General features: G+C 71.3%; 52 protein-coding genes and 1 riboswitch (2 of these 53 only partly in view). Of the genes, 18 read left to right on the top strand and 34 right to left on the bottom strand.

What is annotated here, in order from left to right:
* The 4 genes in view from ACH4LD_RS24565 to ACH4LD_RS24550 are tightly spaced (each overlapping or abutting the next) and all read right to left on the bottom strand, a layout consistent with a single transcriptional unit that may run on beyond the window.
* Positions 1-179, bottom strand: the 5' portion of a protein-coding gene (locus tag ACH4LD_RS24565) for an NADH-quinone oxidoreductase subunit H (protein ID WP_398056527.1). The gene continues 790 nt to the left of window position 1, outside the view; the window shows 179 of its 969 coding nt (coding positions 1-179); the start codon lies at positions 177-179; its stop codon lies off the left edge, out of view.
* Positions 176-1,903 carry an NADH-quinone oxidoreductase subunit C gene (locus tag ACH4LD_RS24560; protein WP_398056528.1) on the bottom strand — a complete coding sequence of 576 codons (1,728 nt, stop codon included), beginning with the start codon at positions 1,901-1,903 and terminating at the stop codon, positions 176-178. The genes ACH4LD_RS24565 and ACH4LD_RS24560 overlap by 4 nt, the downstream gene beginning before the upstream one ends.
* Positions 1,900-2,511 carry an NADH-quinone oxidoreductase subunit B family protein gene (locus ACH4LD_RS24555; protein WP_132787016.1) on the bottom strand — a complete coding sequence of 204 codons (612 nt, stop codon included), beginning with the start codon at positions 2,509-2,511 and terminating at the stop codon, positions 1,900-1,902. Before ACH4LD_RS24555 ends, ACH4LD_RS24560 begins: the two co-directional genes overlap by 4 nt.
* Complete coding sequence (locus tag ACH4LD_RS24550; protein WP_103812756.1) at positions 2,502-2,921, bottom strand: NADH-quinone oxidoreductase subunit A; 420 nt, start codon at positions 2,919-2,921, stop codon at positions 2,502-2,504. The genes ACH4LD_RS24555 and ACH4LD_RS24550 overlap by 10 nt, the downstream gene beginning before the upstream one ends.
* 198 nt (positions 2,922-3,119) lie before the next feature.
* Here ACH4LD_RS24550 and ACH4LD_RS24545 point away from each other — a divergent pair, with 198 nt between their 5' ends.
* The 5 genes from ACH4LD_RS24545 to ACH4LD_RS24525 all read left to right on the top strand — a co-directional run bounded on the left by ACH4LD_RS24545 (position 3,120) and on the right by ACH4LD_RS24525 (position 10,670).
* Positions 3,120-4,382 (top strand): sensor histidine kinase, encoded by a 1,263-nt coding sequence (locus tag ACH4LD_RS24545; RefSeq protein ID WP_398056529.1) that lies wholly within the window; start codon positions 3,120-3,122, stop codon positions 4,380-4,382.
* 397 nt (positions 4,383-4,779) lie between these two features.
* A complete protein-coding gene (locus ACH4LD_RS24540; RefSeq protein WP_398056530.1) occupies positions 4,780-6,105 on the top strand; it encodes a sensor histidine kinase in 1,326 nt (441 codons plus the stop codon).
* Between the two features lie 571 nt (positions 6,106-6,676).
* Positions 6,677-7,348, top strand: a complete 672-nt coding sequence (locus tag ACH4LD_RS24535; RefSeq protein ID WP_132787020.1) for a response regulator transcription factor — start codon at positions 6,677-6,679, stop codon at positions 7,346-7,348.
* 339 nt (positions 7,349-7,687) lie between these two features.
* Complete coding sequence (locus tag ACH4LD_RS24530; RefSeq protein WP_398056531.1) at positions 7,688-9,616, top strand: 2-oxoacid:acceptor oxidoreductase subunit alpha; 1,929 nt, start codon at positions 7,688-7,690, stop codon at positions 9,614-9,616.
* Positions 9,609-10,670 (top strand): 2-oxoacid:ferredoxin oxidoreductase subunit beta, encoded by a 1,062-nt coding sequence (locus ACH4LD_RS24525; RefSeq protein ID WP_398056532.1) that lies wholly within the window; start codon positions 9,609-9,611, stop codon positions 10,668-10,670. The genes ACH4LD_RS24530 and ACH4LD_RS24525 overlap by 8 nt, the downstream gene beginning before the upstream one ends.
* Before the next feature lie 13 nt (positions 10,671-10,683).
* On the opposite strand, the gene ACH4LD_RS24520 is transcribed toward ACH4LD_RS24525, so the two are convergent.
* The gene (locus tag ACH4LD_RS24520) at positions 10,684-11,130 is read right to left on the bottom strand and encodes a winged helix-turn-helix transcriptional regulator (protein WP_398056533.1); all 447 of its coding nucleotides are present in this window, start codon (positions 11,128-11,130) and stop codon (positions 10,684-10,686) included.
* A 91-nt stretch (positions 11,131-11,221) separates the two neighbouring features.
* Between ACH4LD_RS24520 and ACH4LD_RS24515 the strand changes: the two genes are divergently transcribed.
* The 3 genes from ACH4LD_RS24515 to ACH4LD_RS24505 all read left to right on the top strand — a co-directional run bounded on the left by ACH4LD_RS24515 (position 11,222) and on the right by ACH4LD_RS24505 (position 13,723).
* Positions 11,222-12,076: an SDR family oxidoreductase gene (locus tag ACH4LD_RS24515; RefSeq protein ID WP_398056534.1), complete on the top strand. Its 855-nt coding sequence runs from the start codon at positions 11,222-11,224 to the stop codon at positions 12,074-12,076.
* A 122-nt stretch (positions 12,077-12,198) separates the two neighbouring features.
* Complete coding sequence (gene rarD / locus ACH4LD_RS24510) at positions 12,199-13,191, top strand: EamA family transporter RarD (RefSeq protein ID WP_398056535.1); 993 nt, start codon at positions 12,199-12,201, stop codon at positions 13,189-13,191.
* Positions 13,192-13,255: 64 nt separating this feature from the next.
* Positions 13,256-13,723, top strand: a complete 468-nt coding sequence (locus tag ACH4LD_RS24505; RefSeq protein ID WP_398056536.1) for a VOC family protein — start codon at positions 13,256-13,258, stop codon at positions 13,721-13,723.
* A gap of 31 nt (positions 13,724-13,754) precedes the next feature.
* Here the strand turns inward: ACH4LD_RS24505 and ACH4LD_RS24500 are convergent, their stop codons facing one another.
* Entirely contained in the window at positions 13,755-14,747 is a 993-nt protein-coding gene (locus tag ACH4LD_RS24500; protein ID WP_398056537.1) for a hypothetical protein, read from the bottom strand.
* Positions 14,748-14,942: 195 nt separating this feature from the next.
* Here ACH4LD_RS24500 and ACH4LD_RS24495 point away from each other — a divergent pair, with 195 nt between their 5' ends.
* Positions 14,943-15,545: an NAD(P)H-dependent oxidoreductase gene (locus tag ACH4LD_RS24495; RefSeq protein WP_132787034.1), complete on the top strand. Its 603-nt coding sequence runs from the start codon at positions 14,943-14,945 to the stop codon at positions 15,543-15,545.
* 7 nt (positions 15,546-15,552) lie between these two features.
* Here ACH4LD_RS24495 and ACH4LD_RS24490 read toward each other — a convergent pair whose 3' ends face one another.
* The 4 genes from ACH4LD_RS24490 to ACH4LD_RS24475 form a co-directional block, all read right to left on the bottom strand.
* Positions 15,553-16,434 (bottom strand): ABC transporter permease, encoded by an 882-nt coding sequence (locus ACH4LD_RS24490; RefSeq protein WP_014674304.1) that lies wholly within the window; start codon positions 16,432-16,434, stop codon positions 15,553-15,555.
* Positions 16,421-17,395 (bottom strand): ABC transporter ATP-binding protein, encoded by a 975-nt coding sequence (locus tag ACH4LD_RS24485; RefSeq protein ID WP_398056538.1) that lies wholly within the window; start codon positions 17,393-17,395, stop codon positions 16,421-16,423. The genes ACH4LD_RS24490 and ACH4LD_RS24485 overlap by 14 nt, the downstream gene beginning before the upstream one ends.
* An 82-nt stretch (positions 17,396-17,477) precedes the next feature.
* Complete coding sequence (locus tag ACH4LD_RS24480) at positions 17,478-18,677, bottom strand: outer membrane lipoprotein carrier protein LolA (protein WP_398056539.1); 1,200 nt, start codon at positions 18,675-18,677, stop codon at positions 17,478-17,480.
* Positions 18,678-18,932: 255 nt separating this feature from the next.
* Positions 18,933-19,943: a polyprenyl synthetase family protein gene (locus ACH4LD_RS24475; protein ID WP_103812745.1), complete on the bottom strand. Its 1,011-nt coding sequence runs from the start codon at positions 19,941-19,943 to the stop codon at positions 18,933-18,935.
* 543 nt (positions 19,944-20,486) lie between these two features.
* Positions 20,487-20,668, top strand: a riboswitch (cyclic di-AMP (ydaO/yuaA leader).
* Positions 20,669-20,672: 4 nt separating this feature from the next.
* Between ACH4LD_RS24475 and ACH4LD_RS24470 the strand changes: the two genes are divergently transcribed.
* Positions 20,673-21,161: a transglycosylase SLT domain-containing protein gene (locus ACH4LD_RS24470; RefSeq protein WP_398056540.1), complete on the top strand. Its 489-nt coding sequence runs from the start codon at positions 20,673-20,675 to the stop codon at positions 21,159-21,161.
* A gap of 40 nt (positions 21,162-21,201) precedes the next feature.
* Here ACH4LD_RS24470 and ACH4LD_RS24465 read toward each other — a convergent pair whose 3' ends face one another.
* Entirely contained in the window at positions 21,202-22,014 is an 813-nt protein-coding gene (locus tag ACH4LD_RS24465; RefSeq protein ID WP_398056541.1) for an HAD family hydrolase, read from the bottom strand.
* 210 nt (positions 22,015-22,224) lie between these two features.
* On the opposite strand from ACH4LD_RS24465, the gene fahA reads away from it, so the two are divergent.
* Both fahA and ACH4LD_RS24455 read left to right on the top strand, forming a co-directional pair.
* On the top strand, positions 22,225-23,442 hold the full coding sequence (fahA, locus tag ACH4LD_RS24460; protein WP_398056542.1) for a fumarylacetoacetase: 1,218 nt from the start codon (positions 22,225-22,227) through the stop codon (positions 23,440-23,442).
* Between the two features lie 363 nt (positions 23,443-23,805).
* Entirely contained in the window at positions 23,806-24,744 is a 939-nt protein-coding gene (locus tag ACH4LD_RS24455) for a M56 family metallopeptidase (protein WP_398056543.1), read from the top strand.
* Positions 24,745-24,959: 215 nt separating this feature from the next.
* Here ACH4LD_RS24455 and recQ read toward each other — a convergent pair whose 3' ends face one another.
* Positions 24,960-26,978: a DNA helicase RecQ gene (gene recQ / locus ACH4LD_RS24450; protein ID WP_398056544.1), complete on the bottom strand. Its 2,019-nt coding sequence runs from the start codon at positions 26,976-26,978 to the stop codon at positions 24,960-24,962.
* Positions 26,979-27,189: 211 nt separating this feature from the next.
* On the opposite strand from recQ, the gene ACH4LD_RS24445 reads away from it, so the two are divergent.
* Positions 27,190-27,792 carry a Uma2 family endonuclease gene (locus ACH4LD_RS24445; RefSeq protein ID WP_398056545.1) on the top strand — a complete coding sequence of 201 codons (603 nt, stop codon included), beginning with the start codon at positions 27,190-27,192 and terminating at the stop codon, positions 27,790-27,792.
* A 69-nt stretch (positions 27,793-27,861) separates the two neighbouring features.
* On the opposite strand, the gene nuoN is transcribed toward ACH4LD_RS24445, so the two are convergent.
* The 14 genes from nuoN to ACH4LD_RS24375 are packed head-to-tail and all read right to left on the bottom strand — an operon-like array spanning position 27,862 to position 44,004.
* On the bottom strand, positions 27,862-29,511 hold the full coding sequence (gene nuoN, locus ACH4LD_RS24440; protein WP_132787052.1) for an NADH-quinone oxidoreductase subunit NuoN: 1,650 nt from the start codon (positions 29,509-29,511) through the stop codon (positions 27,862-27,864).
* Positions 29,508-31,079, bottom strand: a complete 1,572-nt coding sequence (locus tag ACH4LD_RS24435) for an NADH-quinone oxidoreductase subunit M (protein ID WP_398056546.1) — start codon at positions 31,077-31,079, stop codon at positions 29,508-29,510. Before ACH4LD_RS24435 ends, nuoN begins: the two co-directional genes overlap by 4 nt.
* A gap of 5 nt (positions 31,080-31,084) precedes the next feature.
* Positions 31,085-33,031, bottom strand: coding sequence for an NADH-quinone oxidoreductase subunit L (gene nuoL, locus ACH4LD_RS24430; protein WP_398056547.1), 1,947 nt, complete (start codon positions 33,029-33,031; stop codon positions 31,085-31,087).
* A 15-nt stretch (positions 33,032-33,046) separates the two neighbouring features.
* Positions 33,047-33,346, bottom strand: coding sequence for an NADH-quinone oxidoreductase subunit NuoK (nuoK, locus tag ACH4LD_RS24425; RefSeq protein WP_030641022.1), 300 nt, complete (start codon positions 33,344-33,346; stop codon positions 33,047-33,049).
* On the bottom strand, positions 33,343-34,188 hold the full coding sequence (locus ACH4LD_RS24420) for an NADH-quinone oxidoreductase subunit J (RefSeq protein ID WP_398056548.1): 846 nt from the start codon (positions 34,186-34,188) through the stop codon (positions 33,343-33,345). Before ACH4LD_RS24420 ends, nuoK begins: the two co-directional genes overlap by 4 nt.
* Entirely contained in the window at positions 34,185-34,835 is a 651-nt protein-coding gene (nuoI, locus tag ACH4LD_RS24415; protein WP_398056549.1) for an NADH-quinone oxidoreductase subunit NuoI, read from the bottom strand. The genes ACH4LD_RS24420 and nuoI overlap by 4 nt, the downstream gene beginning before the upstream one ends.
* Entirely contained in the window at positions 34,828-36,195 is a 1,368-nt protein-coding gene (nuoH, locus tag ACH4LD_RS24410; protein WP_398056550.1) for an NADH-quinone oxidoreductase subunit NuoH, read from the bottom strand. The genes nuoI and nuoH overlap by 8 nt, the downstream gene beginning before the upstream one ends.
* On the bottom strand, positions 36,192-38,720 hold the full coding sequence (locus ACH4LD_RS24405) for an NADH-quinone oxidoreductase subunit G (protein ID WP_398056551.1): 2,529 nt from the start codon (positions 38,718-38,720) through the stop codon (positions 36,192-36,194). The genes nuoH and ACH4LD_RS24405 overlap by 4 nt, the downstream gene beginning before the upstream one ends.
* Positions 38,717-40,063, bottom strand: a complete 1,347-nt coding sequence (nuoF, locus tag ACH4LD_RS24400) for an NADH-quinone oxidoreductase subunit NuoF (RefSeq protein WP_398056552.1) — start codon at positions 40,061-40,063, stop codon at positions 38,717-38,719. The genes ACH4LD_RS24405 and nuoF overlap by 4 nt, the downstream gene beginning before the upstream one ends.
* A complete protein-coding gene (gene nuoE, locus ACH4LD_RS24395; protein ID WP_132787066.1) occupies positions 40,063-40,929 on the bottom strand; it encodes an NADH-quinone oxidoreductase subunit NuoE in 867 nt (288 codons plus the stop codon). The genes nuoF and nuoE overlap by 1 nt, the downstream gene beginning before the upstream one ends.
* The gene (locus tag ACH4LD_RS24390; RefSeq protein ID WP_103812731.1) at positions 40,926-42,266 is read right to left on the bottom strand and encodes an NADH-quinone oxidoreductase subunit D; all 1,341 of its coding nucleotides are present in this window, start codon (positions 42,264-42,266) and stop codon (positions 40,926-40,928) included. Before ACH4LD_RS24390 ends, nuoE begins: the two co-directional genes overlap by 4 nt.
* Positions 42,263-43,021, bottom strand: coding sequence for an NADH-quinone oxidoreductase subunit C (locus ACH4LD_RS24385; protein WP_398056607.1), 759 nt, complete (start codon positions 43,019-43,021; stop codon positions 42,263-42,265). The genes ACH4LD_RS24390 and ACH4LD_RS24385 overlap by 4 nt, the downstream gene beginning before the upstream one ends.
* A 53-nt stretch (positions 43,022-43,074) precedes the next feature.
* Complete coding sequence (locus ACH4LD_RS24380) at positions 43,075-43,629, bottom strand: NADH-quinone oxidoreductase subunit B family protein (protein ID WP_007383964.1); 555 nt, start codon at positions 43,627-43,629, stop codon at positions 43,075-43,077.
* A gap of 15 nt (positions 43,630-43,644) precedes the next feature.
* Positions 43,645-44,004, bottom strand: a complete 360-nt coding sequence (locus tag ACH4LD_RS24375; protein ID WP_003992243.1) for an NADH-quinone oxidoreductase subunit A — start codon at positions 44,002-44,004, stop codon at positions 43,645-43,647.
* 742 nt (positions 44,005-44,746) lie between these two features.
* On the opposite strand from ACH4LD_RS24375, the gene ACH4LD_RS24370 reads away from it, so the two are divergent.
* Both ACH4LD_RS24370 and def read left to right on the top strand, forming a co-directional pair.
* The gene (locus ACH4LD_RS24370; protein WP_398056553.1) at positions 44,747-45,577 is read left to right on the top strand and encodes a C40 family peptidase; all 831 of its coding nucleotides are present in this window, start codon (positions 44,747-44,749) and stop codon (positions 45,575-45,577) included.
* Positions 45,578-45,854: 277 nt separating this feature from the next.
* On the top strand, positions 45,855-46,478 hold the full coding sequence (def, locus tag ACH4LD_RS24365) for a peptide deformylase (protein WP_398056554.1): 624 nt from the start codon (positions 45,855-45,857) through the stop codon (positions 46,476-46,478).
* Here the strand turns inward: def and ACH4LD_RS24360 are convergent, their stop codons facing one another.
* The gene (locus ACH4LD_RS24360) at positions 46,479-47,762 is read right to left on the bottom strand and encodes a geranylgeranyl reductase family protein (protein ID WP_030640999.1); all 1,284 of its coding nucleotides are present in this window, start codon (positions 47,760-47,762) and stop codon (positions 46,479-46,481) included. It abuts the gene before it with no gap.
* Between the two features lie 99 nt (positions 47,763-47,861).
* Between ACH4LD_RS24360 and ACH4LD_RS24355 the strand changes: the two genes are divergently transcribed.
* Positions 47,862-48,380 (top strand): GNAT family N-acetyltransferase, encoded by a 519-nt coding sequence (locus ACH4LD_RS24355; protein WP_398056555.1) that lies wholly within the window; start codon positions 47,862-47,864, stop codon positions 48,378-48,380.
* 109 nt (positions 48,381-48,489) lie between these two features.
* The gene (locus ACH4LD_RS24350; protein ID WP_398056556.1) at positions 48,490-48,807 is read left to right on the top strand and encodes a PASTA domain-containing protein; all 318 of its coding nucleotides are present in this window, start codon (positions 48,490-48,492) and stop codon (positions 48,805-48,807) included.
* An 84-nt stretch (positions 48,808-48,891) separates the two neighbouring features.
* On the opposite strand, the gene ACH4LD_RS24345 is transcribed toward ACH4LD_RS24350, so the two are convergent.
* The 4 genes from ACH4LD_RS24345 to ACH4LD_RS24330 are packed head-to-tail and all read right to left on the bottom strand — an operon-like array spanning position 48,892 to position 53,266.
* Positions 48,892-49,584 (bottom strand): demethylmenaquinone methyltransferase, encoded by a 693-nt coding sequence (locus tag ACH4LD_RS24345; protein WP_398056557.1) that lies wholly within the window; start codon positions 49,582-49,584, stop codon positions 48,892-48,894.
* Positions 49,581-50,699, bottom strand: a complete 1,119-nt coding sequence (locus ACH4LD_RS24340) for an acyltransferase (RefSeq protein ID WP_398056558.1) — start codon at positions 50,697-50,699, stop codon at positions 49,581-49,583. Before ACH4LD_RS24340 ends, ACH4LD_RS24345 begins: the two co-directional genes overlap by 4 nt.
* 1 nt (position 50,700) lies before the next feature.
* Positions 50,701-52,938, bottom strand: a complete 2,238-nt coding sequence (locus ACH4LD_RS24335) for a bifunctional polysaccharide deacetylase/glycosyltransferase family 2 protein (RefSeq protein WP_398056559.1) — start codon at positions 52,936-52,938, stop codon at positions 50,701-50,703.
* Positions 52,939-52,957: 19 nt separating this feature from the next.
* The gene (locus ACH4LD_RS24330; protein ID WP_398056560.1) at positions 52,958-53,266 is read right to left on the bottom strand and encodes a hypothetical protein; all 309 of its coding nucleotides are present in this window, start codon (positions 53,264-53,266) and stop codon (positions 52,958-52,960) included.
* Positions 53,267-53,505: 239 nt separating this feature from the next.
* Between ACH4LD_RS24330 and ACH4LD_RS24325 the strand changes: the two genes are divergently transcribed.
* On the top strand, positions 53,506-54,513 hold the full coding sequence (locus ACH4LD_RS24325) for a chitinase (RefSeq protein WP_398056561.1): 1,008 nt from the start codon (positions 53,506-53,508) through the stop codon (positions 54,511-54,513).
* A gap of 31 nt (positions 54,514-54,544) precedes the next feature.
* Here the strand turns inward: ACH4LD_RS24325 and ACH4LD_RS24320 are convergent, their stop codons facing one another.
* The 3 genes from ACH4LD_RS24320 to ACH4LD_RS24310 form a co-directional block, all read right to left on the bottom strand.
* Positions 54,545-54,994, bottom strand: a complete 450-nt coding sequence (locus ACH4LD_RS24320) for an imidazolonepropionase-like domain-containing protein (protein ID WP_398056562.1) — start codon at positions 54,992-54,994, stop codon at positions 54,545-54,547.
* 7 nt (positions 54,995-55,001) lie between these two features.
* Positions 55,002-56,201 carry a cyclic dehypoxanthinyl futalosine synthase gene (gene mqnC, locus ACH4LD_RS24315; protein WP_014674270.1) on the bottom strand — a complete coding sequence of 400 codons (1,200 nt, stop codon included), beginning with the start codon at positions 56,199-56,201 and terminating at the stop codon, positions 55,002-55,004.
* A 72-nt stretch (positions 56,202-56,273) separates the two neighbouring features.
* Positions 56,274-56,765, bottom strand: partial view of a prepilin peptidase gene (locus ACH4LD_RS24310; RefSeq protein WP_398056608.1) — the 3' portion only. It continues 288 nt past the right edge of the window; 492 of the gene's 780 nt are visible here — the last part of the coding sequence; the start codon falls outside the window, past its right edge; its stop codon occupies positions 56,274-56,276.

The following is a 56,765-nucleotide window of genomic DNA, read 5'->3' as shown; positions in this document are numbered from 1 at the left end:
TTCACGCCGTCCGCGATGAGCTGCGCCCAGCCGTGGAAGCCGCCCGCGTACATCGGTCCGAGCCGGCCCTGCATGTGGGCCATCACCTTGTGCTCGGTCTGACCCACGATCAGCGGGAAGGTGAGGAAGACGACGAAGACGACCACGAGTCGCAGGGCGACGTCGAGCGCGCCGTTCACTGCGGGCCTCCTGCGGGGTCGTCGGGGATGGTCGGGTCGGGTGTGGTGGTGGCCGGGTCGTTCTCGGGGGCGTCGGGGCGCGGCTCGGGGGCGCGCGCCTGCTCCGGCTTCGGCTCCGGTGCCTGCGGGTGCGCTGGCGCGCGCTCGTGCTCGGGCTCCGGTGCCGGCTCCTCGCCCGACGCCGACTGCGGCTGCGGCTGCGGCTGCGGCTGCGGCTGCGGCTGCGGCTGCGGCTGCGGCTGCGGCTGCGGCTGCGGCTGCGCGGACTGGTCCGGCTCAGCAGGCGGTTCCGATTCCGCGGACCGGTCTTGGTCCGGCTCAGCAGGCTGCTCCGATTCCGCGGACCGATCCTGGTCGGCTGCCTTCCGCGGCTCCAGTCCGGCAGTGGGCTCCGGCTCGGCCGTGGGCTCCGGCTCGGCGAACGCCGGGCGGGCGTGGTGCCACGGGGCGTCGGAGCTGCGCGGGGCGGTGCTCCGACGGGCGGGGCGGGTGGCGCCGGCCGGTCCCGCCGACTCTGCCTGTCCCGCCGACTCCGCCCGTCCCGCCGACTCCCCCGGTTCCGTCGGCTCCGTCCGTCCCGTCCGCTGTGCCGGGCCGGCCTGTTCCGCGGGCTCCGTCCGCTTCGTCGGCGCCGTCGGACCGGTCCCCTCCGTCGAGACCGGCTCCGGCGCCGCCTGGGTGCGCTGCGAGGCCGAGCCCTCCGAGGCACTGCGGGCACGGCGCGGCCGGGCGGGTGCGGGCGTCGGGCCGGGCTCGTACGCCGCCGAGGCCTCGGCGGCCGGGCCTTCCGTGGGTCCTTGCGCCGCCGCCCGGGTGGCGTCGCCCTCGGTCGCGGCCTGCTTGCGCGTCGCCGCGTCCTCGCCCGGCACCGCCGCCTGGCTCACCGAGCCCTGGCTCGCACTCCGCATCCGACGCGGCCGACCGGCAGCACCAGCCCCGGCACCGGCACCGGCAGCAGCACCAGCACCAGCACCAGCACCAGCACCAGCACCAGCACCAGCACCAGCACCAGCGTCTGCCGGCCCGCCCGCGGCGGCGGCCTGGCTGGCCGAGCCCTCCGCGGCCGAGCGGGTGCGCCGTACCGGACGCTCCCCGGCCGCGCCTCCCGCCGCGCGGCCCGCCGCCCTGGCCGGGCGGGTCGGGGCGGGTGGGAGCTGGCCCTTCAGGGGGCCCCACTCGTTGGGGTCGGGCACGCCCGGGGGCAGCATCTGGCGGCGTTTGGGGCCGCCGTGTTCGGACTCGCCGGGTTCCTTCGCGCCCGGCCAGGCCTTGGCGACGCGGGCGGCGAGGACGAAGTCCTTGCGGAGGGGGTGGCCCTCGAAGGTCTCGGGGAGGAGGAGGTGCTCCAGCCCCGGGTGGCCCTCGAAGACGACCCCGAACATCTCGTGGGTCTCGCGCTCGTGCCAGGCGGCACCGGCGTAGACGCCGACGGCGGAGGGCAGGGCCGGTGCGTCGTGCGGCACGGTCGTGCGGACGAGGAGCCGGCGGACCGGGTGCAGGGCGACGACGTGCGCGCAGACCCGGAAGCCGGTGCCCGGCTCGTCGACCGCGCTCAGCCAGTCGAAGTAGGTGCAGGACAGGGTCGTACGGGCCGTCTCCAGGGCGGTGAGCCAGACGGACGGCGGTACGTCCACGGTCAGGACGTCGTAGGACTCCTCGGCCGTGGCCTCCGTACCGAAGAGTTCCTCCGCGGGGGCGGGCAGCCAGCCGACGGCCGTGCTCATCGCGTGTCCCCCTCACCGGCCGGCGCCGGGGGTCGCACCAGGCCGCTCTGGAGGGCGGCGGTGGACGGCCGGGCGGGCCCGTTGTCGTACCGCTCCCCCAGCGACTCGCGGGCGATCTTCTCCTGGAGCTTGAGGATGCCCTGGAGCAGCGCCTCGGGGCGCGGCGGGCAGCCGGGGACGTAGACGTCGACGGGAATGATCTGGTCGACGCCCTTCGTCACCGAGTACGAGTCCCAGTAGGGGCCGCCGCAATTGGAGCAGGCGCCGAAGGAGATGACGTACTTGGGTTCCGGCATCTGCTCGTACAGGCGCTTGACCGCCGGGGCCATCTTGTCCGTCACCGTGCCCGAGACCACCATCAGGTCGGCCTGGCGGGGGCCCGGCGCGAACGGGATCACGCCGAGGCGGATGAAGTCGTGGCGGGCCATCGACGCGGCGATGAACTCGATCGCGCAGCAGGCGAGGCCGAAGTTGAACACCCAGAGCGAGTAGCGGCGGCCCCAGTTCAGGACGACCTTCATCGGCTCGGGAGCGAGGCGGGCGAGCGCGCCCAGCCTCTTCGGCTCCGGCAGGTACACGGACTCGGGGGTCGAGGGGTTCACGTCCATGCCAGGACGCCCTTCTTGTATGCGTACAGCAGGCCGACGGCGAGGAAGCCGAGGAAGATGAACATCTCCACCAGGGTCGTCGCGCCGTAGCCGGGGGCGGCGAAGACCGTCGCCCAGGGGAACAGGAAGATCGAGTCGACCGCGAAGATCACGTACAGGAAGGCGTAGACGTAGTAGCGGACCTGGGTGTGGGCCCAGCCCTCGCCGACGGGGTCGACGCCGCACTCGTAGGTCAGGAGTTTCTCCGGTGTCGGCACGACCGGGCGCAGCAGTCGGCCCGCGCCGAAGGCGACCGCGACGAAGAGCACGCCGATGAGGGCGAGCAGTCCGACCACCGAGTAGGACCGGAAGTAGCCGGCCGCGACGACGTTCACCGCGGCGTACGACGAGTCCCCCAACGTCTCCCGCACCGTCCGTCCCTCGCTCCCTGACCTCGTGGACCTCGTTGACCTGTACGCACGGGAGTCTAGGCCCTGATAAAGAACCGGTAAGCAGCCCGTCAGACCCTGGGACAGCCGGTACCCGGAATGGGGTGGGGTTTTCCCCCGGCGGCGGAGGGCGGCGCACCGCATGGCGTGGACGGTGCCGCGCACGGCAGGCTGAGCAGCATGACCGCTCCCAGCCCCGCCGCCGACCGGACCGGCGGCACCGACGAACGTTACGGCCGTGCCGGTAACGGCGGACACGACGGACACGACGGCCGTGCCGGTAACGGCGGACACGACGGCCTGCACCGGCTGCCGCCGCCCCGGCCGGCCTATGAGGCGCACACCTGGAAGGAGATCGCGTATCTCCTGCTGAACCTGCCGGTGGCGCTGTTCGGATTCACGTACGCGGTCACCGTGCTGGTGGCCGGCGGCGCCCTCACCATCACCGTGATCGGTCTCCCGCTGCTCGCGCTGTCCCTGCTGGGCGCCCGGCAGCTGGGCAAGCTGGAACGGGCCCGGGCCCGCAAGCTGCTCGGGGTGCGGGTGGAGGAGCCGTCGCCGCTGCCGCTCGCCAAGGGCGGGGGCCCGGTGCAGCGACTGTGGATGGCGCTGAAGGACCCGGTGGGCTGGCGGACGCTGCTGTACGACGCCATCCGGCTGCCCTGGGGCATCCTCACCTTCGTCACGGTGCTGACCTCGCTGTTCGTGCTGTGGCCCGTGCTGCCGTACCTGGCGCGGGGCATGGCGAACCTGGACCGGGCGATGGTGCGGGGGCTGCTTTCGCCCTCGGACGAGCTGGAGCGCCGGATCGCCGAGCTGGAGTCCGACCGCGGGATCGTGGTGGACACGGCGGCGGCGGACCTGCGCCGGATCGAACGGGACCTGCACGACGGGGCCCAGGCGCGGCTGGTCAACCTCGCCATGGGGCTGGGCCTCGCCAAGGAGAAGCTGCTGGAGGACCCCGACGCGGCGGCGGCGATGGTGGACGAGGCGCACGGCGAGGTGAAGCTGGCCCTCCAGGAGCTGCGCGACCTCGCCCGGGGCATCCACCCGGCCGTGCTCACCGACCGCGGCCTGGACGCGGCCCTGTCGGCGGTCGCCTCCCGCTGCACGGTGCCGGTGACGGTGACCGTCGACCTGCCGGCCCGGCCGGCGGCGGCCATCGAGGGCATCGCGTACTTCACCGTCTCCGAGCTGCTCCAGAACATCAGCAAGCACAGCGGGGCCCGGTCCGCCTCCGTCGACGTGTGGCGCACGGACGAGCGGATGCTGATCCAGGTCCGCGACGACGGCCGGGGCGGCGCCCGGCTGGAGGGGGGCAGCGGGATGCGGGGCCTGGCGGACCGGCTGGGCGCGGTGGACGGCCTGTTCGTGGTCGACTCCCCGGCGGGCGGCCCGACGGTGGTCACGGCGGAGCTGCCCTGGCGCGACCGGCAGGAGTAGGCCCCCGCCCGCGCATGGCTCAGGAGTAGCCCCGCCCGCCCGGCCCGCACAGGGCCGGCCGACGCCGCCACGCGCGCGTGAGACGCGGAAACGCCTCACGCGCGCGTGGCGGCGTTTCGCACCGCGCTGCGACGGCGCCCGTCCACGGCACGGCGGCTGACACGGCGGCACTACGGCACTGCGGCTGACGGCGGCACCACGGCTGACCACGGCCTCCGGTCGACCACGGCAGTACGGCCGATCACGGCAGTACGGCTGGGCGGGAGCGTGGGGGTGGGGGTGGGGAAAACCCCCCGGTCAAGACGCCGACGGACTCCATACCCCGACAACGCCCGGCGGACCACCCTGGAGGTACGGCTGGAACCGCCGCCGGAACGAGGAGAACGGGACGACACCGATGGTCACGGACTACGGACAGGGGTACGCCACCCGCAGCGAGCCACGGCACCGGCTGCCCGCCGGGCTGCGGGCGCCCTTCGAGGCGCGGAGCTGGCGGGAGTTCGGCTACGTGCTGCTGAGCCTGCCGGTGGCGACCGTCCTGTTCTGCTGGACGGTGACGATGGTCACGCTCGGCGCCGGCCTGCTGGTGACCTTCCTCGGCATCCCGGTGCTGGCGGCGGCGCTCGCCGGCTGCCGGGGCTTCGGCGTGCTGGAGCGGGCACGGGCGCGCGGCCTGCTCGGCCTGGAGGTGGCCGACCCCGAGCCGCTGCGGCTGCGCAAGCCGGGCGCGGCGGCCTGGATGGGGGCGGTGCTCAAGAGCGGCGCCTCCTGGCGGCACGCGCTGTACGCGCTGGTGCAGTTCCCGTGGGCGGTGTTCTCGTTCTCGGTGGCGCTGACCTTCTGGTCCTGCGGCTGGGCGCTGCTGAGCTATCCGCTGTGGTTCTGGGTGTTCCCGGCGTACGCGGGCGAGGGCGGGATCCAGCTCTACGGCGACGCCCACCACAGCGTCTACCTCGACAACCCCTTCGAGATCACCGTCACCGCGCTGATCGGGCTGGTCTTCACCCTGGCCACGCCCTGGCTCGTACGGGCCCTGACCACCGTGGACGGGCTGCTCGTGCGCGGGCTGCTCGGACCGTCGCCGCTGTCGGCGCGGGTGGTGGAGCTGGAGTCCGACCGGGGCGTCGTGGTCGACACGGCCGCCGCCGATCTGCGCCGCATCGAGCGGGACCTGCACGACGGGGCGCAGGCCCGGCTGGTGAACCTGGCGATGGATCTGGGGCTGGCGAAGGAGAAGCTGCGGGAGGACCCGCGGACGGCGGCGCGGATGGTGGAGGAGGCGCACGGCGAGGTGAAGACGGCCCTCCAGGAGCTGCGCGACCTCGCCCGGGGCATCCACCCGGCCGTGCTCACCGACCGCGGCCTGGACGCGGCCCTGTCGGCGGTCGCCTCCCGCTGCACGGTGCCGGTGCGGGTCGAGGTCGACCTGCCTGCCCGGCCCGCCCCCGCCATCGAGGGCATCGCCTACTTCACCGTCTCCGAGCTGCTCCAGAACATCAGCAAGCACAGCGGCGCCCGGTCCGCCTCCGTCGACGTCTGGCGCTCGGAGGACCGGCTGATGCTCCAGGTGACCGACGACGGCGTGGGCGGCGCCGACGCCTCCCGGGGCTCCGGGCTGGCCGGCCTCGCCGCCCGCCTGGACGCGGTGGACGGGATCCTCATGGTGGACTCCCCGGCGGGCGGCCCCACCCGGGTGATCGCGGAACTGCCCTGGCGCGGCTGAACACCCGAACGGCTCAGAGCGGGAGCGGCGGCACGCAGGGGCTACTGCCGGGCGGGCGCCGGGGCGTCGCCGGCCGCGGCCCGGCCGCCGCCCACGCCTGAACGGTGGAACGACGGCGCGCCCGAGCACCTGAACGACGCAGCGGCAGCACGCCCGCACGGCAGACCAGCGGCACGCCCGCACGGCGGAACGGCAGCACGCCCGCACGGCAGACCAGCGGCACGCCCGCACGGCGGAACGGCAGCACGCCCGCACGGCAGACCAGCGGCACGCCCGCACGGCGGAACGGCAGCACGCCCGCACGGCAGACCGGCGGCACGCCTGAGTACCAGACTGACGGTGACGGAACGGCGGCACGCCTGACCGCCTGAATGGTGGCGCGCCCGCGCGGGCGGCGCATGCGGACATGTACGAGCCCCGGGGGCACGCCCCGCCCGCGCCCCCGCTATTCCCCCGGCATTCCCCCGGGTCCGGCGGCGGTCCGGGGGGATTGCTGGAATGCTGGACCCCCGAAGGACGCCCCGGACGGACGGCGTCGCGGGGGATCAGGCTGTGGGGGGCCGGAAGAATCGTGGAGGACAGGGTGCGGGTGGTCATCGCCGAGGATTCAGTGCTGCTGCGGGAGGGCCTGACCCGGCTGCTGACCGACCGCGGGCACGAGGTCGTGGCGGGCGTCGGCGACGCGGACGCGCTGGTGAAGACCATCTCCGAGCTGGACGAGCGGGGCGAGCTGCCCGACGTGGTCGTGGCGGACGTACGGATGCCGCCGACGCACACCGACGAGGGCGTCCGGGCGGCCGTACTGCTGCGCCGGCTGCACCCCGGACTCGGGGTGCTGGTGCTGTCGCAGTACGTCGAGGAGCGCTACGCCACCGAACTGCTGGCCGGTTCCAGCCGGGGCGTCGGCTATCTGCTCAAGGACCGGGTGGCGGACGTACGGGAGTTCGTGGACGCGGTGGTGCGGGTCGCCGAGGGCGGTACGGCGCTGGACCCGGAGGTGGTCGCGCAGCTGCTCGGCCGCAGCCGCAAGCAGGACGTGCTGGCGGGGCTGACCCCTCGGGAGCGCGAGGTGCTGGGGCTGATGGCGGAGGGGCGGACGAACTCGGCGATCGCCCGGCAGCTCGTGGTCAGCGACGGCGCCGTGGAGAAGCACGTCAGCAACATCTTCCTGAAGCTCGGTCTGGCCCCGAGCGAGGGGGACCACCGGCGCGTTCTGGCCGTTCTCACCTACCTGAACTCCTAGCCGGCCGCCCGGTGTCAGCCTCCCGTCAGCGCCGCGTCAGCCGCTCCCGCTTCGGTGGAGGCGGGTACCCGGGAGGAAGGCCCGGGGCGACCCGTAGGGGGCGACCGGGGGTCCGGACGGGAGCCGGAGGAGAGAACCTGTACACGCGCGGGGAGCGCCTTGGACGGTGCTCAGGCGATGCGGGACATGATGTGCACACAGCGCGACAGGCCGTCTCGAAATGTCGTCCAATCCCTGGATGGCCTCGGGAAGGCGACCCTAACCGACGTAGGGTTGATCCTGGGATGGTCCGTGGGACGACCAGGCCCCGGACAGCCGCCTCGAAGGAGGTCCAGTTCAGTGACCAGCCAGGTCAGCAGCCCAGCGGAGCAGACCGACGGAACCGTCGTGGGAGAGCAGCGCAAACCGGGCGGCGCGAAGGACGTGCGGCGCCTGGACCGGGTGATCATCCGGTTCGCGGGGGACTCGGGTGACGGCATGCAGCTCACCGGGGACCGTTTCACCTCGGAGACCGCTTCCTTCGGCAACGACCTCTCCACCCTCCCGAACTTCCCCGCCGAGATCCGCGCCCCCGCCGGCACCCTGCCCGGTGTCTCGTCCTTCCAGCTCCACTTCGCCGACCACGACATCCTCACTCCCGGTGACGCGCCGAACGTCCTGGTCGCCATGAACCCGGCCGCCCTGAAGGCCAACATCGGCGATCTCCCGCGCGGAGCCGAGATCATCGTCAACACCGACGAGTTCACCAAGCGGGCCCTGCAGAAGGTCGGGTACGCCAGCGACCCGCTCCAGGACGGCTCGCTCGACGGCTACAGCCTCCATCCGGTGCCGCTGACCACGCTCACCGTGGAGGCGCTGAAGGAGTTCGACCTCTCCCGCAAGGAGGCCGAGCGCAGCAAGAACATGTTCGCGCTGGGCCTGCTGAGCTGGATGTACCACCGGCCCACCGAGGGCACCGAGAAGTTCCTGAAGTCGAAGTTCGCGAAGAAGCCGGACATCGCCGAGGCCAACATCGCGGCGTTCCGCGCGGGCTGGAACTTCGGCGAGACGACCGAGGACTTCGCGGTCTCCTACGAGGTGGCGCCGGCCACCAGGGCCTTCCCGGTCGGCACCTACCGGAACATCTCCGGAAACCTCGCCCTCGCCTACGGCCTGATCACCGCGTCCCGCCAGGCGGATCTGCCGCTGTTCCTGGGGTCGTACCCGATCACGCCGGCCTCGGACATCCTGCACGAGCTGAGCAAGCACAAGAACTTCGGCGTGCGCACCTTCCAGGCCGAGGACGAGATCGCGGGCATCGGCGCGGCGCTGGGCGCGGCGTTCGGCGGCTCGCTGGCGGTGACCACGACGAGTGGCCCCGGTGTCGCCCTGAAGAGCGAGACGATCGGCCTCGCGGTCTCGTTGGAGCTGCCCCTGCTGGTGGTGGACATCCAGCGCGGCGGCCCGTCGACGGGTCTGCCGACCAAGACCGAGCAGGCCGACCTGCTCCAGGCGATGTACGGCCGCAACGGCGAGGCGCCGGTGCCGGTGGTGGCGCCGCGGACCCCGGCCGACTGCTTCGACGCCGCGCTGGAGGCGGCCCGGATCGCGCTGACGTACCGGACGCCGGTGATGCTGCTGTCCGACGGCTATCTGGCCAACGGCTCCGAGCCGTGGCGCATCCCCGACCTGGGCGAGCTGCCCGACCTGCGGGTGCGGTTCGCCTCCGGCCCGAACCACACGCTGAAGGACGGCACCGAGGTCTTCTGGCCGTACAAGCGGGACCCGAAGACCCTGGCCCGGCCGTGGGCGATCCCGGGCACCCCGGGCCTGGAGCACCGCATCGGCGGCATCGAGAAGCAGGACGGCACGGGCAACATCTCCTACGACCCGGCCAACCACGACTTCATGGTCCGCACCCGGCAGGCCAAGGTCGACGGCATCGACGTACCCGACGTGGAGGTCGACGACCCGCACGGCGCCAGGACCCTCGTCCTCGGCTGGGGCTCGACCTACGGCCCGATCACGGCGGCGGTACGGCGGCTGCGCACGGCCGGCGAGTCGATCGCCCAGGCCCACCTGCGCCACCTCAACCCCTTCCCGCGCAACCTCGGCACGGTGTTGAAGGGCTACGACAAGGTGGTCGTCCCCGAGATGAACCTCGGGCAGCTCGCCACCCTCATCCGGGCGAAGTACCTGGTCGACGCCCACTCCTACAACCAGGTCAACGGCATGCCGTTCAAGGCGGAGCAGCTCGCCGCGGCGCTGAAGGAGGCCATCGATGACTGACGCCACCAACAGGCTGCTCCAGCTGGTCCCCAAGGCCGAGGCCAAGCAGTCGATGAAGGACTTCAAGTCGGACCAGGAGGTGCGCTGGTGCCCGGGCTGCGGTGACTACGCGATCCTCGCGGCCGTCCAGGGTTTCATGCCGGAACTGGGCCTCGCGCGGGAGAACATCGTCTTCGTCTCCGGCATCGGCTGCTCCTCCCGCTTCCCGTACTACATGAACACGTACGGGATGCACTCCATCCACGGCCGCGCCCCGGCCATCGCGACGGGCCTGGCCTCCTCCCGCCGGGACCTGAGCGTGTGGGTCGTCACCGGTGACGGCGACGCGCTGTCCATCGGCGGCAACCACCTGATCCACGCCCTGCGCCGCAACGTCAACCTGAAGATCCTGCTGTTCAACAACCGGATCTACGGCCTGACGAAAGGCCAGTACTCGCCGACCTCCGAGGTCGGCAAGGTCACCAAGTCGACGCCGATGGGCTCGCTGGACGCGCCGTTCAACCCGGTGTCGCTGGCGATCGGCGCGGAGGCGTCCTTCGTGGCGCGCACGATCGACTCGGACCGCAAGCACCTGACCGAGGTGCTGCGCGCCGCCGCCGACCACCCGGGCACGGCGCTGATCGAGATCTACCAGAACTGCAACATCTTCAACGACGGCGCGTTCGACGCCCTGAAGGACAAGCAGCAGGCCGAGGAAGCGCTGATCCGGCTGGAGCACGGCCGGCCGATCCGCTTCGGCGCCGACGGCTCGCGGGGCGTCGTCCGCGACCGGCGGACCGGCGACCTGAAGGTGGTGACCGTGACCCCGGAGAACGAGGCCGAGGTCCTGGTGCACGACGCCCGTGCCGCGTCCCCGACCACGGCGTTCGCCCTGTCCCGGCTGGCCGACCCGGACACCCTGCACCACACCCCGATCGGCGTGTTCCGCTCCGTCGAGCGGCCGGTCTACGACACGGCGATGGCCGAGCAGCTCGACACCGCGATCGAGCAGCACGGCAAGGGCGACCTGGCCGCGCTGCTGGCGGGCGGGGACACCTGGACGGTCGTCGGCTGATCCGTCCGTCGGCTCAGGAGGCCCGGGACTGGTTTCCCCGGGCCTCTTCGTATGCGCGGCGGCTCTCGTCGTAGGCCCGGCGGCTCTCGTCGTAGGCCCGGCGGGCCTCCTCGACCGCGTCCATGCGGGCGTGCGTCCACTGGGCGAGGGCCCGGACCTGCTCCGCCGCCTCGCGGCCGAGGCCGGTGAGCGAGTAGTCGACGCGGGGCGGGATGACCGGCTTGGCGTCCCGGTGGACCAGGCCGTCGCGCTCCAGGGTCTGGAGGGTCTGGGTGAGCATCTTCTCGCTGACGCCCCGGCCGCCGAGGCCGCTGATCGCACGGCGCAGCTCGCTGAACCGGTACGGCCGCTCCAGCAGTTCGATCAGTACGAGGACGCCCCAGCGGCTGGTGACGTGTTCCAGGACCAGGCGGTGCGGGCACATCGCCTCGGCATCCACCACGTTCTTCCTTACCGGCATACCAGTACCCTACTTCAAAGTGGGTACTTTCGCTCGGTTAGTGCAGCTCCTAGGGTGAGTGACATACCCACTGGAGAAGGAGTCACCCACCATGAGCATCGTCGTCACCGGAGCCACCGGACACCTCGGCCGGCACGTCGTGGAGCAGTTGCTGGAGAAGGTCCCGGCCGAGCAGGTCACCGCCGTCGTGCGGGACGAGGCGAAGGCCGCCGACCTCGCCGCCCGCGGAGTGCGGCTGGCCGTCGCCGACTACAACGTGCCCGAGACCTTCGACGGCCTGTTCGCCGCCGGTGACAAGGTCCTGCTGATCTCCGGCAACGAGTTCGACAAGGGCCGGGTGGGGCAGCACACGGTCGTCATCGAGGCGGCCAAGGCGGCCGGCGTGGCGCTGCTCGCCTACACCAGCGCCCCGGGCACCCTCACGGCCGCGCTGGCCGACGACCACCAGGCGACCGAGCGGGTGCTCCTCGCCTCCGGCCTGCCCTACAGCCTGCTGCGCAACGGCTGGTACCACGAGAACTACACCGAGAACCTGGCACCGGTGCTGGAGCACGGTGCGGTCGTGGCCGCCGCCGGTGACGGCCGGGTCTCCTCGGCCGCCCGCGCCGACTACGCCGCTGCCGCGGTCGCGGTGCTGACCGGCGAGGGCCACGAGAACACGACGTACGAGCTGGGCGGGGACGAGGCGTGGAGCTTCGCCGAGTACGCGTCCGAGCTAAGCCGGCAGACCGGCCGGGAGATCGTCTACAACCCGGTCCCGGTGGAGACCCTCACCGGCATCCTGACCGGCGCCGGGGTGCCCGCGCCGGTGGCCGGGATCCTGGCCGGCGTGGACGCGTCGATCGAGAAGGGCGAACTGGTCGTCTCCTCCGGCGACCTGTCCCGGCTGATCGGCCGCCCGACGACACCGCTCGCGGAGGCCGTCACCGCCGCGCTCAAGGGCTGACCCGGACGGCCTACCCCGGCTGTCATGACCGTATGGCGATACGAGCATGACAGCCGGGGCGGCCCGGCGCTACCTTCGTCTCCGTGCGTCCACGCCGGACGCACGGGCGAGAAGGAGGGGACGTGGCCGGGACGTCCGAGCGTGAGCACCGCACAGGCCTGCTGAACGGCTTCGCCGCCTACGGGATGTGGGGCCTGGTGCCTCTGTTCTGGCCGCTGCTCAAACCGGCCGGCGCCATGGAGATCCTGGCCCACCGCATGGTGTGGTCCCTGGTGTTCGTCGCCGCCGCGCTGCTCTTCGTACGCCGCTGGGCCTGGGCCGGGGAGCTGCTGCGCCAGCCCCGTCGGCTCGGCCTCATAGCCGTGGCGGCCGGTGTCATCACCGTGAACTGGGGCGTCTACATCTGGGCGGTGAACGCCGGCCATGTCGTCGAGGCCTCGCTCGGCTACTTCATCAACCCGCTGGTCACCATCGCGATGGGCGTGCTGCTCCTCAAGGAGCGGCTGCGGCCCGTGCAGTGGGCGGCGGTCGGCATAGGCCTCGCCGCCGTCGTCGTACTGACCGTCGGCTACGGCCGCCCGCCGTGGATCTCCCTCTGCCTCGCCTTCTCCTTCGCCACCTACGGGCTGGTGAAGAAGAAGGTGGACCTCGGCGGCGTCGAGTCACTGGCCGCCGAGACCGCGATCCAGTTCCTGCCCGCGCTCGGCTATCTGCTGTGGCTGACCGCGCACGGCGGGGCCAGCTTCCTGAACGACGGCGGCGGACACGCCGCCCTGCTCGCCTCCACGGGCATCGTCACCGCCCTCCCGCTGGTCTGCTTCGGCGCGGCGGCGATCCGCGTGCCCCTGTCCACGCTGGGCCTGCTCCAGTACCTGGCCCCGATCTTCCAGTTCCTGCTCGGCGTCCTGTACTTCCACGAGGCCATGCCGGCCGAGCGGTGGGCCGGGTTCGCGCTGGTCTGGCTGGCGCTCCTCCTGCTCACGGGCGACGCGCTGCGGTGGGCGAGGCGGCCCGCGCGGCTCGCGGTGCCGAGCACCCGCACGGTCGGGACATCTCCGTCGCCATCGGCTTCCGCTGCTCCGTCGGCCCCGGCGTCGACCCCGGCGGATGCCTGACCCGAGTCGCCCGAGTGGGCGGAGCGCCCCCCTCCGCCGACGCGTCCGGCTATAAGTGGGGGCCATGACCACACAGGCGCCCGCCCCCCTGCACTGGAAGCTCGTCATCGACGCGGCCGACCCGCACGCACAGGCCGACTTCTGGGCCGCCGCGCTGCACTACCTCCCCGAGGACAACAGCGCCCTCGTCGAACGGCTGCTGTCCTTCGGCGCGCTGTCCGGGGAGGCCACCGTCGAGTACCACGGGCGGCCCGCGTTCCGTGACCTCATCGCCGTACGGCACCCCGACGACCCGTACGACCCCGAGACCGGCACCGGGCTCGGGCGGCGGTTGCTGTTCCAGCGGGTACCGGAGCCGAAGACCGTGAAGAACCGGCTCCACCTCGACGTCCACGCCGGCCCGGAACGGCGCGCGGACGAGGTGACGCGCCTTCAGGCGCTGGGCGCGCGGGTGGTGCGCGAGGTCGAGGAGCCCGCTGGCCAGTGGGTGCTGATGACGGACCCGGAGGGCAACGAGTTCTGCGTGCAGTGACCCCGGGTGCGCCCGCGCCGCCCGGGGCCGGTCACGCCCGCGCCGCCGCCTTCGCCGCGCGGTCGGTCAGGCGGACCATGCGGGCGCGGGCGGACTCCAGCGGGCCCGGGTCCTGCGCGGCGGGGCCCGGCTCGGTGGTGAGGTCCGTCCACAGGTCGATCAGGTCGCGGCCCAGCCGCAGGCCCTCCTCCGGGTCGCGCACCGCGCGCCAGGCGGTGGCCGCGCTGCGCACATTGTCGTAGGCGGCCTCCCCGTCCCGTGCCTGGCGGCGCTGCCGGGCCACGTCCAGGGACAGCCGGAAGGCGCGGACCGGGTCACCGGCCAGGTAGGCGATGTAGGCGGACAGTTCGAGCAGGTGCAGCACCTCGGCGTGGCGCGGGCCGAACACGGCGGTGGCCTCGGCGAGCGTCCGGTCGGCGAGTTCCGCCGCCGTGTCGATCCGGCCCGCCCGCACGGCCTCGTTGATCCGGCGCATCGGCTCGGTGAGCAGCTTCGCGCCCTCGGCGGTCTCGGTCAGCGGCCCGTCGCCGAGCACCTCCTCGGCGACCGCGTCGAAGCCACGGGCCGGCGTTGGGGTGGGGGCGGCGGGCTCCGGCGGTACGGCGGCGAGGGGGCCGCGAGCCGTGGGGCCCTGGGTGCCCGTGTCGGGCTCGTTCGTCACCGGCGCCGGTCCGAACGGCCCGGTCGGGTCCTGCACGATGTCCCGCGTCCCGGCCCTCGCCGGCCGCGGGGCCACCCGGACCGCCTCCCCCGTCACCCGGCTGGAGCCGTCCGCCGAGACCTCCAGGGGGACCACACAGCCCCCCAGGTCGTCGTGGACCGTGGCGCGTATGGGCGCGCCGACGCTGATGGCCAGGCGCTGGAGGTGGTCGAGCACGGCCTGCTGGATCTCCTCGCCCGGTGCCGCCACGACCGATGCCCCGTCCACCGACGCGCCTCCCGTGCCGAACACCCGGACGGACACCGCCGCCGGACGACCCACGGGCCGCGGCGCCCGCTTCTTCTCGAAGCTGACTCCAGCCATCGGTGTCCCTCACTCCCCCGGCGTCGCGATCCGGTCGTACGCGTCCTGCCCACCAGTGTGTCCGCTCCCCCACGGTTTCCACGTCACCGCGACGTCACAGCCTCGCACCAGCCGCACCCTGGCGGAGGTTGCTTGCGTATGCATAGAATGCAGACGCATTCAATCGCGGTACGACATGACGCGTCTGGGGGACCCATGAGCCGCCGCTTCCTCTTCGTCCTGGGCAGCGCCCGCGAGGCGGGCAACACCGAACTGCTGGCCCGTGAGGCCGCCGCGCAACTGCCCGGCGACACCGAACAGCACTGGATCCGCCTCGCCGACCACCCCCTGCCCGACTTCGTGGACCTGCGGCACGACAGCGACCACGTCCGGCCGTCCCCGGACACCCCGGCCGGCCTGCTGCTGGACGCCACGCTGGCGGCGACGGACATCGTGATCGCCTCGCCGCTGTACTGGTACTCGGTGTCCAGCCTGACCAAGCGCTACCTGGACTACTGGTCGGCCTGGCTGCGCACCCCCGGCGTCGACTTCAAGGCGACGATGGCCGGCCGCACCCTCTGGGGCATCGCCGCGCTGGCGGACGACGAGCCGTCGGTCGCCGACCCGTACGCCGGCACGCTCAACAACTCGGCCGCCTACCTGCGGATGCGCTTCGGCGGGGTCCTGCTCGGCAACGGCAGCGCGCCGGGCGACGTACGCGGGGACGCCGATGCGCTGGCCCGTGCGAAGACGTTCTTCGCACAGGACGCGCCCCTCGCGCGCTTCCCTCACGAGGCCGTCGGCGCCCCGCTCCGGTGAGCGGGCGCTAGGCGTTGATGTCCTTCGCCGTGAACCGCGCCCAGGCCGCCGCGCCGAACACGGCCGCGTACAGCGCCTGGAGACCGAGGTTCTTCACCAGGTCGTCCCAGTAGACCGGGTCGCGCATCAGGTCGGCGAAGGACAGCCAGTAGTGCGGGAACAGGTACGGCTGGAGGGCGTGGAGCTGGGGTATCTGGTCGACGATCTGCACGGTGATGAGCAGGCCGACCGTGGTGGCCATCGCCGCGATGCCGCTGTTGGTGAGCGTCGACACGAACAGGCCGAGGGCCGCCACACCGACCAGTGACGCGGCCACGACCAGGGCGATCAGCAGAGCGCGGCCGAGCCCCTCGGCGAAGCTGATCCGGGTGCCGGAGATCGTCGTCAGCTCTCCGAGCGGGAAGAGCAGCGCGCCGACGAGCAGCGCCGAGACGGCGACGACCAGCGTGGCCAGCAGGCAGAAGGCCAGCACCGTCGCGTACTTGGTGAGCAGCAGCCGGGTACGGCCGGCCGGCGCGACCAGCAGATAGCGCAGGGTGCCCGCGCCGGCCTCCCCGGCGATCGCGTCGCCCGCGACGACACCGACCGCCATCGGCAGGAAGAACGGCAGGGTCGCGGCCAGCGCGGTGAAGACCAGGAACAGGCCGTTGTTGGTGATCTGCGAGATGAACGCCGGGCCCTCGCCGCCGCCGCCCGCCGGCCCGCCGCCCCGCGTCTCGATCTTCACGGCGATCCCGACCAGCACCGGCACCGCGGCCAGCACCCCGAGCAGGGCCAGCGTGCGCCAGCGGCGGACGGTGGTGACCAGCTCGCTGCGCAGCAGCCCGAGGGTCCACAAGGGGTTCGGCCGGCGCCCGGCACCCGCCTGGAGCACATCAGCCCGCGACATCGAAGCCCTCCCCGGTCAGCGCCACGAACGCGTCCTCCAGCGAGGCCCGTTCGACGGTGAGGCCCCGGACCCGGACGCCCGCCGTGACCAGGGCCGCGGTCACCTCGGCCAGATCCCGCGCGGGCGGCTCACCGGTGACCCGGTCCCCGTCGGCCGTCACGTCCCCGACGCCCAGTTCCTTCAGCACGCGTGCCGCCTCCGCCGGGTCCGGGGTGGTCACCACCAGCCGGTCGCGGGCCCCGGCGGCCAGGTCGGCCACCGCGCCCTGGGTGACGAGCCGGCCCTGCGCCATGACCGCCGCGTGGGTGCACACCTGCTCGATCTCGTCGAGGAGGTGGGAGGAGAGGAAGACGGTCGTGCCGTCGGCGGCCAGCTCCCTGATCAGGGTGCGGATCTCACGCATGCCCTGCGGGTCGAGGCCGTTGGTGGGCTCGTCCAGGACGAGCAGTCTGCGCGGCTGGAGCAGCGCGGCGGCCAGTCCCAGGCGCTGTTTCATGCCGAGCGAGTACGCCTTCGCCCTCTTGCCGGCGGCGGCCGCGAGACCGACCCGGTCCAGCGCCACGGCGACGCGGGCGCTCCGGGTGCGGGGGTCGGCGGTCGGGTCCGCGGCGTCGTAGCGCAGCAGGTTGTCCCGGCCGGAGAGGAAGCCGTACAGGGCGGGGCCCTCGATGAGTGCGCCGACCTGCGGAAGGACCGTACGGGCCGCGCGCGGCATGGGCCGGCCGAGCACCCGGGCGGTGCCCGCGGTCGGCTCGATCAGGCCCATCAGCATGCGGATCGTGGTGGTCTTGCCGGAGCCGTTCGGGCCGAGGAAGCCGAAGACGCTGCCCGCCGGGACGGTCAGGTCGAGACCGTCCACGGCGAGCTGTCCGCCGCGGTAGCGCTTGGTGAGGCCGCGCGTGGCGATCACACTCGCCGTCGCGTCGCCCGGTTCCGGCTGCGTGGCGGACGGCTCGTCCATCGGCTCCCCTCGGTTCATCCCGTGCGTCTCATCGGGTGCGTCTCGTCCGGTGCGTCTCGTCCGGTGCGGTGTGCCCGGGAGGTCACTTCCCCGCGTCGGCCGCCTTCACCAGGGCCTCCTTGGTCACCGTGCCGGCGTACACCTTGCCGTCGTCGGTGATCAGGGCGTTGACCAGGCGGGTGGAGAAGACCGTGCCCTTGCCGAACTTCCCGGAGACCGGGTCGCCCAGCGAACCGAGGAAGCCGCCGAGGTCACCGCCCTGGGATCCGGTCGGCAGGCCGCCCTTGGCGCCGGTGTCGAAGGTGGCGACGGACGTCCAGCCCTTGCCCAGCACCTTCAGCCCGTCCTTGCCCTCCAGGCCCCCGGCGAGGCCCTCGCCGTGCTTCGGGGCCCCGGCGCCGTCCTCCTCCTCGGTGACCTTCGCGCCCTTGGGCGGCGTGAAGTCGAACGTGGAGGCGGCCGGCCGGGCGAAGGAGACCTGGGTGAAGCCCGCGTCGAGCACGGCGGCGCCGCCGCTCCTCGGGGTCAGCGTGAACTTCAGCGGCATACCGGTCTTCGCGTCGACGGCGATGCTGATAGCGCCGACCGTGGTGCCGGACTGCTTGGGCCGGATCAGCAGCTTGTAGGCGTCGCGCCCGGCGACCTGCGCGGTGCCGTCGACGGTGACGGACGTGGTGTCGTCCACCGACCTCAGGGCCTGGTCGGCGAAGTCCTTGGGCGTGGCCGGCGGCTTGGCCTCGTGCTCCTTGCCGGAGGCGGCTCCGGTGGAGTGGTAGACCTCGTTGCTCTTGCTGTCGTAGCCCCAGACGTCCTTGCCGTCGTGGATCAGGCTGTACTCGGCGCCGCTCTCCAGCAGCGAGAGTTTCTGCCGGTCCGGACCGTCGGCGGCGACGCGCAGGGTGTGCGTGCCGGAGACCAGCTCGGTGAGCTTGGCCTGCGGGTCGGCGGAGGAGCCGTCACCCGAGCCGCCCCGGCCCGCGCCGGACATCAGGCCGTTCTCCAGACCGCCGAGGTCGGGCAGACCGAGGTCGGTGCTGACCTTGACCGTGCCGGACAGCTGCTGCACGTCCGACTTGGCGATCTTCTCGATGAGCTGCTGTGCGCTGATCTTCGGCAGGTCGGGGTCACCGGAGTCGGCGAGCGCCGGGACCAGCCCGATCGTGGCCGCCGCCACCCCCACCACCGCGACCGGCACGGCGTACCGGGCGGCCTTGCGCCGGCCGGAGCGCGGGTGCTCGTCCTGCGCGGCGCCCACTGCGTCGTCGGATTCGTACGGTGCCATGTGTGCCTTACCTCCGTCGTCGGCGGCGGCTGTCCTCACGCTGGTCCGCTGGTCCACCCTGAGCCGCCATTCTCACCCGAAACGGTGAGGAGTGGTGATTTCCGTGGTGTCCATCTGACCAAATCGGCCGTGAACAAGCGTCAGACCTCGGAGGCAACTCCGTCTACACCTGCGGTATGACACCCGGCGGCCGTTTCTCCACCCGACCCGTAGGGGTCGGTCGGACGCCGGGGCCCGTACGGGTGACCGGCCGGGTCAGCCCGCGCGGTGCACGACCGCGTCGCACAGCTCGATCAGCGCCGCCTTGGCATCGCACTCGCGCAGCGGGGCGAGCGCGGCCCGCGCCTCCTCCGCGTACCGCACGGTGTCCCGCCGGGCCTGCTCCAGCGCGGGGTGCGCGCGCAGCGCGGCCAGCGCCTCGGCGTGCCGGGCGTCGTCGCTGAGGTCGGAGTCCAGCAGCTCGCACAGCGCGACGTCCTCCGCCAGCCCCAGCCGGGCGGCCCGCTCGCGCAGCCGGAGCACCGGCAGGGTCGGGATTCCCTCACGCAGGTCGGTGCCCGGGGTCTTGCCGGACTCGTGGGAGTCCGAGGCGATGTCCAGGACGTCGTCCGCGAGCTGGAAGGCGACGCCGAGCCGTTCGCCGTACTGGGTGAGGACGTCGACGACCGTCTCGTCCGCGCCGGACATCATCGCGCCGAACCGGCACGACACCGCCACCAGGGAGCCCGTCTTGCCGGCCAGCACGTCCAGATAGTGCTCGACCGGGTCTCGGCCGTCCGAGGGACCCGCGGTCTCCAGGATCTGCCCGGTGACGAGCCGTTCGAACGCGAGTGCCTGCACCCGGACCGCCTCGGGACCGAGGTCGGCGAGGATCTGGGAGGCACGGGCGAAGAGGAAGTCGCCGGTGAGGACCGCGACGGAGTTGCCCCAGCGGGTGTTGGCGCTGTCCACGCCACGCCGTACGGCCGCCTCGTCCATGACGTCGTCGTGGTACAGCGTGGCCAGATGGGTCAGCTCCACGACGACGGCGGAGGGCACCACGCCCGGCGCGTAGGGGTCGCCGAACTGGGCGGCGAGCATCACGAGGAGTGGCCGGAACCGCTTCCCGCCCGCCCGTACGAGGTGCTGCGCCGCCCCCGTGATGAACGGGACCTCGCTCTTGGTGGCTTCGAGCAAGCCTTCCTCGACAGCCGCCAATCCGGCCTGGACATCGGCTTCCAGAGCCTGGTCCCGCACGCTCAGCCCGAACGGCCCGACGACGGTCACGAGGGGTCTCCTGTCTGCTGGTGTCTGCTGGCGATTACACGGTTTGTCGATAGGTCGCTGCCATCACTCAAGTCAGCGTATCCGGTCCTCTTTCGATCACCGATAGCGCCCACCGGTCCAGCCTGGGCGATACCGGATCATGACCGGCATGGTTTTGATCACACAGTGTGAGCGGATTTTTATCCATATAAGAGTAATCCGGACACTGCACCCTCGCCTCGGCAACCACGCTCCTCATATGCCGGGTTCCACCATCACCCCGACTTCAGACGCGAATCCCTCTAATCCCCCATGTCCGACTTAAAACTGTTTGCTATTTCGTGAGTTGGGTCACGCGCCCGGTCGGCCCGCCCCCTCGGCCCGACCCTCGTGAGTCCTTGTCCCGTCGGCGAGTTGAGGATTGGCAACCGCAAAGGATCAAGCACCTCATACGGCGTCGATCAAGGTCAAATCGCACGTTGTATGACTCCGACCCTTGTTCCCGACATGTGCTCTCGCATACGTTCCGGGCCGTCGGGCGGACGCCGAATCCTGCCGCCGCCCGCATACCCATCGACGAACTCACTCGTACGGCAGGAGCGGGGGACCCAGGTAAGCCGCCGGTCCGGAACGGCACACGCCGCGCCGGGACGGCTAGGGGTGAAGCCATGCCTCCGTCAGGAGCACGGCCGGGCACCTCCCCGCCCGAACCCGACAGCTCACCTCGCAGGCGCCGGAGAGGAACGCCCCATGTCTGCTGTCGCCCAGCCCCGCCGTACCCGGAACAGCCGCCTCGTCCGCGCGCTCACCGCCGCCGGCACCGGCGCCGCCGTCCTCGCCCTGCCGCTCATCGGCGCGACCGGCGCCTCCGCGGCCCCCAGCACCGCCACCACGGCGGCCACCACCCCCGCCGGCTACCCGGACAACCTCGACGGCTGGATCCGCGAGTCGCTGGCGATCATGGCCGAGAAGCACATCCCGGGCACCTACAACGGCATCTACCGCAACATCATCCGCGAGTCCTCGGGCAACCCGAAGGCCATCAACCTCTGGGACTCCAACGCCGCCAAGGGCATCCCCTCCAAGGGCCTGCTCCAGGTCATCGACCCGACCTTCAACGCGTACCACGTGGCCGGAACGTCCTTCGACATCTACGACCCGGTCGCCAACATCACCGCCGCCTGCAACTACGCGGCCGCCCGGTACGGGTCCATCGACAACGTGTTCGGCGCCTACTGACCGGCACCGGCGGCCGGGCCGGGCGCTCCTGATACTCCGGTCAGCCGGCCGGGAAGAGTCCTTCGAGGACGACGGCGACGCCGTCGTCCTCGTTCGACAAGGTGACCTCGTCGGCCACCGCCTTGAGTTCCGGATGCGCGTTGGCCATGGCGACACCGCGCCCGGCCCAGTCGAACATCGGGATGTCGTTGGGCATGTCGCCGAACGCGAGGGCCCGTTCGGCGGCGATCCCGAGCCGTTCGGCGGCGAGCGCCAGCCCGGTCGCCTTCGTCACCCCGCACGGCTGGAGCTCCACCGTGCCCGGCCCCGACATGGTGACCGTCGCGAGGGAGCCCACCGCCGCGCGGGCCACGGCCGCCAACTCGTCGTCGGACAGAGTGCCGTGCCGCAGCAACACCTTGCTGATGGGCGCGCACCACAGGTCGTCCCGCCGGCCGACCCGCACCGCGGGCAGCGTCGGGTGGGGCATCCGATAGCCGGGCTCGATGAGCGTGAGCCCGTCCACGCCGTCCTGGTCGACCGCCGCGTAGACCTGCCCCACCTCCGCCTCGATCTTGCCGAGCGCCGTCTCGGCCAGCTCCCGGTCCAGCCGGACCGACCACAGCAGACGGCCGGTCGCGGCGTCGTAGACCTGGGCCCCCTGCCCGCACACCGCGAGCCCGGCGCACCCGAGGTCCGCGAGCAGCGGCCGCACCCGCGGGGCCGGGCGGCCCGTCACCACCAGGTGCCGGGCGCCGGCCCGCGCCACCCGCGCGAGCGCGGCGAGGGACCGGTCCGAGACGGTGTCGTCGCCGCGCAGCAGCGTCCCGTCCAGGTCAGTGGCGATCAGTGCATATGCCGGGGTGGGTGCCATGATCAGAGAATACGGACAGCACGCCCCGCCGACTCACCTGTCATTTCCCGCACTTACGTGCCGTCCCCGCCCAACCGCTCGCCGCGGACGGCGCGATGGGCGCTGCCCGGTGAGGCACTGCCCAAGACACGCTGCTCAGCCGTAACGTGTGGCCCGACCACATGGAACGCAGTGCCATGCATGGCCCGGATGAGAGTGAGGCAGCACCCCATGCCCCCCTTCGACGTCCCCGAGGGCGACCCCTTCGGTCCGTACAACCTTCCCTACGGCGTGTTCTCGCCCTCCGGCAGCACGGAGCGGAGGATCGGCGTCCGGCTCGGGAACCACGTCCTCGACGCGGGCGCCGCGGCCGCCGCGCTGGGCTCGCCGCACCAGCCGCTGCTCGCCCGGCCCACCCTCAACCCGCTGCTGGCCGCCGGCCGCGCCACCTGGTCGGACGTACGGCGCGCCCTCACGTCCTGGGTCACGGACCCGGCGCACCGCGCGACCGTCGAGCCGCTGTTCCACCCCCTGTCCGAGGTGACCCTGCACCTGCCCTTCGAGGTCGCGGACTACGTCGACTTCTACGCCTCGGAGAACCACGCCCGCAACGTCGGCCAGATCTTCCGCCCCGGCGCCGAGGACTCCCTCACCCCCAACTGGAAGCACCTGCCGATCGGTTACCACGGCCGCTCCGGCACCGTGGTCGTCTCCGGCACGGACGTCGTACGCCCCTCCGGGCAGCGCAAGGGCCCGGCCGACCCCGCGCCCGTCTTCGGCCCCTCGATCCGGCTGGACATCGAGGCCGAGGTCGGCTTCGTCGTGGGCGTGCCGTCGCGGCTCGGCACCCCGGTCGCGCTCGGCGACTTCCGGGAGCACGTCTTCGGGCTGTGCCTGCTGAACGACTGGTCCGCGCGGGACATCCAGGCCTGGGAGTACGTCCCTCTCGGCCCGTTCCTCGGCAAGTCCTTCGCCACGTCCGTGTCGGCGTGGATCACCCCGCTGGAGGCGCTGGAGCACGCACGCGTGGCGCCCCCGGAGCGCACGCACCCGCTGCTGCCCTACCTGGACGACTCGGCGCCCGGCACCGAGCCCGGCGGTTACGACCTGCGCATCTCGGTCTCGGTCAACGGCCATGTGGTCTCCGAACCTCCCTTCTCCACCATGTACTGGACCGCCGCCCAGCAACTCGCCCACATGACCGTGAACGGCGCCTCGCTGCGCACGGGCGACCTGTACGGCTCCGGCACGGTGAGCGGCCCCACCGAACGCCAGCGCGGCTCCCTGCTGGAACTGACCTGGAACGGCCGCGACCCCCTCGAACTCCCCGACGGCAAGCGGACCTTCCTGGAGGACGGCGACGTGGTCACCCTGTCGGCCTGGGCCCCGGGCGCGAACGGCAGCCGGGTGGGGCTGGGGGAGGTCAGCGGACGAGTGGTGTCGGGCTGACCCCGCGGGGGTCACCGAACGGGAGCGGCGGGCGGGTCTGGTGGCTTGCGTGGCGGGCCGGGTGGCTCGCCAGGCGGGCCGGGTGGCTTGCGTGGCGGCTGGGTGGGTGGCGAGGCGGGGCGGAGGGTCACCGAACGGGCGCGCCGGGTGGGCCGGGTGGCTTGTTGGGCGGGCCGGGCGGGGGCGGGGCCGGGGGCGCGGAGCTGGGTCGGTCCCGGCGGATCGGTGTCGACACCTGACTCCGGCCGCCCGTCTTCGTCATACTGACGGGGACACGCACCACGCGCGAGCCGCCGTCGCGTGACGCGTGCCCGGCACCACCGTCACCCGCACACCTCTCCGACCAGGAACCGGGGCCCCGGCATGACTGTCTGCCTGCTCCTGCTGAGCGTCGTCGCCCTGACGGCCGCCGTACCGGCGCCGCGCGCGCTGACCCATGCCTCCTGGCCCGAACGGGAACCCGTGGTCGCGCTGTGGGTGTGGCAGTGCCTCGTCGCCACGGTCCTGCTGTGCTGCCTGACCGCGCTGGTCCTGGGCGCGGCGGCCGTCTTCCACACCGTCCGCGACCGCGTGTTCGCGCCCGCGCCGCCCGCCGTCACCGCCGCGTACGACCTGTCCACCGCGCCGGTGTGGGCCGCCGCGCTCACCGTGCTGCTGGCCTGCGGGGCCGCCTGGACGACGGCGATGCTGGCCCGCGAACTCGTCGAGGCCCGCCGCAGCCGCGGCCAGGCCCGGGCGCACCTGCGCGAGCGCGCCCCGGAGCTGCCGGCCGGGCTACCGGCGGCGCGCGGGCCGATGCTGGTGCTGGAGGACGAGTACCCGGACGCCTGGTGGATGCCGGGGCACCCGCCACAACTGGTCGTCACCACCGGGGCGTTGCACCGCCTCACCGACCTTCAGCTGGACGCCGTCCTCACCCACGAGCGCGGACACGCCCGCGCCCACCACGACTGGCTGCTCCACCTGTCCACCGCCCTCGCCACGGGCTTCCCTCGCGTGCCGCTCTTCGCCCACTTCTGCGACCAGACGCACCGCCTGGTCGAGCTGGCCGCCGACGACACGGCCTCCCGGCGCTGCGGGCACCTCACCACGGCCCTGGCCCTGATCGAGCTGAACCAGCACCGGGGCGTCCTGTCCTGCGACTCCAGCCGCCGCCTTCTCGGCGAGCGCGTCGACCGCCTGCTGGAGCCGCCGCCCCGGCTGCTGCGCCGGCACCGGGCGCTGACGACGACGGTGGCCGCGCTGGTGCCGCTGCTCCCCCTGCTGATCACCTTCGCCCCGGGCCTGACGGCACTGTCCTGAGAACCTGACGGCACCGCGTGGGCCCCGCCCCGGGGGTCCGGCGACCCAGGTGTCCCGCAAGTCCCAGCAGGCCCGAGGTCCCAGCACGTCCGGAGTGCCAGCTGGCCCGCAAGTCCCAGCACTCCCGGAAGTCCCAGCAGGCCCGGAAGTCCCGGCCGTCCCGGATCCCTGCGCATCCCAGGCCGCCCGGGCGTAGGCCGTCCACGGCGTCCCGGCTATATCCAGTCGTCCGGTTCCGGCTCGTCCATCGGCTCGGGCCAGTCGGCGTCCTGGCTGCCGACGGCGGCCGGCGTGGCGTCGGCAGCCGGGGTGTCGGCGGCCGACGGGGCGGCCCCGTCCAGGGAGGCCAGCACCTGGATCACCCCTTCGCCGTACGTCGCCAGCTTCTTCTCGCCGACGCCGTTCACCGTGCCGAGCTCGCGTACCGATCCGGGCCACCGGGTCACGATCTCGCGCAGGGTGGCGTCGTGGAAGATGACGTACGCCGGGACGCCCTGCTCCCGGGCCTGTTCGGCGCGCCAGGCCCGCAGGGCCTCGAAGGCGGGGAGCAGCGCCTCGGGCAGCTCGGCCGCGACGGCCTTGGCCTTGCGGTCGGCCCCGGAGGAGCCGGTGGAGCGCGACCGGGAGACGGTCGGCTTCTTCGGCTCCTTGCGCAGCGGCACCTCGCGCTCCCGCCGCAGCACCGAGCCGCTCGCCTCGGTGAGCACCAGCGTGCCGTACTCCCCCTCGACCGCGAGGAGCCCCTGGGCCAGCAGTTGCCGGACGACCCCGCGCCACTCGCCCTCGGAGAGATCCTGCCCGATGCCGAAGACGGACAACTGGTCGTGGTCGAACTGGATCACCTTGCCGGTGCGCTTGCCGAGCAGGATGTCGACGATCTGCATCGCGCCGAACTTCTGCCCGCGCTCGCGCTGCAACCGCACCACCGTGGACAGCACCTTCTGCGCGGCGATCGTGCCGTCCCAGGTCTCGGGCGGGGTGAGGCAGGTGTCGCAGTTGCCGCAGGCCGCGGTCTCGGGGTCCTGGCCGAAGTAGGCGAGCAACTGGCCCCGGCGGCACTGGGCGGTCTCGCACAGCGCGAGCATGGCGTCGAGGTGGGCGGCGGCCCGGCGGCGGAACGTCTCGTCGCCCTCGCCGGACTGGATCAGCTTGCGCTGCTGTATGACGTCGTTCAGGCCGTACGCCATCCAGGCCGTCGACGGCAGACCGTCGCGGCCCGCCCGGCCGGTCTCCTGGTAGTACCCCTCGATCGACTTGGGCAGGTCCAGGTGGGCGACGAAGCGCACGTCCGGCTTGTCGATGCCCATGCCGAAGGCGATGGTCGCGACCACGACCAGGCCGTCCTCGCGCAGGAACCGGGCCTGGTGGGCCGCGCGCGTGGCCGCCTCCAGGCCCGCGTGGTAGGGCACGGCCTGGATGCCGTTGGCGGTCAGGAACTCCGCCGTGCGCTCCACCGAGTTGCGCGAGAGGCAGTACACGATGCCGGCGTCGCCCGCGTGCTCCTCGCGGAGGAAGGCGAGCAGCTGCTTCCGGGGGTCGGCCTTGGGCACGATCCGGTACTGGATGTTGGGCCGGTCGAAGCTGGCGACGAAGTGCCGGGCCGTCGGCAGGTTCAGCCGCTGGGTGATCTCCTGGTGGGTGGCGCGGGTGGCCGTGGCGGTGAGGGCGATCCGCGGGACGTCCGGCCAGCGCTCGCCGAGGAGGGAGAGGGTGAGATAGTCCGGCCGGAAATCGTGACCCCACTGTGCCACGCAGTGGGCCTCGTCGATCGCGAAGACGGAGATCTTGCCGCGGGAGAGCAGATCCAGCGTGGCGTCCACCCGCAGCCGCTCCGGGGCCAGGTACAGCAGGTCCAGCTCGCCGGCCAGGAACTCGGCCTCGACCATGCGCCGCTCGTCGAAGTCCTGGGTGGAGTTGATGAAGCCGGCGCGGACACCGAGGGCGCGCAGGGCGTCCACCTGGTCCTGCATGAGGGCGATCAGCGGCGAGACGACCACGCCCGTGCCGGGCCGGACCAGGGCCGGGATCTGGTAGCACAGCGACTTGCCGCCGCCGGTCGGCATGAGGACGACGGCGTCGCCGCCCGCCACCACGTGCTCGATGATCTCCTGCTGCTCGCCCCGGAAGGCGTCGTACCCGAAGACCCGGTGCAGCGTGGCCAGCGCCTCGCTGCCGGCCGCGCCCGGCCCCTCGGTCACCTGTGTCATCTCGCTGATCCCGCCCGTCACGCCCATCGTCCTGTCCCCCGTCGGTCCCCCGTGTGTCGTCTCTCGACCGCTGCCTCCACCATAGGGGTCCGGACCGACAGTCCCGGAGTTGTCCACAGGGCAGCCGGAGAAGCGCACGTCAAGGACACGACTGTCGTTCACACGTTCGCGGGGGACCCGCCCGTTTCGGGCCGATAGTCTGAACGTACCGGCGAGACTCCGTCCCATGGGAGCACTGATGAGCGTCGCACCGAAGGCGTCCACGCCCAGCTGGCCGACCCCGCCGAAGGGCGGATGGACCGCCGACGACCTGGACCGCCTCCCGAATCTTCCTCCGCACACGGAATTGATCGACGGGAGCCTGGTCTTCGTGAGTCCGCAGACGATGTTTCATGTACGGGCCGTCGACTTCTTCAATTGGCAGCTCCAGTCGCTGGCGCCGGAGGAATTCGAGGTCATCCGCGAGTTCACGATCGACATCGACCGGCAGAACAGGCCCGAGCCAGACGTCGTGGTGGTAAGCGCAGACGTGGTGGAGGAGCCGAGCCAGACCCGCTTTCCGGCGGAGTCCGTCGTCATGGCCATCGAGGTCGTCTCCGAGGACTCCGTCTCCCGCGACCGTGAGACCAAGCCCCTGAAGTACGCCCGCGCCAAGATCCCCCACTACTGGCGGGTCGAGAACGAGAACGGGCGGGCCGCGGTGCACGTCTTCGAGCTGGAGCCGACGACCGGCACCTACACGAGCACCGGCATCTTCCGCGAGCGCATGAAGCTGGACGTGCCGTTCCCGATGGACCTCGACCTCACCCAGATCAAGACGCGCCGCGACAGGAGTCAGTGACCACGGCGACATACCGCTGCCCGGCACCCTGAGCGGGGGTGCCGGGCAGCGGCATGCACGCGGTGATCCTCAGCGCACGAAGACTCCCGCCTGGTTCGCCAGGTCCAGGAAGTACTGCGGCGCCACACCGAGGACCAGCGTCACGGCCACGCCCAGGCCGATCGCGAGCATGGTCAGCGGTGACGGGACCGCCACCGTCGGACCCTCCGGCCGCGGCTCGCTGAAGAACATCAGCACGATCACGCGGATGTAGAAGAACGCGGCGATGGCCGAGGAGATCACACCGATCACGACCAGCGGGGCCGCGCCGCCGTCCGCCGCCGCCTTGAACACGGCGAACTTCCCGGCGAACCCGGAGGTCAGCGGGATGCCGGCGAAGGCCAGCAGGAACACCGCGAACACGGCCGCCACCAGCGGCGAGCGACGGCCGAGGCCCGCCCACTTCGACAGGTGGGTGGCCTCGCCGCCCGCGTCGCGCACCAGCGTGACCACGGCGAACGCGCCGATCGTGACGAAGGAGTAGCCCGCCAGGTAGAAGAGCACCGACGACACGCCGTCCTTCGACGTGGCGATCACACCCGCGAGGATGAACCCGGCGTGCGCGATGGACGAGTACGCCAGCAGCCGCTTGATGTCGGTCTGGGTGATGGCGACGATCGCACCGCCCAGCATGGTGATGATCGCCACGGCCCACATGACCGGCCGCCAGTCCCAGCGCAGGCCGGGCAGGACGACGTACAGCAGGCGCAGCAGCGCGCCGAACGCGGCCACCTTCGTCGCCGCCGCCATGAAGCCGGTCACCGGGGTGGGCGCGCCCTGGTAGACGTCGGGCGTCCACATGTGGAACGGCACCGCGCCCACCTTGAACAGCAGGCCCATCAGGAGCATGGCGCCGCCGACCAGCAGCAGCGCGTCGTTGCCCATGGTGTTGGCGAGGGCCGGGTCGACGTCGGTGACCGTGCCGTCGACGACCTGGGCGATGCGCGCGTACGACATCGAGCCCGCGTAGCCGTACAGCAGCGCGATGCCGAACAGGGTGAACGCGGAGGCGAACGCGCCCAGCAGGAAGTACTTGACCGCGGCCTCCTGCGACATCAGCCGCTTGCGGCGGGCCAGCGCGCACAGCAGGTACAGCGGCAGGGAGAAGACCTCCAGGGCCACGAACAGGGTCACCAGGTCGTTCGCCGCCGGGAAGATCAGCATGCCGCCGACCGCGAAGAGCAGCAGCGGGAAGACCTCCGTGGTGGTGAAGCCCGCCTTCACGGCGGCCTGTTCGCTGTCGCTGCCGGGTACGGAGGCGGCCTGCGCGGCGAAGGAGTCGACCCGGTTGCCGTGCGCCGCCGGGTCCAGGCGCCGCTCGGCGAAGGTGAACAGGCCGACCAGGCCGGCCAGCAGGATCGTGCCCTGGAGGAAGAGGGCCGGGCCGTCGACCGCGATGGCACCCATGGCCGCGATGTGCGCCTTCGTGGTGCCGAACCCGTCCGCCGCGAGCGCGACGACCGCGGCGAACGCGGCGCACAGGGCGACGACGGACACGAACACCTGCGCGTAGTAGCGGGACCGGCGCGGCACGAACGCCTCGATGAGCACCCCGACCAGCGCCGCACCGATGACGATCAGCGTCGGCGACAATTGTCCGTATTCGATCTTCGGCGCGTCGATCTTCGAGATCGGTTCGGCCGCTGTTGTCCACAGGCTGTGGACGGCTGGTGCGCTCACTTGGCCGCCTCCACCTCGGGCTTGGGGTCCTTCTTCTGGACGTCGGACATGGTCTGCTTGACCGCCGGGTTGACGATGTCCGTCACGGGCTTCGGATAGACGCCCAGGAAGATCAGCAGCACGATCAGCGGAGCGACGACCACCAGCTCGCGCACGCGCAGGTCGGGCATCGCGGAGACCTCGGGCTTCACCGGGCCCGTCATCGTCCGCTGGTACAGCACGAGCGTGTACAGCGCGGCGAGGACGATGCCGAAGGTGGCGATGACGCCGATCACCGGGTAGCGCGTGAACGTGCCGACCAGGACCAGGAACTCGCTGACGAACGGCGCCAGTCCGGGCAGCGACAGGGTGGCCAGGCCGCCGATCAGGAAGGTGCCGGCGAGGACCGGGGCGACCTTCTGCACGCCGCCGTAGTCCGCGATGAGCCGGGAACCGCGCCGGGAGATGAGGAAGCCGGCGACCAGCATCAGGGCGGCCGTGGAGATGCCGTGGTTGACCATGTAGAGCGTGGCGCCGGACTGGCCCTGGCTGGTCATCGCGAAGATGCCCATGATGATGAAGCCGAAGTGCGAGATCGACGCGTAGGCCACCAGGCGTTTGATGTCCCGCTGGCCGACGGCGAGCAGCGCGCCGTAGACGATGCTGATGAGCGCCAGGACGAGGATGACGGGCGTCGCCCACTTGGACGCCTCCGGGAACAGCTGGAGGCAGAAGCGGAGCATCGCGAAGGTGCCCACCTTGTCGACGACCGCGGTGATGAGGACGGCGACCGGGGCGGTGGACTCCTGCATGGCGTTGGGCAGCCAGGTGTGCAGCGGCCACAGCGGCGCCTTCACCGCGAAGGCGAAGAAGAAGCCGAGGAACAGCCAGCGTTCGGTGCTGGTCGCCATGTGCAGCGAGCCGTTCGCGCGGGCCTCGGCGATCTCCGTGAGCGAGAAGTTCCCGGCCACCACGTACAGGCCGATCACCGCGGCCAGCATGATCAGACCGCCGGCCAGGTTGTAGAGCAGGAACTTCACCGCCGCGTACGACCGCTGCGTGGCGGCCGTCTCCTCGCCGTGCTCATGGGCACGGTCCCCGAAGCCGCCGATGAGGAAGTACATCGGGATGAGCATGGCTTCGAAGAAGATGTAGAAGAGGAAGACGTCGGTGGCCTCGAAGGAGATGATCACCATCGCCTCCACGGCCAGGATCAGCGCGAAGAAGCCCTGGGTGGGCCGCCAGCGGCGGCTTCCCGTCTCCAGCGGGTCGGCGTCGTGCCAGCCCGCCAGGATGATGAACGGGATCAGTACGGCGGTCAGCGCGATCAGCGCGACCGCGATGCCGTCGACGCCCAGTTCGTACCTGACCCCGAAGTCCTTGATCCAGGCGTGGGACTCGGTGAGCTGGTAGCGGGAGCCGTCCGGGTCGAAGCGGACCAGGACGGTGACCGCCAGGGCGAGCGTGGCGAGCGAGACGACCAGCGCCAGCCATTTGGCGGCGGTGCGCCGGGCGGCCGGTACGGCGGCCGTGGCCACCGCCCCGAGGGCCGGGAGCGCCGCCGTCACTGTGAGCAGAGGAAAGGACATCGGTATCAGACCGCCCTCATCAGCAGGGTCGCGGCGACCAGGAGTGCCGCGCCGCCGAACATCGAGACCGCGTAGGAGCGGGCGAAGCCGTTCTGGAGCCGGCGCAGCCGTCCGGACAGACCGCCGAAGCCGGCCGCCGTGCCGTTGACGACGCCGTCGACCAGGGTGTGGTCGACGTACACCAGGGAGCGCGTCAGGTGCTCGCCGCCGCGCACCAGGACCACGTGGTTGAAATCGTCCTGGAGGAGGTCGCGGCGGGCCGCGCGGGTGAGCAGGGAGCCGCGCGGTGCGACCGCCGGGACGGGCTTGCGGCCGTACTGGGCCCAGGCGATGGCGACGCCGACGACCAGGCAGACCATGGTGGCGCCGGTGACGGTCGCCGCGCTGAGCGGGGAGTCGCCCTCACTGTGTCCCGTCACGGGCTCCAGCCAGTGCAGGAAGCGGTCGCCAATGCTGAAGAAGGCACCTCCGAAGACCGAGCCGACGGCGAGGACGATCATCGGGATCGTCATGACCTTCGGGGACTCGTGCGGGTGCGGCTCGGCGTGCTCGCCCCGGGTCTCGGCGGCGGGCTCCACGCTGGGCTCGGCCGGGGACGGGGTCGGGGCCTTGCGCCACCGTTCCTCACCGAAGAACGTCATCAGCATCACGCGCGTCATGTAGAAGGCGGTGATGGCCGCGCCCAGCAGGGCCGCGCCGCCGAGGATCCAGCCCTCGGTGCCGCCCTTCGCGAACGCCGCCTCGATGATCTTGTCCTTGGAGAAGAAGCCGGACAGGCCGGGGAAGCCGATGATGGCGAGGTAGCCGAGGCCGAAGGTGATGAACGTGACCGGCATGTACTTCCTGAGGCCGCCGTAGCGGCGCATGTCGACCTCGTCGTTCATGCCGTGCATCACGGAACCCGCACCGAGGAACAGCCCGGCCTTGAAGAAGCCGTGCGTCACCAGGTGCATGATCGCGAAGACGTAGCCGATGGGGCCGAGGCCCGCCGCGAGGACCATGTAGCCGATCTGCGACATGGTCGAGCCGGCCAGCGCCTTCTTGATGTCGTCCTTGGCGCAACCGACGATCGCACCGAACAGGAGCGTGACCGCGCCGACGACCGTGACGGCCAGCTGCGCGTCGGGGGCGGCGTTGAAGATGGCACCGGAGCGGACGATCAGGTAGACGCCCGCGGTCACCATCGTCGCCGCGTGGATGAGGGCGGAGACCGGGGTCGGGCCCTCCATGGCGTCCCCGAGCCAGGACTGCAGCGGCACCTGGGCGGACTTGCCGCAGGCGGCGAGCAGCAGCATCAGGCCGATCGCGGTGAGCTTGCCCTCGGAGGTGTCACCGGTGTGGCTGAGGACCGGGCCGAAGGCGAAGCTGCCGAAGGTGGTGAACATCAGCATGATCGCGATCGACAGGCCCATGTCGCCGACCCGGTTGACCAGGAAGGCCTTCTTCGCGGCCGTGGCGGCGCTGGGCTTGTGCTGCCAGAAGCCGATCAGCAGGTACGAGGCGAGACCGACGCCCTCCCAGCCGACGTACAGCAGAAGGTAGTTGTCGGCGAGGACGAGCAGCAGCATCGCCGCGAGGAACAGGTTCAGATAGCCGAAGAAGCGGCGGCGCCGCTCGTCGTGCTCCATGTACCCGACCGAGTACAGGTGGATCAGCGAGCCGACACCCGTGATGAGCAGCACGAACGTCATGGACAGCTGGTCCAGGCGGAAGGTGACGTCCGCCTGGAAGCCGGCCACCGGGACCCAGCTGAACAGGTGCTGCGTCAGGGTGCGCTGCTCCGCGCCCCTGCCGAGCAGGTCGGCGAAGAGGACGAGGCCGAACACGAAGGAGGCGGCCGACAGGAGCGTGCCGATCCAGTGGCCGACGCGGTCCAGGCGCCGGCCACCGACCAGGAGGACGGCCGCTCCGAGCAGGGGCGCCGCGATGAGCAGCGCGATCAGGTTCTCCACGATTCTTCCGACCCCTTACAGCTTCATCAGGCTGGCGTCGTCGACCGAGGCCGAGTGGCGGGCGCGGAACAGCGACACGATGATCGCGAGACCCACCACGACCTCCGCGGCGGCGACGACCATCGTGAAGAAGGCGATGATCTGGCCGTCGAGGTTGCCGTGCATCCGGGAGAAGGTGACGAACGCGAGGTTGCAGGCGTTGAGCATCAGCTCGATGCACATGAAGACCACGATGGCGTTGCGCCGGATCAGGACGCCGGTCGCGCCGATCGTGAACAACAGGGCGGCGAGGTAGAGGTAGTTGACCGGGTTCACTTCGACGCCTCCTCGGGCCGCTTGAACGTCTCCGGCTCGATCGCCCGGCGCTCCAGGCGCTCCTCCGCGCGCTGCTCCAGCGCCCGCAGGTCGTTGAGGGCCTCCGCGGACACGTCACGGATCTGGCCGCGTTCGCGAAGCGTCTTGTTGACGGTCAGCTCGGACGGGGTGCCGTCGGGCAGCAGGCCCGCGATGTCCACGGCGTTGTGCCGGGCGTAGACACCGGGGGCGGGCAGCGGCGGGAGGTGCTTGCCCTCGCGGACGCGCTGTTCGGACAGCTCGCGCTGCGTCTTGGCGCGCTCGGTGCGCTCCCGGTGGGTGAGCACCATGGCGCCGACCGCGGCCGTGATGAGCAGCGCGCCGGTGATCTCGAAGGCGAAGACGTACTTGGTGAAGATGAGGGACGCCAGCCCCTCCACATTGCCGTTCGCGTTCGCCCGGCCTGTGCCCTCGAACTCCTTCAGGGAGGCGTTGCCGATGCCGGCGAACAGCAGGACCCCGAAGCCGATCCCGCACAGCAGGGCCAGCCAGCGCTGGCCCTTGATGGTCTCTCTCAGGGAGTCCGCGGCCGTGACGCCGACGAGCATCACCACGAACAGGAACAGCATCATGATCGCGCCGGTGTAGACGACGATCTGCACGATCCCGAGGAAGTAGGCACCGTTGGCGAGGTAGAACACCGCCAGGACGATCATGGTGCCGGCGAGGCAGAGCGCGCTGTGCACGGCCTTCTTCATGAAGACGGTGCACAGGGCGCCGATCACCGCGATCGTGCCGAGGACCCAGAACTGGAACGCCTCACCGGTGGAGGTGGTGTAGGCGGCGAGCTGCTGTGCGCTCATCGGCGGATCACCTTCTCCGAGGCCGGCTCGTCCTCGCCGAAGGTGGACGCGGCCTCCTGCGGGACCTCGCCCGTGGAGACGGCCACCTGGCGGACCGTACCGGGCGCGGCCTGCGTCACCAGGCCGCGGTAGTAGTCCTGTTCGTCCGTCCCCGGGAAGATCGCGTGCGGCGTGTCGACCATGCCCTCTTCGAGACCGGCGAGCAGCTGCTCCTTGGTGTAGATGAGGTTGGCGCGGCTGGAGTCGGCCAGTTCGAACTCGTTCGTCATCGTCAGCGCGCGCGTGGGGCACGCCTCGATGCACAGCCCGCACAGGATGCAGCGGGCGTAGTTGATCTGGTAGACGCGGCCGTACCGCTCGCCCGGCGAGTAGCGCTCCTCGTCGGTGTTGTCGGCGCCCTCCACGTAGATGGCGTCGGCGGGGCAGGCCCAGGCGCACAGCTCACAGCCGACGCACTTCTCCAGGCCGTCCGGATGGCGGTTGAGCTGGTGCCGTCCGTGGAACCGCGGAGCCGTGGTCTTCTTCTGCTCCGGGTACTGCTCGGTCAGCCGCTTCTTGAACATGGCCTTGAAGGTCACGCCGAAGCCGGCCACGGGGTTCTGGAAGCCGGGCTTGGTCTGCCCGGACTCCTGAGGCTCCTCAGCCATCGGACGCCTCCTTTCCATCCGAAGATCCGTCACTGACAGTGTCCGGCCCACCACTGACAATCAGCTCCCGCTCGCCCCACCGGGGGCGGCGCCGCGGCACGGGCGGCAGCTCCTGACCGGGCAGCGGCGGCACCGGGAACCCGCCCGCCATCGGGTCGAACGCCGGCTGCCGGCCGCCGGGCTCCTCGGCCGGCCCGGCCTTGTCGCGGAACATGTCGGCGACGAAGGAGATCAGCAGCAGGGCGAGGACACCCCCACCGACGTAGAGGGCGATGTCGGCGAAGTCGTAGTTCTCGTTGCGCAGGGCGCGGACGGTCGCGACCAGCATCAGCCAGGTCACCGAGACCGGGATGAGGACCTTCCAGCCGAGCTTCATCAGCTGGTCGTAGCGCACGCGCGGGAGCGTGCCGCGCAGCCAGATGAAGAAGAACAGCAGCAGCTGCACCTTGATGACGAACCAGAGCAGCGGCCACCAGCCGTGGTTCGCGCCCTCCCAGAAGGAGCTGACCGGCCAGGGGGCGCGCCAGCCGCCGAGGAACAGGGTGGTCGAGACGGCCGAGACCGTCACCATGTTCACGTACTCGGCGAGCATGAACATCGCGAACTTGATGGACGAGTACTCGGTGTTGAAGCCGCCGACCAGGTCGCCCTCGGACTCCGGCATGTCGAAGGGGGCGCGGTTGGTCTCGCCGACCATCGTGACGATGTACAGGATGAAGGAGACCGGCAGCAGCAGGATGTACCAGCGGTCGTGCTGCTGCTCCACGATCGTGGACGTCGACATCGACCCCGAGTAGAGGAACACGGAGGCGAACGCGGCGCCCATGGCGATCTCGTACGAGATCATCTGCGCGCAGGAGCGCAGGCCGCCCAGGAGCGGGTAGGTGGACCCGGAACTCCAGCCCGCCAGCACGATGCCGTAGATGCCGACCGAGGCGATGGCGAGGATGTAGAGCATCGCGATCGGCAGGTCGGTGAGCTGCATCGTGGTGCGGTGGCCGAAGACCGAGATCTCGTTGCCGGCCGGTCCGAAGGGGATCACCGCGATCGCCATGAAGGCCGGGACGGCCGCGACGATCGGCGCGAGGACGTAGACCACCTTGTCCGCGCGCTTGACGATGAGGTCTTCCTTGAGCATCAGCTTCACGCCGTCGGCGAGCGACTGGAGCATGCCCCAGGGGCCGTGCCGGTTGGGGCCGATGCGCAACTGCATCCAGGCGACGACCTTGCGCTCCCAGACGATGGAGAACAGCACGGTCACCATCAGGAACGCGAAGCAGAAGACCGCTTTGACGACGACCAGCCACCAGGGGTCGCGGCCGAACATCGAGAGGTCTTCAGCGGCGAGGTACGGGCTCATGCCTCCACCTCCTTGGGGGCCTCTTCGGCGACTGCCGCCGGGCCGATGCGGACGAGGGAGCCGGGGCGTGCCCCGGTGTCGGAGGCGACGCCGGCACCGGCGGAGTTCAGCGGGAGCCACACCACCCGGTCGGGCATCTCGGTGATCTCCAGGGGCAGTCCGACCGTGCCGGCGGGGCCGGTGACGGTGAGGACCTCGCCGTCCGCGACGCCAGCCTCGGCGGCCGTCGCGGCGGACACGCGCGCGCGTGCGGCGTGCCGGGTCCCGGCGAGCGCCTCGTCGCCCTCCTGGAGGAGGCCCTGGTCGAGCAGCAGCCGGTGCCCGGCGAGCACGGCCTCGCCGGCGGCCGGGCGGGGCAGCGCGCCCGCGATCTCCATGGGCCCGGAGGCACGGGGGCCGTCCCAGGAGCCGAGCCGGTCGATCTCCGCGCGCGTGGTGCGCAGATCCGGCAGGCCCAGCAGCCGGCGCCCGTCGGCGCCTTCGGCACCGTCCATGGCGTCGGCGAGCATGTGCAGCACCCGCGTGTCGGTCGGCGCGAGCGGGCGGGTCATCTGGTCGGGCTTGAGCGCGGCCTCGAAGAAGCGCACGCGGCCCTCCCAGTTGAGGAAGGTGCCCGCCTTCTCGGCGACCGCGGCGACCGGCAGGACGACGTCGGCGCGGGCGGTGACCTCGCTGGGCCGCAGCTCCAGCGACACCAGGAAGCCGACGTTCTCCAGCGCCTCACGCGCGCGTGCCGGGTCGGGCAGGTCGGCGACCTCCACGCCGGCGACCAGGAGCGCCGAGAGTTCGCCGGTGGCGGCGGCCTCGACGATCTGGTGGGTGTCGCGGCCGTGGCGCGCCGGGAGTTCGGCGAGGCCCCAGACGGCGGCGACCTCCTCCCGCGCGCGCGGGTCGGTCGCCGGGCGACCACCCGGCAGCAGCGAGGGCAGCGCGCCCACCTCGACGGCACCGCGCTCACCGGCCCGGCGCGGGATCCACACCAGTTCGGCGCCGGTCGCGGTGGCGGCGCGCAGCGCGGCGGTGAGTCCGCCCGCGACACCGGCCAGCCGCTCTCCTACGACGATGACGGCGCCCTCGGCGCGCAGGGCCTCGGCGGCGAGGGTGCCGGGCTCCTCCAGGCCGACGCCGCTCGCGAGCGCGTCCAGCCACTCGGTCTCGGTGCCCGGAGCGGCCGGCAGCAGCGTGCCGCCCGTCTTCTCCAGGCCCCGGGTGGCGTGCGTGGCCAGCGCGAACACCCGCTGCTTGCGCTTGCGCCAGGCCTTGCGCAGCCGCAGGAAGACGCCGGGTGCCTCCTCCTCCGACTCGAAGCCGACCAGCAGGACGGCGGGCGCCTTCTCCAAGGAGGTGTACGTGACACCCGTACCGTCGAGGTCCCGGCCGCGGCCGGCCACCCGGGCCGCCAGGAAGTCGGCCTCCTCGCCGCTGTGCACGCGCGCGCGGAAGTCGATGTCGTTGGTGTCGAGCGCCACGCGCGCGAACTTGCTGTAGGCGTAGGCGTCCTCGACGGTCAGCCTGCCGCCGATGAGGACACCGGCCCGGGAGCGGGCGGCGCTCAGACCCCGCGCGGCGGCTTCCAGCGCCTCGGGCCAGGAGGCGGGCTCCAGGACACCGTCGGCGTTGCGCACCAGCGGCGTGTCGAGGCGGTCCCTCAGCTGCGCGTACCGGAACGCGAAGCGTCCCTTGTCGCAGATCCACTCCTCGTTGACCTCGGGGTCGTAGGCGGCGAGCCGCCGCATGACCTTGCCGCGCCGGTGGTCGGTGCGGGTGGCGCAGCCGCCGGAGCAGTGCTCGCACACCGACGGGGAGGAGACGAGGTCGAAGGGGCGGGAGCGGAACCGGTAGGCGGCCGAGGTGAGCGCGCCGACCGGGCAGATCTGGATGGTGTTGCCGGAGAAGTACGACTCGAACGGGTCACCCTCACCGGTGCCGACCTGCTGGAGCGCGCCCCGCTCGACCAGCTCGATCATGGGGTCGCCCGCGATCTGGTTGGAGAAGCGGGTGCAGCGGGCGCACAGCACGCACCGCTCGCGGTCGAGCAGCACCTGGGTGGAGATCGGTACGGGCTTCTCGTAGGTCCGCTTCTTGCCGTCGAAGCGGGACTCGGCGTTGCCGTGCGACATCGCCTGGTTCTGCAGCGGGCACTCGCCGCCCTTGTCGCAGACCGGGCAGTCCAGCGGGTGGTTGATGAGCAGCAGCTCCATCACACCGTGCTGCGCCTTCTCGGCGACCGGCGAGGTCAGGTGGGTCTTCACGACCATGCCGTCGGTGCACGTGATCGTGCAGGACGCCATCGGCTTGCGCTGGCCCTCGACCTCGACGATGCACTGGCGGCAGGCGCCGGCCGGGTCCAGCAGGGGGTGGTCGCAGAAGCGGGGGATCTCGATGCCGAGCTGCTCGGCGGCCCGGATGACCAGGGTGCCCTTGGGCACGCTGATCTCGATGCCGTCGATCGTCAGCGTGACGAGGTCCTCCGGCGGGACCGCCGCCTCTCCCCCACCCGCGGGAGCACTGGTGGTCACGGTCATGCGTTCACCTCCGGGCGGTCCGCCCAGGCCGTCGACTTGGCCGGGTCGAAGGGGCAGCCCCGGCCCGTGATGTGCTGCTCGTACTCCTCGCGGAAGTACTTCAGCGAGGAGAAGATCGGGGACGCGGCGCCGTCGCCGAGGGCGCAGAAGGACTTGCCGTTGATGTTGTCGGCGATGTCGGCGAGCTTGTCGAGGTCGGACATCACGCCCTTGCCGGCCTCGATGTCCCGCAGCAACTGCACCAGCCAGTACGTCCCTTCGCGGCAGGGTGTGCACTTGCCGCAGGACTCGTGGGCGTAGAACTCGGTCCAGCGGGTCACCGCCCGCACCACGCAGGTCGTCTCGTCGAAGCACTGCAGCGCCTTGGTGCCGAGCATGGAGCCGGCGGCGCCGACGCCCTCGTAGTCGAGGGGGACGTCGAGGTGCTCGTCGGTGAACATCGGCGTGGAGGAGCCGCCCGGCGTCCAGAACTTCAGGCGGTGGCCCGGCCGCATGCCGCCGCTCATGTCGAGGAGCTGGCGCAGCGTGACGCCGAGCGGGGCCTCGTACTGGCCGGGGCTCGCGACATGGCCGCTGAGCGAGTAGAGCGTGAAGCCCGGGGACTTCTCGCTGCCCATCGACCTGAACCAGTCCTTGCCGTTTTTCAGGATGGCGGGAACCGACGCGATCGACTCGACGTTGTTCACCACAGTGGGACAGGCGTAGAGGCCTTCCACCGCAGGGAAGGGGGGACGGAGCCGCGGTTGACCACGGCGGCCTTCGAGCGAGTCGAGCAGTGCGGTCTCCTCACCGCAGATGTACGCGCCGGCGCCGGCGTGCACGGTGAGCTGGAGGTCGAGTCCGCTGCCCAGGATGTTCTCGCCGAGGTAGCCCGCCTCGTAGGCCTCGCGCACGGCCTCGTGCAACCGCCGCAGGACGGGGACGACTTCACCCCGCAGATAGATGAAGGCATGCGACGACCTGATGGCGTAGCACGCGATCACGATGCCCTCGATGAGGCTGTGCGGGTTCGCGAAGAGGAGCGGGATGTCCTTGCAGGTGCCCGGCTCCGACTCGTCGGCGTTGACAACTAGATAGTGCGGTTTCCCATCACCCTGAGGGATGAACTGCCACTTCATCCCGGTCGGGAATCCCGCGCCGCCGCGGCCCCGCAGCCCGGAGTCCTTGACGTACGCGATCAGGTCGTCCGGTGACATGGCGAGGGCCTTGCGGAGCCCCTCGTACCCCTCGTGCCTCCGGTAGACGTCCAGAGTCCAGGACCGGTCCTCGTCCCAGAAGGCCGACAGCACGGGTGCGAGCAGCTTCTCCGGGCTCGGGTCCTTGACCTCGGATACCACGGTCATCACTCCCCCTCCTCTGCGGTAGGCCCCGCGGGGTGGGCAGGGTCGGAGGCCGATGTGTCCTGCGGCGCGTCATGGGAGCTGAGGTGCTCGGCCGGCGACGGCTCGTGCACCCTGTCCTGGGGTTCCTCGTGCGGACCGCCGCGCGGATGGACCACGCGCGCGGGTGCGGCCTCTCCCCTTGCCAGGCGAAGGCCCACCAGCGACGCGGGTCCCGCACTGCCGCCCTCCTCGACGGCCCCGGGCCGCTCGTCGGGGAAGCCGGCCAGGATCCGCGCGGTCTCCTTGAAGGTGCACAGGCGCGCCCCGCGCGTGGGCTGCACGGAGCGCCCCGCCCGCAGATCGTCGACCAGGCGCTTGGCGCTCGCCGGGGTCTGGTTGTCGAAGAACTCCCAGTTGACCATCACGACCGGCGCGTAGTCGCAGGCCGCGTTGCACTCGATGTGCTCCAGGGTGACCTTGCCGTCGTCCGTGGTCTCGCCGTTGCCGACGCCCAGGTGCTCCTGGAGGGTCTCGAAGATCGCGTCGCCGCCCATGACCGCGCACAGCGTGTTGGTGCAGACGCCGACCTGGTAGTCACCGGACGGCCTGCGCCGGTACATCGTGTAGAAGGTGGCGACGGCGGTGACCTCGGCCGTGGTCAGACCCAGCATGTCCGCGCAGAACCGCATGCCGGTGCGCGTGACATGGCCCTCCTCCGACTGCACGAGGTGGAGCAGCGGCAGCAGGGCGGACCGGGAGTCCGGGTAGCGCGCGATCACTTCGCGCGCGTCCGCCTCCAGCCGGGCCCGGACGTCGTCCGGGTACGCGGGTGCGGGCAGTTCGGGCATGCCCAGGCTGACGCCCCGCTCGGAAGAAGAGGTGGTCACCGGTCGACGCCTCCCATCACGGGGTCGATGGACGCGACGGCGACGATGACGTCGGCGACCTGGCCGCCCTCGCACATCGCCGCCATGGCCTGAAGGTTGGTGAAGGACGGGTCGCGGAAGTGGACCCGGTAGGGGCGGGTGCCGCCGTCGGAGACCGCGTGCACCCCGAGTTCGCCCTTGGGCGACTCGACGGCCGCGTACGCCTGTCCCGGCGGGACCCGGAAGCCCTCGGTGACCAGCTTGAAGTGGTGGATCAGGGCCTCCATGGAGGTGCCCATGATCTTCTTGATGTGGTCGAGGGAGTTGCCGAGCCCGTCCGGCCCCAGGGCGAGCTGGGCGGGCCAGGCGATCTTCTTGTCGGCGACCATGACCGGACCGGGCTGGAGCCGGTCCAGGCACTGCTCGACGATCCCGAGCGACTGGCGCATCTCCTCCAGGCGGATGAGGAAGCGGCCGTAGGCGTCGCAGGTGTCGGCGGTGGGGACGTCGAAGTCGTACGTCTCGTAGTCGCAGTACGGCTGGGCCTTGCGCAGGTCGTGCGGCAGGCCGGTGGCGCGCAGGATCGGGCCGGTCGCGCCGAGGGCCATGCAGCCGGCCAGGTCGAGGTAGCCGATGTCCTGCATGCGGGCCTTGAAGATGGGGTTCCCGGTGGCGAGCTTGTCGTACTCCGGGAGGTTCTTCTTCATCTTCTTCACGAACTCGCGGATCTGGTCCACCGCGCCGGGCGGCAAGTCCTGGGCGAGTCCGCCGGGCCGGATGTACGCGTGGTTCATGCGCAGGCCCGTGACCAGCTCGTAGATGTCGAGAATCATTTCACGATCACGGAATCCGTAGATCATGATCGTGGTGGCGCCCAGCTCCATGCCGCCGGTGGCGATGCACACCAGGTGGGAGGACAACCGGTTCAGCTCCATCAGGAGCACCCGGATGATCTTGGCCCGCTCGGTGATCTGGTCCTCGATGCCGAGGAGCTTCTCGACGGCGAGGCAGTAGGCGGTCTCGTTGAAGAAGGACGTCAGGTAGTCCATGCGCGTCACGAACGTGGTGCCCTGCGTCCACGTGCGGTATTCGAGGTTCTTCTCGATGCCGGTGTGGAGGTAGCCGATGCCGCAGCGGGCCTCGGTGACCGTCTCGCCCTCGATCTCCAGGATCAGGCGGAGCACCCCATGGGTGGACGGGTGCTGGGGACCCATGTTGACGACGATGCGCTCGTCGTCGGCGCGGGCCGCGGACTGGACGACCTCGTCCCAGTCGCCACCGGTGACCGTGTAGACGGTGCCCTCGGTGGTCTCGCGCGCGGAGGCGGCCGACGCGGCGGATGCTGACTGCGTGCTCACGAGTACGACCTCCGCTGGTCCGGAGCCGGAATCTGGGCGCCCTTGTACTCGACGGGGATGCCGCCGAGGGGGTAGTCCTTGCGCTGCGGGTGGCCCTGCCAGTCGTCCGGCATCATGATCCGCGTCAGGGCCGGGTGACCTTCGAAGACGATGCCGAAGAAGTCGTAGGTCTCACGCTCGTGCCAGTCGTTCGTCGGGTAGACGGAGACCAGCGACGGGATGCGCGGATCGCTGTCGGGCGCGCTGACTTCGAGGCGGATCAGCCGGTTGTGGGTGATCGAGCGCAGGTGGTAGACGGCGTGCAGCTCGCGGCCCTTGTCGCTCGGGTAGTGGACGCCGCTGACGCCGGTGCACAGCTCGAAGCGCAGAGCCGGGTCGTCGCGCAGGGTGCGGGCGACGCGGACCAGGTGCTCGCGTTCGACGTGGAAGGTCAGCTCGCCGCGGTCGACGACCGTCTTCTCGATGGCGTTCCCCGGGAGGAGACCCTGTTCCTCCAGGGCGCCCTCCAGTTCGTCGGCGACCTCGTCGAACCAGCCGCCGTAGGGCCGGGTCGCCGGTCCCGGGAGACGGACCGAGCGGACCAGGCCGCCGTAGCCGGAGGTGTCGCCGCCGTTGTTGGCGCCGAACATGCCGCGCTGGACGCGGATCTCCTCGCCGCCCTGGCCACGCTGGCCGGGGAGGTTGGAGGCGGAGAGGTCCTTCTCGGGGTTCACCCCGTTCGCGGAGCCGTTCACCCCGTTCGCGGAGCCGTTCACCCCGTTCGCGGGGCCGTTCGCCCCGTGGTTCCCCTGCGTGCCGTTCGCGTCGCTCACCGCAACAGCCCCTTCATCTCGATCGTGGGCAGGGCCTTGAGCGCCGCCTCCTCCGCCTCGCGGGCCGCCTCCTCGGCGTTCACGCCGAGCTTGGAGGACTGGATCTTCTGGTGGAGCTTGAGGATCGCGTCCATCAGCATCTCGGGGCGGGGCGGGCAGCCGGGGAGGTAGATGTCGACCGGGACGATGTGGTCGACGCCCTGGACGATCGCGTAGTTGTTGAACATGCCGCCGGAGGAGGCGCAGACGCCCATGGAGATCACCCACTTGGGGTTGGGCATCTGGTCGTAGACCTGCCTCAGGACGGGCGCCATCTTCTGGCTGACCCGGCCCGCGACGATCATCAGGTCCGCCTGGCGCGGTGAGCCGCGGAAGACCTCCATGCCGAAGCGGGCCAGGTCGTAGCGGCCGGCGCCGGTGGTCATCATCTCGATGGCGCAGCAGGCGAGGCCGAAGGTGGCCGGGAAGACGGACGCCTTGCGCACCCAGCCCGCGGCCTGCTCGACGGTGGTCAGCAGGAAGCCGCTCGGCAGCTTTTCTTCGAGTCCCATGTCGTTAAAGGCCCCTCAGTCCCATTCCAGGCCGCCGCGCCGCCATACGTACGCGTACGCGACGAAGACGGTGAGCACGAAGAGCAGCATCTCCACGAGCCCGAAGATCCCCAGGGCGTCGAAGGTGACGGCCCAGGGGTAGAGGAAGACGATCTCGATGTCGAAGACGATGAAGAGCATCGCCGTCAGGTAGTACTTGATGGGGAAGCGCCCGCCGCCGGCCGGCGTGGGGGTCGGCTCGATGCCGCACTCGTAGGCTTCGAGCTTCGCGCGGTTGTACCGCTTCGGACCGATCAGCGTGGCCATGACCACGGAGAAGATCGCAAAGCCTGCCCCGAGGGCTCCCAGTACGAGGATGGGCGCATACGCGTTCACCGCTCCTCGCTCCTCTCAGTCGGCGCTGACTGCTGGCGGTTGCACTGGGCTCACACCGGCCTCACCGGTCCCACGAACCCCGCTCGCCCCGGCGAAGATCGCGAACATGTGAAGCAGGTCACAAGCCCAACTGCCTCGCATCTTATGCCCGCCGCTCTGTGATCTGCGACACGGGGTATTGCACAAGCTTTGTGATCTCCACCACCTGACGAAGGATCATGAAGTCGGATGATGAGTGATCTTCATACGCGAAGCGTTCAGTTGATCACCAGAAGTGACAATCTTGCATGTCATCGCAGGCCGGAGGGTGCGTCTCCATATCAAGAGACTTCCGATGCATGCAAATTGGCGATGGACGCGGAGGGCTGATAGTGGGGCGCGTTCACACCTCGGAGGGAGGCCGGGGCGGGATGTGGACGCGATGGGGGCGCGTGCATGCGTTCACGAGCCGAGCAGGCGTCGGACGCCGCTATTCCGGTAATCGTTCCGTGACGTCCGCCACATTCATGAGAGACGTCTGAGAACCGGGCTTGGCCAACGAAGCCAACCAGTGGTAAGCCGGGGGCAATTCGGACTTAATGATCAAAGACCGTGATCAAGGGCTTGATCACGGGCGTCCACAATGTCCGTTACGGCGTCAATAAAGAGCGACACGCCCGGCTTTCCAGGTCTCGATTGAACAACTGTGGCGCAGCACACGTTTCTTGAAGATATGAAGGAGCCCCTGGTACCGGTTGTTCCCATGTCCCACACCGCTCACATACGCAGCCACCGGAAGCCCCGCCGCAGCGCGTCGACCCTCGCGATGCGGGCCGGAGTTGCCGGTGGCGTCCTCGGCACCCTGGCAGTCGCCGGGGCGTCCGGCTCGGCGAACGCTGCCGAGCCGGTGACGCAGACCCTCGAACTGCCCACCCTGACGGCCGACCTGGCCGCTCAGGCGGCCCAGTCCGCGGACGCCACCGAACAGGCCGCCGCGAACTACCAGCTCCAGGCCGAGCGTGACGCGGCTGCCGCGAAGGCCGCGAAGCAGGCCAAGGCGGACCTCGCCGACGCCAAGAAGAAGGCGGCGGAGGCAAAGAAGAAGGCCCAGGAGGCCGCCCGCAAGGAGGCCGCCGCCCGCGCCTCCCGCACCGCGGAGCGGACCACGCTCTCCACCACGGTGGACGCCGGCTCCACCTCCACGTCCACCAGCACCAGCACCAGCACGTCGACGGCCACCGGTTCGGCCGCGGCCGTCATCAGCTTCGTCAAGGCGCAGGTCGGCAAGGCGTACGTCTCCGGCGCCACCGGCCCCTCCGCCTACGACTGCTCCGGCCTGGTGCAGACGGCCTTCAAGCAGGTCGGCATCAGCCTGCCGCGCGTCTCCCAGGACCAGTCGACGGCCGGCACCCAGGTCTCGCTGAGCAACCTCCAGCCGGGCGACATCCTGTACTGGGGCGGCGCGGGCAGCGCGTACCACGTCGCGGTGTACGTCGGCGACGGCATGTTCGTGGGCGCGCAGAACCCCTCCACCGGGGTCGTGGAGCGCCCGCTGTCGTACGACCCGCCCACGGGCGCCGTGCGGGTGCTCTGAGCGCACTCCGCACCTCTCACACGCGTAGGGCCGCAGCCGCTCGGGGCAGCGGCCCTCGCGGCGTCCCCAGACCCGGACCGCCGTGCGCCGTGCTTGGAACGCCGTGTGCCCTTGGAGCCGCCGTGCGCCGTCACGGACACGCCGTACGTCACCCCTGACACGCCTCGCCTGTCCCTGACACGCCTCGCCTCGCCCCTGACATCCCTCGCCTCGCTCCTGGCATGCTCTGCCCGGGCCGCCGTCCGGTGGTCCGTCGCCGAGCGAAGGAGTCCACGCGATGCCACGCGTGTTCGTACAGGGAAGTCCCGCCGACCACTACCCGCGGTACGCCCCCGAGGCCGGGCGGGGCGCGGTGCGCCGTGTCACCGAGGTCGGCGAGGAGGTGCTGCACAAGCCGTGCCGGGACGTCACGGAGTTCGGGCCCGACCTCGCCGCGCTCATCGACGACATGTTCCGCACCATGTACGTGGCCGAGGGCGCCGGACTGGCGGCGAATCAGGTCGGGGTGGATCTGCGGCTGTTCGTGTACGACTGCCTCGATGACGACGCAGTCCGACATGTCGGACACATCGTCAATCCGGTGCTCGAAACGCCCACGGCCGGGCGACGGCTGCTGGACGAGGGCGAGGGGTGCCTGTCGGTACCGGGTGCCGTGATGGCCGTACCGCGGCCGGACCGGGCCGTCGTACGCGGGCAGGACAGGGACGGCAACGCCGTCGTCGTCGAGGGCACCGGGTACTTCGCGCGGTGCCTGGCGCACGAGACCGACCACACCAACGGGTACGTCTATCTGGACCGGCTCTCGAAACGGGACAAGAAGGACGCGCTGCGGCAGATGGCGGACCGGCGGGACGCGGTGCACGCGCGCCGGGCCGCCAACGCCGCGGCTTTCAGCGCCTAGTCACGCCTTCGGGGCCACCTTGCTCAGGCCGTTGATGATGCGGTCCATCGCGTCGCCGCCCGTGGGGTCGGTGAGGTTCGCCAGCAGCTTCAGGGTGAACTTCATCAGCAGCGGGTGGGTCAGACCGCGCTGGGTGGCGATCTGCATGACCTTCGGGTTGCCGATGAGCTTCACGAAGGCGCGGCCGAGCGTGTAGTAGCCGCCGTAGGTGTCCTTGAGGACGCGCGGGTAGCGCTGGAGGGCGATCTCGCGCTGGGCGGGCGTCGCGCGCGCGTGGGCCTGCACGATGACGTCGGCGGCGATCTGGCCGGACTCCATGGCGTAGGCGATGCCCTCGCCGTTGAAGGGGTTCACCAGGCCGCCGGCGTCACCGACGAGCAGCAGCCCGCGTGTGTAGTGCGGCTGACGGTTGAAGGCCATGGGCAGGGCGGCGCCGCGGATCGGGCCGGTCATGTTCTCCGGGGTGTAGCCCCAGTCCTCCGGCATGGAGGCGCACCACGCCTTGAGGATCTCGCGCCAGTCCAGCTCCTTGAAGGAGGCGGAGGTGTTCAGCACGCCGAGGCCCACGTTCGACGTGCCGTCGCCCATGCCGAAGATCCAGCCGTAGCCGGGCAGCAGGCGGTCCTGGGGTCCGCGGCGGTCCCACAGTTCCAGCCAGGACTCCAGGTAGTCGTCGTCGTGGCGGGGGCTGTGGAAGTACGTGCGGACGGCGACGCCCATCGGGCGGTCCTCGCGACGGTGCAGGCCCATCGCCAGGGAGAGGCGGGTGGAGTTGCCGTCGGCGGCGACGACGAGCGGCGCGTGGAAGGTGACCTCGCGCTTCTCCTCGCCGAGCTTGGCGGTGACGCCGGTGATGCGGCCGGTGCGGTCGTCCACGACCGGGCCGCTGACGTTGCAGCGCTCGTACAGCCGGGCGCCGGCCTTCTGGGCGTTGCGGGCGAGCTGCTCGTCGAAGTCGTCGCGCTTGCGGACCAGCCCGTAGTTCGGGTAGGCGGCGAGGTCCGGCCAGTCGAGCTGGAGGCGGGAGCCGCCGCCGATGATGCGCAGGCCCTTGTTGCGCAGCCAGCCGGCCTCCTCGGAGATGTCGATGCCCATGGCGACGAGCTGCTTGACCGCGCGCGGGGTGAGGCCGTCGCCGCACACCTTCTCGCGCGGGAACTCGGTCTTCTCCAGGAGCAGGACGTCGAGACCGGCCTTGGCGAGGTGGTACGCGGTCGTGGAGCCGGCTGGCCCCGCGCCCACGACGATCACATCGGCGGTGTGGTCGGAGAGGGGCTCGGTCACGGCGGGATCTCCCCAAGGTTTCGAAATCTGCGTGCCGACCGGCACTGGACATGGGCAGTCTATTCAGCGGACTTGCTCGCCTGGCTGAAGGGCTGCCCTGTGAACCGACCTCTCCCCGCGGTACGGCTGCGCGTTCCCACGCACGAGGACGCGGTCGCCTGGCACCGGGTCTTCGCCGACCCGGAGGTGATGGAGTTCCACGGCGGCAGGCCGGCGGAGCTGTCGGTGTACGAGGAACTCACCGCGCGCCAGCGGCGGCACGACGCGGAGCACGGCTTCTGCCTGTGGACCCTGCTGGACGAGTCCGGCGAGGTCATCGGCTTCACCGGCGCGCAGCCGTGGCCGCGGGACTGGGGGCCGGTCGGCGAGATCGAGATCGGCTGGCGGCTCGGGCGGGCGCACTGGGGCAAGGGGTACGCGACCGCGGCGGCGCGGGAGGCGCTCGGACGTGTCCGGGGGGCCGGGGTGCCGGGAGTGGTGGCGATGGTCCTTCAGGGCAACGAGCGGTCGATCGCGGTGACCCGGCGGCTCGGCATGGAGCGGGCGGAGACCTACCCGCACCCCACGCTGAACGCGCCGGCCCTGTGTTTCCGGCTCCGCTTCCCTCACGCGGAGTAGTCGTCTGCTACAGAAAGACACCGGCGCCTTCCGGGTGGGCCGGGTGAGAGTTACCCTGCCAGTACCGCTGGGGGTGACATCTGTGCGTATAACACCCAAAACACCCGAAGTGCGCGTCCCGCGTCTGGTCGGTCTGATGGCCGTGGACGCGCGCGAAACGGCCAGGGCGCGGGGCCTGTTCCTCAACGCGCCGGACCGCCCGGAGTTCCACCGCACCGTCGTCGACTACGTCGTGCGCCAGTATCCGCAGCCCGGTGCCGAGGTGCCGCCGGACTCGATGGTGTACGTCTGGTTCGACTTCGGTGAGGGCGAGGGCGGCGGAGGCGTGCGTGAGCCGCGCGTTCCGCGACCCCCGGCGGGCGGACTGCAACGGGAGCTGGAGCAGCCCGGCGACCCGTACGCGGTGGCCGGATTCGGCTCTTCCTGAAGCTCTCCGAAGCCCCGGCCCACCCGGGGCCCGCCACTCCTCCGAGCCCCGGCCCACCCGGAGCCCGCCGCTCCTCGCAGCCCGCTACTCCTTGAAGCCCCGGTGCAGCGAGACCACCCCGCCGGTGAGGTTGCGCCACGCCACCTTGGACCAGCCCGCATTGCGCAGCCGTTCGGCGAGTGCGGGCTGGTCGGGCCAGGCCCGGATGGACTCGGCGAGGTAGACGTACGCGTCGGGGTTGGAGGACACCGCGCGCGCGACCGACGGCAGCGCCCGCATCAGGTACTCGGTGTAGACGGTGCGGAACGGCGCCCACGTCGGGTGGGAGAACTCGCAGATCACCACGCGTCCGCCGGGCCGGGTGACCCGGTGCATCTCGCGCAGCGCCGCGTCCGTGTCCTGCACGTTGCGCAGCCCGAAGGAGATCGTCACCGCGTCGAAGGTGTCGTCCTTGAAGGGCAGCCTCGTCGCGTCGCCCGCCGTGAACGGCAGCCAGGTGTGCTTCTTCTTGCCGACCTGGAGCATGCCGAGGGAGAAGTCGCAGGGGACGACGTACGCGCCGGTCCGCGCGAACGGCAGCGAGGAGGTTGCCGTTCCGGCGGCGAGGTCCAGGACCTTCTGCGCGGGGCGCGCGTCGACCGCCTTCGCCACCTCCTTGCGCCAGCGCCGGTCCTGGCCGAGCGACAGCACGTCGTTCGTCAGGTCGTACCGTTCCGCCACGTCGTCGAACATCGAGGCGACTTCGTGCGGCTGCTTGTTCAGGGAAGCGCGGGTCACCCGCCCATTCTTGCAGCCCGCCCTCCGGGCAGGAGCGTCGGCTTCTTGCGTGCCGCCACGTCCTCCACCCACCCGCAGGCCAGCACGAAGAAGGCGATCAGCACCCAGCCGACGCCGAACAGGAACCACTGGCTGTCCAGCGGGAGGTACGTCTCGAAGGCCGGCACGTTCCAGAGCCGGTCGATCAGCGGGACGGCCAGCACCAGCGCGATCTGGTGCCACAGGTAGATCGTCACCGCGCGGGCGTTGAACACGGTGACCGTGCGGTCCAGGCGCCGGAACCGGGTCAGGCGGGCGAAGTCGATCCGGAAGCGCGCCTTCGCCCACATCAGCGGCAGCACGAAGCCGGCCGACCAGAACGCCTGGGCGAGGGGGTTCTCGTCCAGGTCGTACGTTCCGAAGTCCGCCTGGTGCGTGAAGGCGTACCAGGCGCCGTAACCGAGGGCCGCGAGCGACAGGACGGCCACCGGGGCCGGCTTCGCCCGCTGGAGCACGCCGTCGCGGTGGGCGAAGCCGAGCAGCCAGCAGCAGAGGTACGTCGACAGGTCCCACAGGGCGCTGCCCAGCCGGCCGTCCGGGCCGGACCAGACGAAGTTCAGCACCAGGACCGGCGCGAGGGACAGCACCAGGACCGGGACCGGGGCGAGCCGGAAGACCCGCAGCAGCAGCGGGGAGAGCAGCACGAACCAGAGGTAGGTGCGCAGGTACCAGAGGATCTCCCAGGCCTGCTCGCCCCACGCGTCGCCCGGCGGGTCGCCGAGCGGGACGACCCAGTAGACGATCTCCCGGCCCGGCATCCAGCCGTGGACAAGCATCGCGAGCACCACGAAGAACCCCCAGAACCAGAACGGGGGCAGGAGCCGTCTGAGCCTGCTCCTGACGACCTTCGGGGCCGGGCGTTCCAGGGACTTGGCCATCAGGGTCCCGGCCAGGGCGAACATGACGCCCATGGAGGGGAACACCAGGCCGCACCAGGCCCACCCGAAGGTGTGGTACGTCACCACCCGGACCAGCGCCAGGGCCCTGAGCGTGTCGAAGTAGCGGTCGCGTCCGGCGGGCCCGGGCCGGGACGGCCGTACGGCGGGACCGGCCGCCGTCCTGCTGTGCGCCCCCATCTCAGCCCGCCCCCGCCGGTGTCCCGACCTCGCCCGTCCGCCTCAGCTTCTGCCAGCGCAGGCGGCCGCCCGTGAGCGCGGTGACGCAGGAGTGGATGAGGACGAGGTACATCATCTGGCGGTAGGCCAGTTGTTGCAGGGGCATCATCAGCAGGTAGCGGTACTTCTCCCGGTCCAGGCGGAAGGCGTAGGCCGCGCAGAGGAGCTGGACACCGAGGACCGCCAGCCAGGCCAGCAGGGCCGCCCGGAGGTCGACGAAGACCATGGAGTAGACGGTGAAGACGTCGATGAGCGGGGCGAACAGCGGGGTCACGACCTGGAAGATCACCACCAGGGGCATGCCGACGCGGCCGAAGCGGCCCGACGGTCCCCGGTCCGTCAGGGACTTGCGGTGCTTCCACAGGGCCTGCATGGTGCCGTACGACCAGCGGTAGCGCTGGGACCAGAGCTGCCCCAGGGAGCCGGGCGCCTCCGTCCAGGCCCGGGCGTGCTCCTGGTAGACGACCCGCCAGCCCGCGCGGTGCATGGCGATGGTGATGTCGGTGTCCTCGGCGAGGGTGTCCTCGCTCATGCCGCCGACCGCCAGCACGGCGGCGCGGCGGAACGCGCCGATCGCCCCCGGGATGGTGGGCATGCAGCGCAGCAGGTCGTACATGCGCCGGTCGAGGTTGAAGCCCATCACGTACTCGATGTGCTGCCAGGCGCCGATCACCGTGGTGCGGTTGCCGACCTTGGCGTTGCCGGCGACCGCGCCGACGGACGGGTCGGCGAACGGCTGCACCAACTGGCGCACGGTGTCCGGTTCGAAGACCGTGTCGCCGTCCATCATGACGACGATGTCGTACGACGCGTTGCGCACGCCGTTGTTCAGGGCGGCCGGCTTGCCGGCGTTCTCCTGGCGGATCACCCGCACGTTCGTCATGCCGAGCGACTCGGCCGCGTCGCGCGCGATGCGCGAGGTGCCGTCGGTCGAGCCGTCGTCCACCACGATGATCTCGATCGGGTGGGTGCTGCGCGCCAGCGACCGAAGCGTGTGGGCGATGCACTCCTTCTCGTTGAACGCCGGGACGATCACGCTCACCGGCCCGGTGACCGGAGGGCCCCAGGTGAACCGGCGTCCGTTGCGCTGCCGGTGGTGACGGCGGGCGAGGACCAGCATCATCCCGAAACGGCCCAGCACGGCCACCCCGACGACCACCAGCCCGACCGACAGCGTGGGCACGGTCCACTCAGCGACGGCCACCGCCGCGACGAGGGCCTTGCCCTCGTAGAGGGTCAGACCGGTGGCCTTGTGGTGGGCGGCCTGGAGGCGGAGCCCGGTCGGCGTGCCGCCGCCCGCCGGCTGCCGGGTGGCCGCGCGCTGCCGCTCCATGACCCCGCTGATGGTGGTGAAGGTGTAGCCCTTCGCCTTCATCTTCTCGATGTACTTCGGCAGCGCGGCGATCGTCTGCGAGCGTTCGCCGCCCGCGTCGTGGAAGAGCACCGAGGCCCCCTGCGTGCCCTTCGGGGTGGCCCAGTTCACGATGTCGGAGACGCCCGGCCGCTTCCAGTCGTCGCTGTCGGTGTCGACGAAGACGCTGGTGTAGCCGTCCTCGCCGAGCCGCTTGTAGACGGGCCAGCTGTAGTTGTCGATGGCGTCCGTCTCGGAGGAGTACGGCGCCCGGAACAGGGTCGTGGTGATACCTGCCGCACCGGCGAGGGCGAGCTGCGTCTGCTCCATCTCGCGGTCGACGCGGGACGCGGACTGGTACGACAGGTCGACGTGCGTGAACGTGTGGATGCCGACCTCGTTGCCCTGCTCGACCATCGTCCGCACGATGCCCGGGTAGCGCGACACCATGGAGCCGACCAGGAAGAACGTGCCGGGGACGTCGTACTTCCGCAGGATTTCCAGGACCTGGGGCGTCCAGGTCGGGTTCGGGCCGTCGTCGAAGGTGAGGGCGATGGTCTTGGCCGGGACGGAGACCGTGGTCGCCTGGCCGCCCCGGAAGGTGAGGATCGGGCCGCCGTCGAGGATCGCGTCCGGGACCTCGCTGGAGTCGGCCCCACTGCGCACGCGCTGGTCGCCGCCGACCTCGGCGCGCAGGTACCCGTCGAGCAGCATCGCGCAGGTCAGCGCGAGCAGGAGCAGGAGGGCGAGGATGACGCGGGGGCGTTGCAGCGCCGCGGCCCTGCCTGCCGCGCGTTCGATGCGGGTGGGCGCGCGCCTGCGGCCCCGGGAGGATGTCGGTGTGGTCATGACTTCCGCTGTGCTCCGGTCAGTTGGCGCCCGCGGACGCGGAGGCGGAGGCGGACGGGGGCGTGGACGTGGTGGGCGGAGCCGTCGGCCGGAGGGTGTCCGGCGGGTCCGCCTGGCGGCCGGTGCCGCCCTCCGGCCGTATCTGCCCGGGCGCCCGGGCGCCGTCGGCGTCGGTGCCGAAGGGCAGCAGGGATGACGGGTTCAGCGAGGTGCCCCAGCCCATGAAGGCGGCGGCGAGCACGCCCGCGTAGGCGAGGCAGACGGCGCCGAGGAACAGGCCGAGCCGGCGCAGCACCTTCGACCGGCGTCCGGTGGTGTCAACGAACACGGGTCCCTCGGTGGACCCGTTGCCATGTTTGCGGCGACGGCCGCGCCCGGCGGCGCGGGTTTCGCTGGCGGGTTCGGATTGCATTCCCCGGATATTAGAGAGCCTTTGTGTGGCCATTTCTCAGGAATTCTTGTGAGCCACCCGAGATCCTTGTGAGCCGCCCATGAAGGCGCCTCGAACCTGTCGGCGGGCTGAGAAATCGCACGGAATCCACACCTCGGTGTGAGAGATTCCCCCTCATGAGGAGTCCACTGAGGCCGATGGCCGGGGCCGGCTGCGCGGTCGCGCTCGCGGTGACGGGTTGTTCCGCGCAGGCCGCGAGCGCACCGCACACCGTCACCTCCAGCACCGCCGCCGCCCCCGCCACCAGCACCGTCTACGCCCCCTACGTCAGCGCCACCGAGGCCGCGGCGACCGACTCCGCCGGGTCCCCGGCGACGTACAACCTCGCCTTCGTGATCTCCGGCGGCAGTGGCTGCACACCGAAGTGGAACGGCACCGAGGCGATCGCCGACTCCGCCGTGAAGTCCCGGATATCCTCGCTGAAGAAAACCGGAGCGGACGTCCGTGTTTCGTTCGGCGGCGCATCCGGAAAGGAGTTGGCCGCCGTCTGTGACAGCGTTTCGGAACTCGCCTCCGCCTATGGCGAGGCGCTGGACGCGGCGGGTGCCGGTGAGGCCGACTTCGACATCGAGGGCGACGAACTGACGAACTCCGCCTCGGTCGCACTGCGTTCGCGGGCGATAGCGCGGTTGCAGAAGGAACGCCCGGACCTGAAGGTCTCCTTCACCCTTCCGGTGATGCCCTCGGGGCTCGACGCGGAGGGCCTCGCGCTGCTGGAGTCCGCGAACACGTACGACGTGCAGGTCTCCACCGTCAATCTCATGACCATGAACTACGGCGAGTCGTACGGCGGTGACATGGGGGACTACGCCGTGACCTCCGCGACCGCCGCGCACGCCCAGCTGAAGAAGGTGTTCGGGCTGTCGGACGCGAACGCCTGGCGGGGCATGGCGCTCACCTCGATGATCGGCGTCAACGACGTGGCCGGGGAGACGTTCACGCTGTCCGACGCGGCGCAGGTGCGGACGTTCGCGGAGCGCAAGGGGGTCGCCTGGGTGTCGATGTGGTCGGCGTTCCGGGACCGGCAGTGCGAGGACGGGAAGACCGGGCAGGACGACGCGGCCACGGACTGCAGCGGGGTGAGCCAGAGTTCAGGGGCGTTCGCGGAGGCGTTCACCGGGTGATCGCCCCTGTCCGACGCCCTGACCGGCGCCGCTAGCGCCGTCTGTGGACAAGGCGCCCGGCGCACACCGTCGCGATGCACGCCCCCGCCCCGTCGAAGACGGCCAGGTCGGCCCGGCCGGTCTGCCGGATCGCCGGCGTTCCGGCCGTACTCGGGAACACCACGACATCGTTGCGCTCGGCCGCCGCCCGGAGTTCCGGTGAGTCGACGTACCGCTCCAGGATCGCCACCGCTCCCAGCTTCAGTACGGCGTGGATGCGTTCGCGCGGGCTGGGAGCGGCCGGAACGGGGCCGTCGTGGATGCGGGCGGGGCCGAGGGAGCCCGGCCAGTGGCGTACCCGGGACTGCGGAAACCGCTCGCGCAGCTCGTCGTACGGACCCACAGCGCCGATCCGGTCCCTGCCGACCACCACGGCGCCGTTCTCGATCGGCTCGGAGTCCCAGGTGACGAAGACCCGGTCCGCCGCGTGAATCGTCTCCACAACGGCGTCAGTTCGACGCGAGCAGCTTCAGCTCGGGGTGGGCCGTGCCGCCCTCGATGGCCGTGGAGGAGATGTGGGAGACCACGCGGTCGTCCACGGGGTCGTTCGCCGGGTCGTCGTGGACGACCAGGTGCTCGTACGTCGTCGCGCGCTGCGCCGGGACGCGGCCCGCCTTGCGGATCAGGTCGATGATCTCCAGGCGGTTGGAGCGGTGCTTGGCGCCGGCCGAGGAGACCACGTTCTCCTCCAGCATGATCGAGCCGAGGTCGTCCGCGCCGTAGTGCAGGGAGAGCTGGCCGACCTCCTTGCCGGTGGTGAGCCACGAGCCCTGGATGTGCTGGACGTTGTCCAGGAAGAGGCGGGCGATGGCGATCATCCGCAGGTACTCGAAGAGGGTCGCCTGGGTGCGGCCCTTCAGGTGGTTGTTCTCGGGCTGGTAGGTGTACGGGATGAACGCGCGGAAGCCGCCCGTGCGGTCCTGTACGTCCCGGATCATCCGCAGGTGCTCGATCCGCTCGGCGTTGGTCTCGCCGGTGCCCATCAGCATCGTGGAGGTGGACTCGACGCCCAGCCGGTGCGCGGTCTCCATGATCTCCAGCCAGCGCTCACCGCTCTCCTTCAGAGGCGCGATGGCCTTGCGGGGGCGCTCGGGGAGCAGTTCCGCGCCGGCACCGGCGAAGGAGTCCAGGCCGGCCTCGTGGATACGGGTGATGGCCTCTTCGACCGAGACCCCGCTGATCCGGGCCATGTGCTCGACCTCGGACGCGCCCAGGGAGTGGATGACGAGCTGCGGGAAGGCCTCCTTGATGGCCCGGAAGTGCTTCTCGTAGTACTCGACGCCGTAGTCCGGGTGGTGGCCGCCCTGGAACATGATCTGGGTGCCGCCGAGCTCGACGGTCTCGGCGCAGCGGCGCAGGATGTCGTCCAGGTCCCGCGTCCAGCCCTTCTCCTTGTCCTTGGGGGCCGCGTAGAAGGCGCAGAACTTGCACGCCGTGACGCACACGTTCGTGTAGTTGATGTTCCGCTCGATGATGTACGTGGCGATGTGCTCGATGCCCGCGTACTTGCGGCGGCGCACCGCGTCGGCGGCGGCGCCCAGGGCGTGCAGGGGGGCGTCGCGGTAGAGGACGAGCGCCTCTTCCGGGGTGATCCGCCCACCGGCGGCGGCACGGTCGAGGACAGACGTGAGGTCGGCCTTCTCGGTCACCAGAGTGCCCCTTTCGTGAAGGGTTGTGGACGGACTAAGTCAGCCTACGTCAGCCCTTTCGGCCGCCCGCGCTCAGGCCGCGTACGCGCCGATCAGCACTCCGGTGAGCGCGCCGGCGAGAAGGAACGGGCCGAACGGCACGGCCGTCTTCCGGCCCGCCCGCCGGGCCAGGACGAGCGCGCCGCCGTAGAGCGCGCCGAGCAGGAACCCGGCGAAGGTGCCGAGCAGCACGGTGGGCCAGCCGTACCAGCCGAGCACGGCGCCCGCGCCCACGGCCAGCTTCACGTCACCGAAGCCCATGCCGCCCGGGTTGAGGAGGTACAGCAGGTAGTAGCCGGCGCCCAGCGCGAGGGCGCCGTAGAGGGCGGTGCGCCAGTGACCGGCGTGTTCGGGGAGCAGGGCGGCGAGGCCGAGCAGGGCGAGGGCGGTGGCGGCGAGCGGGAGGGTCAGCGGGTCGGGCAGCCGCTGCACCCGGAAGTCGACGGCGGCGAGCAGCACGCCGACGGGCGCGAGCAGCAGCCACACCGCCAGCTCCGGCCGGGTGCCGGTGGCGGCGGCGAGGGC

This window comes from Streptomyces sp. NPDC017676 (assembly GCF_044329325.1).
Taxonomy (GTDB): Bacteria; Actinomycetota; Actinomycetes; order Streptomycetales; family Streptomycetaceae; genus Streptomyces.
The sequence above is the reverse complement of the archived record's forward strand: the minus strand, read 5'-3'. Positions and strand labels throughout refer to the sequence as shown.

Coding starts and splice junctions, on each gene's coding strand:
- ACH4LD_RS24560 (WP_398056528.1), bottom strand. CDS start 1,903: ATGAGCACGGCCGTCGGCTGGCTGCCCGCCCCCGCGGAGGAACTCTTC.
- ACH4LD_RS24555 (WP_132787016.1), bottom strand. CDS start 2,511: ATGGACGTGAACCCCTCGACCCCCGAGTCCGTGTACCTGCCGGAGCCG.
- ACH4LD_RS24545 (WP_398056529.1), top strand. CDS start 3,120: ATGACCGCTCCCAGCCCCGCCGCCGACCGGACCGGCGGCACCGACGAA.
- ACH4LD_RS24540 (WP_398056530.1), top strand. CDS start 4,780: ATGGTCACGGACTACGGACAGGGGTACGCCACCCGCAGCGAGCCACGG.
- ACH4LD_RS24525 (WP_398056532.1), top strand. CDS start 9,609: ATGACTGACGCCACCAACAGGCTGCTCCAGCTGGTCCCCAAGGCCGAG.
- ACH4LD_RS24520 (WP_398056533.1), bottom strand. CDS start 11,130: ATGCCGGTAAGGAAGAACGTGGTGGATGCCGAGGCGATGTGCCCGCAC.
- ACH4LD_RS24515 (WP_398056534.1), top strand. CDS start 11,222: ATGAGCATCGTCGTCACCGGAGCCACCGGACACCTCGGCCGGCACGTC.
- ACH4LD_RS24505 (WP_398056536.1), top strand. CDS start 13,256: ATGACCACACAGGCGCCCGCCCCCCTGCACTGGAAGCTCGTCATCGAC.
- ACH4LD_RS24500 (WP_398056537.1), bottom strand. CDS start 14,747: ATGGCTGGAGTCAGCTTCGAGAAGAAGCGGGCGCCGCGGCCCGTGGGT.
- ACH4LD_RS24495 (WP_132787034.1), top strand. CDS start 14,943: ATGAGCCGCCGCTTCCTCTTCGTCCTGGGCAGCGCCCGCGAGGCGGGC.
- ACH4LD_RS24490 (WP_014674304.1), bottom strand. CDS start 16,434: ATGTCGCGGGCTGATGTGCTCCAGGCGGGTGCCGGGCGCCGGCCGAAC.
- ACH4LD_RS24485 (WP_398056538.1), bottom strand. CDS start 17,395: ATGGACGAGCCGTCCGCCACGCAGCCGGAACCGGGCGACGCGACGGCG.
- ACH4LD_RS24480 (WP_398056539.1), bottom strand. CDS start 18,677: ATGGCACCGTACGAATCCGACGACGCAGTGGGCGCCGCGCAGGACGAG.
- ACH4LD_RS24470 (WP_398056540.1), top strand. CDS start 20,673: ATGTCTGCTGTCGCCCAGCCCCGCCGTACCCGGAACAGCCGCCTCGTC.
- ACH4LD_RS24465 (WP_398056541.1), bottom strand. CDS start 22,014: ATGGCACCCACCCCGGCATATGCACTGATCGCCACTGACCTGGACGGG.
- fahA (WP_398056542.1), top strand. CDS start 22,225: ATGCCCCCCTTCGACGTCCCCGAGGGCGACCCCTTCGGTCCGTACAAC.
- ACH4LD_RS24455 (WP_398056543.1), top strand. CDS start 23,806: ATGACTGTCTGCCTGCTCCTGCTGAGCGTCGTCGCCCTGACGGCCGCC.
- recQ (WP_398056544.1), bottom strand. CDS start 26,978: ATGGGCGTGACGGGCGGGATCAGCGAGATGACACAGGTGACCGAGGGG.
- ACH4LD_RS24445 (WP_398056545.1), top strand. CDS start 27,190: ATGAGCGTCGCACCGAAGGCGTCCACGCCCAGCTGGCCGACCCCGCCG.
- ACH4LD_RS24435 (WP_398056546.1), bottom strand. CDS start 31,079: ATGTCCTTTCCTCTGCTCACAGTGACGGCGGCGCTCCCGGCCCTCGGG.
- ACH4LD_RS24420 (WP_398056548.1), bottom strand. CDS start 34,188: ATGAGCGCACAGCAGCTCGCCGCCTACACCACCTCCACCGGTGAGGCG.
- nuoI (WP_398056549.1), bottom strand. CDS start 34,835: ATGGCTGAGGAGCCTCAGGAGTCCGGGCAGACCAAGCCCGGCTTCCAG.
- nuoH (WP_398056550.1), bottom strand. CDS start 36,195: ATGAGCCCGTACCTCGCCGCTGAAGACCTCTCGATGTTCGGCCGCGAC.
- ACH4LD_RS24405 (WP_398056551.1), bottom strand. CDS start 38,720: ATGACCGTGACCACCAGTGCTCCCGCGGGTGGGGGAGAGGCGGCGGTC.
- nuoF (WP_398056552.1), bottom strand. CDS start 40,063: ATGACCGTGGTATCCGAGGTCAAGGACCCGAGCCCGGAGAAGCTGCTC.
- ACH4LD_RS24380 (WP_007383964.1), bottom strand. CDS start 43,629: ATGGGACTCGAAGAAAAGCTGCCGAGCGGCTTCCTGCTGACCACCGTC.
- ACH4LD_RS24370 (WP_398056553.1), top strand. CDS start 44,747: ATGTCCCACACCGCTCACATACGCAGCCACCGGAAGCCCCGCCGCAGC.
- def (WP_398056554.1), top strand. CDS start 45,855: ATGCCACGCGTGTTCGTACAGGGAAGTCCCGCCGACCACTACCCGCGG.
- ACH4LD_RS24340 (WP_398056558.1), bottom strand. CDS start 50,699: ATGGGGGCGCACAGCAGGACGGCGGCCGGTCCCGCCGTACGGCCGTCC.
- ACH4LD_RS24335 (WP_398056559.1), bottom strand. CDS start 52,938: ATGACCACACCGACATCCTCCCGGGGCCGCAGGCGCGCGCCCACCCGC.
- ACH4LD_RS24325 (WP_398056561.1), top strand. CDS start 53,506: ATGAGGAGTCCACTGAGGCCGATGGCCGGGGCCGGCTGCGCGGTCGCG.